We start from the raw sequence: 54891 nt of genomic DNA, 5'->3' as shown, positions 1-54891 counted from the left end.
GGGGCGGATGCCCGCCGCCGGGCGGGTCAGGCCTCGAAGCGGTAGCCCAGTCCACGCACGGTGACGAGCATGGTGGGCTCGGACGGTGTCGCCTCGATGCGGGAGCGGATGCGCTTGATGTGCACGTCAAGGGTCTTGGTGTCGCCGAAGTAGTCGGTGCCCCAGACCCGGTCGATCAGCTGTCCGCGGGTGAGCACCCGGCCGGCGTTGCGCAACAGGAACTCGAGCAACTCGAATTCCTTCAGCGGCATGTTCACCACGGCGCCGGAGACCGACACTGTGTGCCGTTCGATGTCCATCCGCACGGTGCCGGCGGTGAGGACGCCGTCATCCTCTTCGGCGGGGTCGGCGTGCCGGCGCGACACGGCGCGGATGCGCGCGAGCAGCTCCCGGGTGGAGTACGGCTTGGTGACGTAGTCGTCTGCGCCCAGCTCAAGTCCCACGACGATATCGACCTCGGAGTCCTTGGCCGTGAGCATGATGATCGGCACCGAGGAGCGGGTGCGGATCTCCCGGCACACCTCGGTGCCGGGGATGCCGGGAAGCATGAGGTCCAGCAGCACCAGGTCGGCGCCGGCCTTGTCGAACTCGGCCAGGGCGCTCGGGCCGTCCTCCGCCACGGTCACCTCGTAGCCTTCCCGTTCGAGCAGGAAGCTCAGCGGCTCGCTCAGCGCCTGCTCGTCTTCAACTAGAAGGATTCGGGTCATGGGGTGTCTCCTGTCGCCGCTGGCGCGGGGTGGGTCGCCTCTGGCAGGCGAATGGTGAAGGTCGAGCCGTGGCCGGGCTGGGACCAGACCCGGATGTCGCCGCCGTGGATCTGCACGACGTGCTTGACGATGGACAGGCCAAGTCCGGTTCCGCCGGTGTTGCGGGACCTGGCCTGGTCGACGCGGAAGAACCTTTCGAAGATCCGGTCCAGGTCGCTCTCCGGGATGCCGACACCCTGGTCGGTGACGGTGATCTCGATCACACCGTCGGTGACGCGTGCCCCGACACCGACCCGGGACCCCGGCGACGAATAGTGCACGGCGTTGGCGACCAGGTTGTGCACGGCCATCACGAGCAGCCGTTCGTCGCCGTACACCTGCGCGCGGGACTTCTTGCCCACCGCGATGGTGATCCGGTCGGCATCCGCCACGACCCGGTTCTGGTCGATGCCGGCGGCCACGATGTCGTCGATCTCGAGCAGCTCCGGCTGCCGGAGGGCGTCCTGGGCCTGCAGCCTGGACAGTTCGATGATCTCCTGGGTGAGCCGGGCCAGCCGGCCGGCCTCCGTGGTGAGCCGGTCGGCGAAACGTCGCACCTGCACGGGCTCGTCGGCCGCATGGCCGAGCGCCTCGGCGAGCAGCCCGACGGCGGCGATCGGGGTTTTCAGTTCGTGGCTGATGTTGGCGACGAAGTCCCGCCGCACCTCGTCGAGCCGGAACGCCTCCGTGCGGTCCTCGGCCAGCAGCAGCACGTACCGGGAGCCCAGCCGGGCCAACCGCACCCGCAGGTGCATGCTCGCGTCACCGAACGGACCGCGCGAGAGCACCAGGTCCTCCGAGACGGCTTCGCCGGTGCGACGGACGCCGCGGGCCAGGTCAAGCAGTTCAGGGTGGATGAGCTGCTGGTTGACCACCAGTCCCATGCTCAGCGCCCCGGGTGAGGACTTGATCACGTTGTTCGACGGGTCGAGCACCACCCCGGCGCTCTCCAGGGCGTCGAGGACCTGGTCGATGCCGTCCGGAACCGCGGGGTTGACCACCTCGGCGGCCCGTTTGCCGTGACGCTCCGCTACATAGAGCAGGGTCACGAACCCGGCGCCGACGGTGAGGCCCAGTGCCAGGGACAGCAACACAAGCCAGGATGATTCCATTTGACCAGATTAGTGACTCTGGCACGGGTCAATCGCGACGGCAAGGGTGGGCACACGCTACTTTGGTAACTGTTCAGTCGCACGGCACCTGCTGTTAACCTGCGTTCGCCACTATTGGCCGGGGGCCAGGCGGGTCTCATGCGTTCGCGCGCTTTGGCGCGACCAGGAAGGACCACAGATACATGCGTGAAGTATTTCAGCAAGAGCTCGCCGAGGTGCAGGACCGTCTCGCCGAGATTGCGCGCCTCGTGGCCATCTCCATTGAGAAGGCCACCAAGGCTTTCAACAAGTCCGACGTGGCGCTGGCCGAAGAGGTCATCGCCGACGACGACAAGATCGACGAGCTCACCGTGCAGCTCGATGAGCTGGCCATCACCATCCTCGCCCGGCAGCAGCCGGTCGCCCGCGACCTGCGCATCGTCGTCAGCGCCCTGCGGATCAGCGCCTCCCTGGAGCGGATGGGTGACATGTCCACCCACATCTCCCAGCTGGCCCGGTACCGGTTCCCCGACAAGGTGATCCCCAAGAGCCTGCGCCCGACGTTCGCCGAGATGGGCGCCCTCGACGTGAAGATCGCCAACATGCTCGCCGAGCTGCTCACCACCGAGGACATGGCGCTGGCCGAGGCCATCCGCAATGAGGACGACAAGGTGGACGCGCTGCACCTGAGCGTCTTCGACGCCGTGCTCGGGGAAACCTGGAAGGGTCAGGCCGCCGACACCGTCGACGCCACCCTCGCCAGCCGTTACCACGAGCGCTTCGCCGACCACGCGGTGTCGATCGCCAAGAAGGTGCAGTACCTGGGCACCGGCGACTGGCAGCAGCCGGCACCCTCCGAGGCGTAGAAGCACGACGCCGTCGCTGGTCGAGCTTGTCGAGACCTCTCACGGGATCTCGACAAGCTCGATCAACGAAAGGTAAGCTCGATCAACGAAAAAGCCCCCGTCGGTGACGGGGGCTTTTCTTGTGGTGCTGGGGTTACTTCTTGCCCTGCGCGGCGACGGCGGCGGCGCCGGCAGCGGCAGCGGCGGGGTCGAGGTACTCGCCCGCTCCGATGGGCTTGAGGTCTTCGTCGAGGCGGTAGACCAGCGGGATGCCGGTGGGGATGTTCAGCTCGGCGATGTCGGCGTCGGAGATGCCGTCGAGGTGCTTGACCAGGGCGCGCAGCGAGTTGCCGTGCGCCGTGACGAGCACGGTCTTGCCGGTGCGGAGGTCAGCGGCGATGTCGGACTCCCAGTAGGGCAGCATCCGGGCGATGACGTCCTTGAGGCTCTCGGTGCGGGGCACGTCGTCGCCGAGGTCTGCGTAGCGGGCGTCGCCGGCCTGGGACCACTCGGAGGAGTCGTCGAGCAGGGGCGGCGGCACGTCGAACGAGCGGCGCCAGGTCTGGAACTGCTCGGGGCCGTACTTGGCCAGGGTCTCGGCCTTGTCCAGGCCCTGCAGGGCACCGTAGTGACGCTCGTTGAGGCGCCAGGAGCGCTTGACGTCGATCCACAGACGGTCGGCCTCTTCGAGGGCGATGTCGGCGGTCTGGATCGCGCGGGTGAGGCGCGAGGTGTGCAGGATGTCCGGCAGCAGGCCGGACTCGGCCAGCAGCTCGCCGGCGCGCAGCGCTTCGGCCCGGCCCTGGTCGCTCAGACGCACATCCACCCAACCGGTGAAGAGGTTTTGCTGGTTCCAGGTGCTGTTGCCGTGGCGGAGGAGGATGAGGGTATAAGGAGCAGACATACTCCAACTCTAGCGAGGCGCGTGGGGACACGCCGCACTGGCTGACGTGACGAAAGTCCCGCCGGATGAGAGCGGTTCAGCCGCGCGGAGCCCGCACGCCCAGCCGCGGCAACCGCGGGATCTCCGCGACGGAACCGGCCGATTCGGGCACGATGACCTCCTGGCTGGCGGTGATCGAGAGGCCCTGCGACAGCACGTGCAGCGTCACCGAGCCCGGCACCGTGCGCTTGACCACCGCGAGGGCGATCGGCCCCAGCTCGTAGTGGATCGCGCTGGAGGTGATGCTGCCCACAGTGCGTCGCTCGGGCTCGCCGCCGGCGATGAACCGGTCACCCTGCACCTCGTCGCCGTGCGCCGGCAGGACGGAGTCGGAGCCGTCCAGGTGCAACAGCACCAGCCGGCGCGGCGGGTGGCCGAGGTTGTGTACCTTGGCGATGGTCTCCTGGCCGCGGTAGCAGCCCTTGTTCAGGTGCACGGCGGTGCGCAGCCAGTCCAGTTCGTGCGGGATGGTGCGGTCGTCGGCGTCCAGCGCGCCACGGGGGCGCCAGGCGGCGATGCGCAGCGCTTCGAGGGCCAGGAGCCCGGCGGCCGAGACGGTGCCGGCGGCCACGGTGTCGCGAAGCGCGGGAAGCGCCGACCGCGGGATCAGGACTTCCTGCCAGTGCCAGGTTGCGCCGGGGTGGGAGGTTTCCGCGGCGTACTGCCAGCCGCCGGGCGCCACCTCGGCCCACGGGTCGGTCCAGACCAGCGGCACCCCGTTCGGGCTCGCGGGAGTGAGGGCCACCGCAGCCGGGTCGGCGGCCATGGTCCCGATGGTGGCGTAGGCGAGGGTGTGGTCCACGACCTGCACGCGCAGGCTGAAGCGCATCCGGTCGAGCCAGGTCTGCAGGCCTGGCAGCTCGGCGGCCTCGACGAGCAGCCAGCTCTCGACACCGTCGTCGACGAGGGCGATGGCGTATTCGAGGCGGCCGGCGGGGTCGAGCAGCAGCGTCTCGGTGGACTGGCCGGGGGTAAGCCCGCGCAGCTCCTGGCTGGACATCGAGTTGAGCCAGGTCAGCCGGTCGGGGCCGGCAATGGACAGCACCCCGCGGTGGGACAGGTCGACCACGGCGGTACCGGCCAAGAGCTTGCGCTGTTCGGCGTTCGGGCTGCCGTAGTGGGCGGCCACACCGGAGTCGATGCCATCGGCCTGCACGGCGCCGTCGAGTTCAAGCAGCGGCGACCCTGTGGCGGGTGCGAACGGTTCGGCGGTGGTGGTCATCGGGCTCTCCTTCGGTGAATGCTCCGGGTATGCTGCCGGCGAGACCGCCTGAGCGCTGTCGACAGCCGGGAACTCCGGCCCATATGCTAGCTCAACGGTCTGAGCGGTCCCCGGTATTCCCCCTCATGTCCCGGCCGTCACCCGGCAAGGAGCCACCGATGCGTCTTCCCGCCCCTTCGATCGCCGCGCTCCGCCTCGGTGCCGCGGCACTGACCCTGATCGCCGTCGCCGCCACATTCCTCTCCACGGCGTCTCGGGCCACCATCAACCCGTTCAACTTCTTCGGGTTCTTCACCATCCAGTCCAACCTCCTGGCAGCGGCCGCGCTGGCCGCCACAGCGGTGCTGGTGCTGCTGGGCCGGGCGGTGCCGGCCTGGCTCGTCCTTGCCCGGGCGGCGACCACGGCCTACATGATCGTTGTCGGCCTGGTCTACAACACCCTGCTCGTGGGCCTGGCCGGCGGTGTCGAGCTGCCCTGGGCCAACACCGTGCTGCACGTGGTCTTCCCGGTGTACTGCCTGCTCGATTGGGCGCTGGTGGCCGACCGCGACCCGCTTCCGTGGCGCCGCCTGTGGGCGGTGCTGGTCTATCCGGTGCTGTGGTGCGCGGTCGTGCTGGTGCGCGGCGCGACGGACGGCTGGGTGCCGTACCCGTTCCTGAACCCGGCGACCGGGTACGGCTCGGTGCTGTTCTACGTGCTGCTGATCGCCGTGACAGTCGTCACGGCCGGCGCCGGCGTGTTCGGGCTCAGCCGGGTGCGCCCGATCGTGCGGGTGAGTGAATCGGTCAGGACGCGCGGCTGAGCCGGCCGGACGCGTGCGTGCGCAGGTCCTGGCCGAGCGCGGCGATGTCCCACGCCCAGAGCAGGTGGCTGTCGACGAGGCCGTACAACCGGGTGGCGGCTGCGTAGGGCTTGGAGCCGCTGGTGCGCAGTACCGCATCCGTGGACAGGTCGATGCGCGGACCCTTCACCTGGCCCAGGTACAGTTCGGCGACGCCGCCCGGATGCACGAGGGCCACCTCGATGTCGAAGCCGCCGTCGGCGTTGCGCAGAGTTTCGACGGCCTCGGCGGTCTGGAACGGCGCCGGTCCGGCACCGGGCAGCAGGCCAGGCCCGGGGTCGCCAGGCTGCTGAGGGCGGCTGAGCCGCCAGTAGCCGGTCTCGGTCATCAGCGGGATCGGCGCTCCGGCCTCTGGGGCAGGGCCGGCAACATCCGCACCGACCGGCTCGGGCTCGAGCCAGGTGTAGGAGCTGTAGTTCAGGTGCGGCAGGCCGTCGTGGCTGAAGCTGATCCGGTGGCCGAACTCACGGGTGACCTTCTCGCCGTCGACGGTGTAGTCGAGGATCCCCGACCCCTCCCAGACGCCGATCAACCACGACAAAGGAACGAGTTCGGACGGCAGGCCGACCGGGAGTTCGTACACCTTCGGTTACCGCTGGCCCCGGAACAGCTTGAACAGCACCATGCCGGAGACCCATGCGATCGACAGGCTCGCCAGCCCGAGGAGGCCCAGGAACAGGATTTCGAGTGCGAGGATTGACATGCCCCAACTCTAGCCGCTGACCGGCCCGAAGCCGCCAGGTGAGCCGAAGAGTTATACGAGGCCGAGCAGGGCGAACAGCCCGGTCGCGGCGCCCAGAATCAGCACTGAGCCGACCAGGCTGAGGATGACCCTGTGCACATAGCCCTCCTTCTGCCCGGTGGACAGCTGGGCGGCGAGGGTGAGGATGGTGCAGCCGGCCAGGGACAGGCTGATCCAGACGAGCCGATTCTCGGGGGCGACCAGCACGCCGGTCAGCACCGCGCCCACGACGGCGACCAGCCAAATCATCACTACACTCAAACGCTTCCAGCTCACTGTCCCATTGTGCACGCCCGAGTCTCTTTCCGTGGCACGCTAGGATGAGTCGCAAGATACTTGGAGGACCTGCGTGGCGCAGCTGTTGATCCTGACCTCGGCGGTGAACGACGAAGTTCTCCCGGCCCTGGCGTTGCTCTCACACAGCACACGACTCATCCCGGCCCAGCCGGATCAGCTCATCACCGCGCCCGATTCCGACCTGATCCTGGTCGACGCCCGGTCCAATCTGATGGCCGCCAAGTCGCTGTGCCAGATCCTGCGCACCACGGGAAGCAGCGTACCGCTGCTCCTGGTGATCACCGAGGGCGGCCTCACCGCGGTCAGCCCGGACTGGGGCGTCGACGACGTGGTGCTCAACACGGCCGGCCCCGCCGAGGTCGACGCCCGCATCCGCCTCGCCGCCGGCCGCACCCCGCACAACGAACCCTCCCCCACCATCCGCGCCGCCGGCGTCGTCATCGACGAGGCCAGCTACTCCGCCAAGGTGCACGGCAAACCCCTCGACCTCACCTATAAGGAGTTCGAGCTGCTGCGCTTCCTCGCCGCGCACCCGTCCCGGGTGTTCACCCGCGAACAGCTACTCAGCGAGGTCTGGGGCTACGACTACTTCGGCGGCACCCGCACCGTCGACGTGCACGTGCGGCGCCTGCGCGCCAAGCTCGGCGACCAGGAATCCCTGATCGGCACGGTGCGCAACGTGGGCTACCGGTTCAACGTCTACGAAGAAGATGGCGAACGTGTCGTTCACTCTGTCGGCTCCTGACCTCTCCGACGTCGCCTTCGCGGCCCGGTTCCACGATGTGGCCGACGCGAGCGCGCACACGGATGGCCACCGCCCGTTCAATGAGCAGGCCCTGCTCGACGCCTCGTCCGGCCGGCGCAGCCCGCAGCTGCTGCTCGAGGGTGAAGACGCCGTCGGCGCGGCGATCTTCGGCCGCGGTGAGATCGACCTCGTCGTGCATCCGCGCTACCGTCGGCGCGGCCACGGTACCGCGGCGCTCCGCCGTCTGTTCGAGGACGAGGGCGGCATGTCCGGCGACCTGCGGGCCTGGGCACACGGCGACCACCCCGGCGCCCGCGCGCTGGCCGACCGGTTCGGATTCAGCGCCGACCGCACCCTGCTGCAGTTGGAGCGACCACTCACCGACTCCGACACCGCGGCCGCCCCCGCCCTGCCCGACGGGGTGGAGATCGCCCCGTTCCGTGCCGCGGACGCTGCCGACTGGGTGCGCCTGAACGCGCTGGTTTTCGCGACGCATCCGGAACAGGGCAGTCTCACCGAGGCCGACCTGGCCGCCCGGCAGGCCGAACCCTGGTTCGACGCCGGCGATCTGCTACTGGCCCGCGAGACCGCGGCCGACGCCACCGCCGGGCCCGGCCGCATCGTCGGCTACAACTGGCTCAAGATCGAACCCGGCGCCCACCTCGGCGAGATCTACGTGCTCGGCGTGCACCCGGATGCCGCCGGCCTCGGCCTCGGCCGCGCCCTGATGCTGGCCGGCCTGGCCCGCCTGCGCGAGCGCGGCTGCACCGCCGTCGAGCTCTACGTCGAAGCCGAAAGCACCACGCCGGTACGGTTGTACCGCAGCCTCGGATTCGTCGATCGCACGGTGGATGTGCAGTACCACCGCTGGCCTCGTTAACGTTCCGTTCACCGTAGGCGTCGCGCCCGCTCGGCGCCGGGTGTCAAGATGGACAGATGGACGGCGATAACATCCCAGGCACGTCAGGTCTCGAAAGCGAACTTGACGATGATTTTGACCCCCAGATCGGCAAAAACGATCCGGCCCTACCGAGCGAGCGCTACCTCGACCGCGAGCTGAGCTGGCTGGCGTTCAACCAGCGAGTACTCGAACTCGCCGAGGACCCGGCCCTGCCGGTGCTCGAACGGGCGAACTTCCTGGCCATCTTCGCCAACAACCTCGACGAGTTCTTCATGGTGAGGGTCGCCGGCCTCAAACGCCGCATCCTCACCGGACTGGCCGTGCCGACCAATGTGGGCCGCGCCCCGCAGGATGTGCTCTCCGACATCGCCGCCGCCGCGCACGTTCTGCAGGACCGGCACGCGCACGCGTTCCAGGAGCTGGTGCGCCCGGCCCTGGCCGAACATGGCGTGGACATCGTCACCTGGGACAGCCTGAGCGACGTGGACCGCCGGTCGCTGCGCGGGTACTTCTCCAACCAGATCTTCCCCGTGCTGATGCCGCTGGCCGTTGACCCGGCGCACCCGTTCCCGTACATCTCCGGGCTGTCGCTGAACCTGGCCGTGCGGTTGCACAGCTCCAAAACCGGCAAGCAGGAATTCGCCAGGCTCAAGGTGCCCTCGATGCTGCCGCGCTTCGTGCGGGTCGACCGCACCGAGTCCGTCGACAAGGTGCGCTTCATCACCCTCGAAGACCTCATCGCCAACCACCTCGAAGACCTCTTCCCCGGCATGGACATCCTCGAACACCACGTGTTCAGGGTCACCCGCAACGAAGACGTCGTCATCGAAGAGGACGACACCGAGAACCTGATCAAGGCCCTCGAAAAGGAACTGCTGCGGCGCCGGTTCGGCCCGCCCATCCGCCTCGAGGTCACTGAGGACATGGACGAGGTGACCCTGGGCCTGCTCGTGCGCGAGCTCGACGTCACCGACCAGGAGGTCTACCGTCTGCCCGCGCCGCTGGACCTCGGCGGCCTGTTCGACCTTCGCATCGACCGACCCGACCTGCACTACGTCAAGCACGTGCCCACCACGGCCGCGCAGTTGCTCACCGGCGAACCCAACGACGAACCCGACATCTTCCGCGCCATCAGCCGCGGCGACATCCTTCTGCACCACCCCTACGAATCCTTCGCGACCAGCGTGCAGGCGTTCCTCGAGCAGGCCGCAGCGGACCCGAACGTGCTGGCCATCAAGCAGACCCTGTACCGCACCTCCGGCGACAGCCCCATCGTGGAGGCCCTCATCGCCGCCGCGGAATCGGGCAAGCAGGTTCTCGCCCTGGTGGAGATCAAGGCCCGCTTCGACGAGCAGGCCAACATCTCCTGGGCGCGCAAGCTCGAGAAGGCCGGCGTGCACGTGGTCTACGGCCTGGTCGGCCTGAAGACGCACTGCAAGCTCGCCCTCGTGGTGCGCTACGAGAAGGGCGTGTTGCGTCACTACAGCCACATCGGCACCGGCAACTACAACCCCAAGACCAGCCGGATCTACGAAGACATGGGCCTGCTCACCGCGGATGACCAGGTCGGCAAGGACCTCACCCGGCTGTTCAACGAGCTCTCCGGCTACGCCATCGAGAAGAAGTTCAAGCGACTGCTGGTGGCCCCGCTCCACCTGCGCAAGGCGCTGATCAAGCGCATCGCCGACGAGACCGCCAACGCGCTGGCCGGCAAGCCCGCCGGCATCCGTATCAAGGTGAACTCGATGGTGGACGAAGACATCATCGACGCTCTCTACCGGGCCAGCCAGGCCGGCGTGCCGGTGGACGTGTGGGTGCGCGGTATCTGCAGCCTCAAGCCCGGCGTGCCCGGCATGAGCGAGAACATCCGGGTGCGCTCGATCCTGGGCCGCTACCTCGAGCACTCGCGGATCTTCAGCTTCCACACCCTGGGCGAAACGCAGGTCTTCATCGGCAGCGCCGACATGATGCACCGCAACCTGGACCGCCGGGTGGAAGCGCTGGTGCGCCTCGTCGACCCCCGGCACCTCACCGAGGTCGATGCCCTCTTCACCCGAGCCATGGACGAGCGCACCTCGTCGTGGTGGCTCGACGAGAACGGCGAATGGACCCGCCACCACCAGGATGCCGCCGGCAAGCCGTTGGACGACATGCAGAACCGGTTGATGCAGCAGATCGGGCAGCGGAAGCGCCCGGTGAGCCGCCGATGAGCGACCCGGGCGCCGTATACGCGGCCGGCGCAGTCTGCTGGCGCCTCATCGACGGCCGAATGCACGTGCTGCTGATCCACCGCACGGTGCACGGCGACATCACCATCCCCAAGGGCAAGGTCGACCCCGGCGAAACGCTGCCGGTCACGGCCGTGCGGGAAATCGAAGAGGAAACCGGGCTGGCCATCGCGCTCGGCGTGCCGCTCGGCGTCTCCGAGTACCCGATGCCGAACGGCAAGGCCAAGATCGTGCACTACTGGGCCGCCGAGGTGCTCCCAGAGCACATCCTGCGCTCCACGTTCGTGCCGAACGGCGAGGTGGCCGCCCTGGAATGGGTGACCATCAAGAAGGCCAGGACCTACCTCAGCTACGCCCCGGACGTGGAGATCATCGACGCGTTCGCCCGGCTGGTGGCGATGGGCATCACGAGCACCTTCGCGATCATCGCGCTGCGCCATGCCAAGGCCACGGCCCCGCACGACTGGTCCGGCCCCGACGCCACCCGCCCGCTCAGCGAACGCGGGGTCACTCAGGCCGCCGCCCTCGTCCCCACGGTCAGCGCCTGGCATCCGCAGCGCATCTTCACCAGCACCGCCACCCGCTGCGTGACCACCGTGGCGCCGCTGTCAGCGGCGACCGGGGTGCCGTTCAAGCGCACCGACCTGATCAGCCAGGATGCCTGGGAGCAGGGCACCTCCGATGTGCGCCACAACGTGGGCAAACGCATCCGCGCCCGCAAGACGGCCGTGCTGTGCAGCCACGGCCCGGTGCTGCCCGACATCCTGCGGGAGATCGCCCTGGCCACGGGTTCGCCGATGACCCAGCAGCTCTCCAGCGCTGCCGCGCTCGCGCCCAGCGGTTTCACGGTTGTGCACCTCTCCAGTGACAACCCGAGCGCGGGTATCCTCGCCATCGAGACCCACCCGCCGCGCCTCTAGGCCTTTTCTCCGCCGGCGCCCGCAGATCCGACCTGGACTGCGGGCGCTGTCGTGTCCCCGCGCGAGGCCGACTGGACGGATGTCGTTTACCTGCCGTTCACCAAGTAGGGGGAGTGTCGTTAACCACACGGATTAGCGTCTACCGAGGGCCAGCACCGGCCCGAAGTTCGCAGGATTCTCCTGTGATCGCATTCCCTGTATTCGACCTGAAAAGGATCCTTGTGAATTTCATGCGTTATGGCCGCCCCGCGGTCATTGCTATTGCCGCAGCCCTGGTTCTCTCCTCCTGCGCATCGAACGAAGCCGGCAGCACGGCAACCGACGATGCCGCCGAGAGCACCCTCACCGGCACGCTCAACGCCGCGGGCGCCTCCTCGCAGGGCTCAGCCCAGGAAGCGTGGATCTCCGCTTTCCAGACGGCCAACCCGGACGTCACCATCAACTACGACCCGTCGGGCTCCGGCGCCGGTCGCGAGACCTTCATCGCCGGCGGCACCAGCTTCGCCGGTTCGGACTCCTACCTGAGCGATGAGGAGCTGGCCGGCGAGTTCGCCGCCTGCGCCCCCGGCACCACGGCTGTCGACCTGCCGGTCTACATCTCCCCGATCGCCGTCATCTTCAACGTCGAGGGCGTCACCGACCTCAACATGGATGCCGACACGCTCGCCAAGATCTTCACCGGCGCCATCACCACCTGGAACGACCCGGCCATCGTCGCGCTGAACGCCGACGCCGACCTGCCGGCCACCGCGATCACCGCCGTGCACCGTTCGGACGACTCCGGTACCACCAAGAACTTCGCCGACTACCTCTTCCAGGCTGCCCCCGACGTGTGGACCGAGAAGCCGGCCGACCCGTTCCCGTACGCCACCGGTGAAGGCGCCCAGGGCACCTCCGGTGTCGTCGACGCCGTCACCAACGGCACCGGCACCATCGGCTACGCCGACGCGTCCCGCGCCGGTGACCTCGGTGTCGCCAAGATCAAGGTCGGCGACGAGTTCGTCGAGTACACGGCCGAGGCCGCCGCAGCAGTCGTCGACGGTTCGCCGCTCGTCGAAGGCCGCGCCGACAACGACCTGGCGATCAAGCTCGACCGCCTCACCACCGACCCGACGCACTACCCGCTGGTTCTGGTGAGCTACGCGCTGGTCTGCACCGAGTACGCGGATGCCGAACAGGGCACCCTCGTCAAGGAGTACGTCAGCTACATGGCCAGCGAAGACGGCCAGGCCGAGGCTGCGGCTTCCGCCGGCGCCGCACCGCTGTCAGCTGACCTGCAGTCCAAGGTTGCCGCCGTCCTCGAGACCGTCAAGTAACTAAACATCCGCTGGGCTTCCAGCTTCAGTGACACCGCCCGGCAGGGCGACCGCGTTGCACGCGGTCGCCCTGTCGGGCACACTGAGGCGTGGGGTCCGGCTCAAGATCCACCCTTACCGGAACACCAACCCCCTCCAGGGAGACGCTCGGAATGACGACCGCAGTTGACCGTATTGCGATCAAGGCCAAGGAACGACCGGGCGACCGCATCTTCTCCACCGCAACGGTGGTAGCAGGCAGCCTGATCCTGGCCGTGCTGGCCGCCGTGGCCTTGTTCCTGTTCGTGCAGAGCATCCCCGCCTTCGTGGCGCCGGCTGACGCCTTCAAGGGCGACTTCAGTAATTTCTGGTCCTATGTGGCCCCGCTGGCCTTCGGCACGGTCTGGTCGGCCTTCCTGGCCCTGCTGATGGCCGTACCCGTCGCCATCGCGGTGGCCCTGTTCATCTCGCACTACGCCCCGCGCAAACTCGCGCAGGGTCTGGGCTACCTCATCGACTTGCTCGCGGCAGTTCCCTCCGTGGTCTTCGGGCTCTGGGGCATCGGGGTGCTTGCCCCGATGGTGCAGCCGTTCTACGCCAACCTCGTTGAGTGGTTTGGCTGGATCCCGCTGTTCGCCGGCCCCGTCTCCGGTACCGGCCGCACCATCCTCACCGTGGCCATCGTGCTCGCCGTGATGGTGCTGCCGATCATCACCGCCATCTGCCGCGAGATCTTCCTGCAGACCCCGGTGCTCTACGAGGAAGCCTCACTGGCCCTCGGCGCCACCCGCTGGGAAATGATCACCATGGCCGTGCTGCCGTTCGGCCGCGCCGGAATCATCTCCGCCGCCATGCTCGGCCTGGGCCGCGCGCTCGGCGAGACCATGGCAGTGGCCATGGTGCTCTCCCCCAACCCCGAGGTGATCTTCCAGTTGCTCACCTCGCAGAACTCCAACACCATCGCGGCCAACATCGCGCTGAACTTCCCCGAGGCGCACGGCGTGGGGGTCAACATCCTGCTGGCCACCGGCCTCGTGCTCTTCGTCATCACGCTGATCGTCAACATGATCGCGCGCGTGATCATCAACCGCCGCAAGGCCTTCTCAGGAGCGAATTGATGAGCACCATGACAATCTCGTCTCCCGTCACGAACTCCCTCACCGCCGGCAAACTGCCCAAGCACTCCCCCATGATGGTGCTCGCCGCCAGCTGGATCGTGGTGGGTGCTCTTTTCGCGGTGATCTTCCTCTCCGGCGCCACGGAGACCTTCAACTGGGCGGGCACGCTGTTCTTCGGCACCGTGCTGTACTGCATCGCCCTGTTCCTGTTCTCCTACTTTGTGGAGGGCGCCCGCAGGGCCAGGGACCGCCTGGTCACCGCCCTGGTCACCATCGCGTTCGTCGTGGCGCTGATCCCGTTGATCTCCCTGATCGGCACGACCATCGTCAACGGCCTGCCCGCGTTCCTCACCCCCACCTTCTTCACCGAGTCCCAGCGCAACGTCGTCGGCGCTGGCGGCGGGGCCCTGCACGCCATCGTCGGCACCCTGTTCGTCACCGGCCTGGCCACCCTCATCTCGGTGCCGATCGGCCTGCTCACGGCCATCTACCTCACCGAGTACGGCCGCGGCCGGCTGGCTCGCGGCATCACCTTCTTCGTCGACGTGATGACGGGAATCCCCTCGATCGTGGCCGGCCTGTTCGCCTACGCGCTGTTCTCGCTTCTGTTCAACGACCCGGGCATCCGCTTCGGTTTCGGCGGGTCGGTGGCGTTGTCGGTGCTGATGATCCCGGTGGTGGTGCGCTCGAGCGAGGAAATGCTCAAGCTGGTGCCCAACGAGCTGCGCGAGGCCGCCTACGCGCTCGGCGTGCCCAAGTGGCTGACCATCGTCAAGGTGGTGCTGCCGACCTCGCTGGCCGGCATCGTCACCGGTGTGATGATCTCGATCTCCCGGGTGATCGGCGAGACCGCGCCGCTGCTGATCGTCGCCGGCTTCACCGCCAGCATGAACTACGACCTGTTCAGCGAGCGGATGATGACCCTGCCGGTGTTCGTGTACAACCAGTACGCCAGCCAGGGCGCCGACTCGCAGGCGTACATCGACCGGGCCTGGGCCGGGGCGCTCACCCTGATCGTGATCGTGATGCTGCTCAACCTCGTGGCCCGGCTCGTCGCCCGCACCTTCTCCCCCAAACTCGGCCGCTGACGCTGCCGCCGCAAACTCTCCTGCTTCTCCTGCTTCTCAGATTCGAAGGAACACATGTCCAAGCGCATTGAAGTGAACGACCTCGACGTCTACTACAGCAAGTTCCTCGCCGTCGAGGGCGTGTCGCTGACCATCGAACCGCGCACGGTGACCGCGCTGATCGGCCCCTCCGGCTGCGGCAAGTCCACGTTCCTGCGCACCCTCAACCGGATGCACGAGGTCATTCCCGGCGCCCACGTCGACGGTGAAGTGCTCATCGACGGCAACAACCTCTACGGCCCCGGCGTCGACCCGGTGCTCGTGCGCCGTCAGGTGGGCATGGTGTTCCAGCGGCCCAACCCGTTCCCCACCATGTCGATCGGCGACAACGTGCTCGCCGGCGTCAAGCTGAACAACCGCCGGATGGCCAAGAGCGACGCCGACGACCTGATCGAGAAGTCGCTGAGCGGCGCCAACCTGTGGAACGAGGTGAAGGACCGTCTGGACAAGCCCGGCTCGAGCCTCTCCGGCGGCCAGCAGCAGCGTCTCTGCATCGCCCGCGCCATCGCCGTGCAGCCCGACGTGATCCTGATGGACGAGCCCTGCTCGGCCCTCGACCCGATCTCCACACTCGCCATCGAGGACCTCATCGAGGAGATGAAGACCGACTACACGATCGTCATCGTCACGCACAACATGCAGCAGGCCTCCCGTGTCTCGGACCGCACCGCCTTCTTCAACATCGCGGGCACCGGCAAGCCGGGCAAGCTCATCGAGTACGACGACACCACCACGATCTTCTCCAACCCCACCGTGCAGGCCACCGAGGACTACGTCTCCGGCCGATTCGGCTAAACCCGCACCCACGCGGAGACGCCCGGCAGGCCTCGTCGCCCGCCGGGCGTTTCTGCGTGGTGGGAGGCGGCCGATCGCATCCCACCATCCATTCAATCGGTGGCGGCCAGAATCTCGGCCGCGAGCTGAAGGGTCGCGTCGCACCCTTCACCGGTGGCCGCCAGGGTCACCTCGGTGCCCTGGGAGAAGCCCTGCGCCATCACGGCCAACAAGCTCCCGGCATCCACCGGCGACCGCCCGCCGCTGGCGATCGTGACGGAGAGACCGGACGCCCTGACCACATTAACCAGCTCGAGTGCAGGGCGGGCGTGGAGCCCGTGATCCCGGTTGATCGTCACGAGGCGTTCGCCGTTCATGCCGTCCTCTCGCTCGATCGAAGGGAGTCCAGGAGGGTTCGGCTCGCTTGGGCGATGTCCGGCTGGGTGAACAGGTCGCTTCCGATGCTCACCGCCAGCGCGCCGGCCGCGAGCCAGTCGCCTGCCTCGCTCAGTGAAATGCCACCGGTGGCCGTGATCTGGGCGCCCGGCAGCACCGAGAGCAACGTCTTGAGGTAGCCGATGCCGCCGATGTTGGCGGGGAACAGCTTGGCCACACCGTGTGCCGCTGCTGCCCTGATCTCATTCGGGCTGAACCCGCCCTCGATGAAGAGGATGCCGGCGCGGTCGGCGACCGCACGCGCCTCGGGTACGGCGAAGGGGCTCACGAGGAAGGCGGCGCCCGCGCTGATCGCACGTTCTGCGGTCTCGGCGGTGGTGACCGTGCCCAGCCCGACGGTGGCGTCCGGTTCTGACGCGCTCCAGTGTCGAAGCACGTCCTCCCAGCCTGGGGTGGTGGCAGTGAATTCGAAGGTGTGAATGCCACCGGCACCGATCTGCCGCGCCCACGCATCAGCCTGGGTCGCGTCGGCCGCCCTGACCGTCGGCGTCACCCGGCCAGCCCGGATCCGGGCGACGGTCTGCTCGATGCCAAGTGCCCTCATGCCGCTGCCGCCGCGCTCAAGATGTCGTCGAGCCGATCGAGCAGGATGATCTCCTCGTCCGCCGAGAGCGGGCGGGGGTCGAGGGCGAGTTGCCCGGCTGCTGCCTTGTTGTCGCGCAGGTACATAGGCGGGTGGCTGGACGCCAGCGCGGCCGCGACGCGGGGCGCGGTCGTTCCCGACTCGGGTCGCACGGTGAAGACGGTGCGGAAGATCTGCCGCCCGGCATCGTCCTGCTCGACGAACGCGTCGATGCCCGGGTGTTCGGCGAGGCGGGTGGCGAGCGCCTGCATCCGTGCCCGCTGCCCCTCACCCTCGGCGCGTGCGTCAGTGTCGCTCACGCCGCCGAGGGTGAGGGCGGCGATGAGCCCCATCACCTGTTCCTTTCCCACCTTCATGGGCCGGGCGATTCCGGCGTACTGGGCGCGGGCGGCCGTCATCAGTTCCCGGCTGCCGCAGAGGATGCCGGAGGTCGGTCCGCCGATGGCCTTTCCGCCGCTGAACACGACGATGTCGGCGCCGGACAATGCCCACCGTTGCAGGTCGTCCTCGGCGGCGGCGTCCAGGATCACGGGGATGCCGCGCTCATGCGCGACTCGGATCGTCTCCTCGAGCGAGACCATGCCCTTGTGAACCGTGTGGTGCGATTGCACGAACATCACGGCGGCCGTGTCCGGACCGATCGCCCCGCGGAGGTCGGACACCTCGACCCGGTTGACCGACCCGGCCTCCACGGCCTGGCCGCCGCCCAGCGCGATCATCTGGGTGATCGGTGCGCCGAAGTCCACCGAATGCCCCTTCTGAATCACCACCTCGAAGGGTCGACCCACCCGGCCGGGAAGTCCCTGGATGAGATGTTTGTCGGTGCCCGCGATGAGGGAGGCGACCGCGATGGCCACGCCCGAGGACGCTCCGCTGGACACGCAGGCGTCCTCGGTGCCCACCACACCGGCGATCCACCGGCCGGCTTCCACCATGAGGTCGGCGATCACGACGTGCTCCCGACCAGCGGCGGCCATCGCCTCCGTCACTTCACGGGCCAGCACGCTGCCACCGAGGGCCGTCATCTTTCCGCTCGCGTTGATCGCGGGCTCGAGGCCCAGGTCACTGTAAATACTCATACGTGCTGTTCCGTTCGTTGTCATGCGGGAATCTGAATGGAGAAGAAGGCGCCGGCCGCCATCGCGCCAAGGATGGCGCCTCCGGCCAGAGGCTTCTTCCACCAGTAGAAGAGGCCGGCACCGATGAGAGCGCCAATCCCCACCGGCAGGGACGCGGAGCCGGCCGCGAGGATGATCAGCGGGCCGAGATAGCGGCCCGCGGCGTTGCCTGCGCCCATCATCACGTCAGCGCCGAAGGTGCTCTGCGCACCGCTGGACGCCACGGTTGCCTTGCGAATGGACAGGATGAGGAAGCCCATCCCCAGCCCGATCACGGCTCCCACCGCCAGGGCCAGCCAGAAGTTCTCCAACGGAGCGGTGATCCCGACCGACATGAGCATCGCTGGGATGCCGATACCGACCCCGGTTTGGATGGATCCGCCGATGTCGAGGATGCCGACCATCGGCCCCTCGATGATGCGGGCGAGCATGAAGCCGGCCCCGAAAGCGGCGGCTGCGCCGTATCCGTTGCCGTCGAAACCCTGCTGAAGCAGCGCGCCGATGGCGATCTCGTTGAACAGGCCGGTGCCGTAGACGTAGAACATGTGCGTGCCGGCGAACACCCCGGCACACAGGGCGGCGATGAAGATGGGGAAGGCCAGCTCCGAGAGCCAGAATCCTCCCTGCCACGGCTGAAGTTTTTCCTTGCGAGTGATTCGTGTATCGATTGCCATGATTTATCCCTACTTCGACGGGCCGGTTCCGGTGACCCTGTGCAATTCGGCCAGCCAGTCGGGAATGCTGAGGTTCAGTTGGGTGAGAAGCGTCACGTCGACTCCGCGTAGGAAGCCGCTGACGACGAACAGCAGGGCGACGGCGACGGTGATCGACCGGGTGACCCTGGTCCAGCCGAGATCGTCGACGCCCTTGGCGATGACGATGCCGAGCACGATCCCGGGCACGGCGTTACCGAACACCATGTGAGCGAGTCCGCCGAGCACCGTTCCCCATGCGCCGGCGCGACGGCCTGCGTCGATGGCGGCGAGCCAGAAGATCGCGGGCATCACCGGGTTCAGCAACCAGGCGGATGCCGGACCCAATACCGCTCCTGCCACCGACCTGAGCCCTTCCGGGACCGCGGTCGCTGTGGAGTTGAGGAAGGCGACGAGCACGGCGCCGACGATCGCACCGAGCCAGGCCATGCGTCGGGGATTGTGCAGGGTTTCGTCGAGGTTCTTATTGCGCCAGAGCGACAGTGCTGCTGCCCAGTGCGGGATGATCCGGTGGTCGACATCGCCGGTCAGCGCGCCGGAGCCGACGACGGTGGCCCAGGAGTTGAAGAAGAACCCCAGGCCGAACGAGCCATGCGCGATGGGGTCGTTTTCGCAGGCGTTCAGCTCGCCGAGGGTTCGAAATGCGCCCGCGCCCTGCACCTTGGGAGCGTGAAACATGCGGGCGACGCCTGCCCCAGCGCCGAAGCCGCAGAGCGCGCCGATGATCAACGAGCTGGACAGGATGACAAGCCATTCGCTCATGAGCGGTACCCGGTTTCGTTGTCGCGGATCATCGGAGCTGGAGCAGGTGCTGGGGCACAGTCAGGGCCTCGTGGGTGAGCGTGAATGCGACGTCATCGAGGTCGATGAAGCTGACTTCGACGACGACCACGGCTGTGATGCTGAATTCGATTCGCGTGCGGGCGAATAGGACCCCGAGGAATTTCTCCCGTTTGGAGAACTCGACGGCCTTGCTCACCTCGACCCCGACGGGCTGGATGCGGAAGCACGTTCCTGGAACCTTTTCGCGCACACTCTGGGGAACCTGGCGGAACACATCCGAGAGGGCGCGCTCCTTGGTGTCGCCCTTTCCGACGATGCTCGTGGTGACGGTTTCTGTCTTCACGACGTTGCCTCCCGCTTCTTGATCAGCGCCGTGGCGATCCGAAACCCCAGCTCCTCGGTGTCGAGGAAGCCGAAGCCCAGCACTTGCTTGCCCGTTTGGACGGCCGTCACGCCGGCATCCGCCGATCGCATGTTGAACTCGATTTCATAGCCGTACTTCGATTTGGCGGTCACTGCTCCGGCGCCGCCGCTGCCACAGAAGCTGATGCCGAGGTCGGCGCCCTCTGCGTCCATGACGTCGCCGACACGCATGTCGCCGGCTGGGCCGGGTATCAGGACCACCCTGACCCCTGCGGCCTCCACACCGGTGGCGACTTGTTGGCCTTTGCCGAGGCGGTGTCCGATGACGATAGTGAGAGAGGCCGGTCCCGAGGAGCCCGGCGAGCGCAGATCTGACATAAGAATTTCTCCAGTGGTAGTCACGATTGTTCAAGGGGGAAGAGCACGGTGGTTCAGGGTGCGATGCGAGCGATTTCGACATGCATGGCGAAGAGCAGGACCTCCTCGTCGGTGAGCTCGCTGTCGTGAGTCGCGCAATACGGGTTCAGGGCGTTGCGCAGGGCGTCGACGGTCTTTTCGGGTATCTCCGGAAAATCGTGTAGGTCGATTTCCGGAAGCTGTTCGCCTGTGCGGATCCGGCGACTGAACGCCAGGGCGTGTGCGGCGAGTGCGAGTCTGCGGTCAGCGCTGAGGGAATACCCCGAGTCGGTGAGAACGACCTCGACCGCGGTGATGATGTCGGCTATGTCAGAGCGGTCGGTGCTTGTCACGGCCATGCTGGTGGAGAGCGCCTCAAGGGCAACGGCGGTCGCGCTGCTCACAAGATCGCCCCCTGCCGCTGCAGGACACCGGCCCGGATCGCTCCCCGCGCGGCCAGGGTGAGGCCGGCCCGACGGGTAGCCCCCTGGGAGTCGGTGAGTTCGGCGCTGCCGTCGCCGACGTGCAGGAGGCTGATGTCGGCGACCTTGCCGATCTGTACGGATCCGAGGGTGGCGCTCTCACCGAGGACGGCGGCCGCGTTGGCCGTGGCGTAGCCGAGGACGAGGTCCAGCGGTAGGCCGACAGCGAGGAGTTTGTTGAGCGTGGTGACCAGGCTGTGCACGGGTCCGTCCACATTCTCGGTGTGCAGGTCGGTGCTGGCCAAGTCAGGGGCGAAGCCAGCCACCAACGCCCGTTCGAGCGTCTCGAAGGAGAAGCTGGCGCTGCCGTGGCCGACATCGAAGAGCACTCCGCGGTCGCGGGCCCGTAACGCGGCCGGGTCGATGCGGGATCCCCCGCCGAACAGTCCGCCGCGTTTGCCATGGAAGGCGTGGCTGACCACATCGCCTTCGACGAGCAGGTCCAAGACATCGGCGTAGACGGGAGGCTCGGTCCCGACGTGCACCATCACCGGTAGGGAAAACTCACTGGCGAACCGTCGGGCGACGCGGAGCGGCTCGATGCCGTTTGCTCCGACCACGGATGCGCTCATCCGGGCCTTGATTCCCCGGATGGAACGGTGCGCCTCCTGACCCAAGAGCCGATGCAGAGCCGGCGTCCCCACATCCTCCATGCGACTGAGCTCGGTGCGGCCGGCGGTGAGACCGGTGTCGGAGATGTTGATGAACGAGTAGACGCGGGTCGCGGCCGGTTCGATGACGTGGGCGCGGAAGTCGGCGAAGTCGACAGCTCCCGTGCTGCCGGCGTCGACGATGGTGGTGACACCCTGGTCGACCCCGATCCGGTCCGCATCGACGGCCAGGTCGGTGGACTGGCGGAACACGTGGGCGTGCAGGTCGATCAGACCGGCCGTGACCAGCAGGCCCCGGGCATCGATCGTGGCCGTTGCCTCGACGCGGTGGTCGGCCGAGAAGACGCCCGCGATGAGACCGTCCCGTATGGCGATCGTCGCCGGCACAGGCAGGCCCGTTGTTGCATTCATGACCGCGCCACCCCAGATGGAGGTGTCGAATTGAGGCACTGCTGGGGGCGTCATGGATTACCTTTCGACCAGGTGCCTCGGCGTGATGTGCCCAAACACCCTTGAATGAGACGTGCATTTTCTCTCGCGTTCCGCAATACTGAATGGCGTTCCACTTAAGATTCCTGAAAACCTAGCACAGACATCAAGCGAGGCGAAGATAAAAATGAAGACGGTCGATTCCTCGCAAAACGCCATCTCCAAGGCATTGCGGATGCTGTCACTGCTCGCGCAGTCGCACGATCCACTGCGCCTGGGCGACATCGCCGACGCCACAGGGATGCCGAAATCGAGTGTGCATCGCATCCTCACGATCCTTGCCGACGAGAGCTACATCGAGCCCACGGGTGACGGTTTCTACCAACCAGGCAATGGTCTCCGGGTGCTCGCGGCGGGCATGGAGGGACACAGCGGGTCCGGCATCGAAGCCACACTGACAGGCCTGCAACGCTCCACCCAGCACGCGGTCTTCCTTGCCGTCCTCAGCGGTGAAGCCGTCGTCTACACCCACAAGGTGGATCCAAAACTGTCCTACAGCATCGCGCCGGATGTCGGCTCGCAGCTTCCGCTGTTCACCTCGGCCGCAGGCAAAGCGATGCTGGCTTTTCTCCCCGACGACGAGCGGGACCACCTGATCGGGGACGCCGCCACCCGTGATCTCGCAGACGACCTGGCCAGGGTCCGCGATGCGGGCTTCGCCATCGACCACGGCGGTGCCGACCCCTCGCTGTGCTCGGTCGCCGCTGCCGTGCTCGACAACAACGGCTATCCGGTGGCGGCGGTCTGCGTCAGCTCACTCGTGTTCGTTCTCGACCCCGCCGAGCTCGCAGCAATGGGCCGACCGGTCATCGACGCCGCCGACGAGATCTCTCGCCGACTGTGACGACTCCCCCGGCCACGGGCACGGCGGCCACCGCCCTGGGCGGACTCGCACTGATCGACGCGCTGACCGGGCCGTTTCCCGGGGTGCGGTTCATGCCGAGCGGCGGCGTGTCGACGGAGAATCTCGGCGACTATCTCGCCCACCCCGCGGTGTTCTCGGCTGGCTGCAGTTGGATCGCAAGCCGGTCGACTCTGGCTCGCGGCCAGTTCGACGACATCCGGGCACGGGCGGCCGCGGCGACTGCCATCGCCAGAGCCGCCACGGCCGGGCAGAACTAGGCGGTGCGGGCCAGCAGGGACGCGTTCAGGGCGCGGGTGAGCTCGGTGTCGTGCGGGAACTCCACGCCGTCCAGGGCGGTCACAGCGACGGCGAGGCGCACGCTGGAGACCAGCCACGCCGCATCCGCCGCCCGCAGCTCGTCGATGGTGACGTCACGGTACTCGACGCTCTCACCGTGCGCGGTGAGGTACTCGAACACGCTCTGCTGGGTGGTGCCGTGCAGGATGGCGCCGCTCGGCGCCGGGGTGATGTACCGGCCGTCGATGCGCAGGATCACGCTGGAGGTGGGGCCCTCCATGACGTAACCGTCGTGGGTGAGGAAGATGGTGTCGTCGGCGCCGCGGCGCTTGGCCTCGCGCAGGGCCGCCATGTTGATCGCGTAGCTGAGGGTCTTGGCGCCCATCAGCAGCCAGGGCGCCTGCTCGGCGACGCCGCGCGGGTAGCCCCGGTCGAGCGTGATCACCTTGATGCCGTTCTCACGCACCGCGCTGAAGTCCGCCGCGCGTGTGGCGTGCAGCCAGGCGGTGGGCGCCGGCCCGTGCTCGACGCCGCGGCTGAGCACGAACTTGAGCGCCAGTTCGCCCTCGCCGGGGATGCGGTCGACGGCGTAGGCGATCGCGGCCCGCCACTGGGCGGGGTTGGGTACGGGCAGGTCGCAGATCTGCGCCGAGTTGATCAGCCGGTTGATGTGCGGTTCGACCTCCTGCGGATGCCCGTTGACCACGCTGAGGGTCTCGAAGATGCCATCGCCGCGCTGGGTGCTCAGCTCAGCCACCCGCAACGCGGGGGCGCCGGAATCGATCTCGTGGAAGGTCTCCACGAAATCAGTGCGGGTGGAGTCGGCCGGCTCCGGGTCGATGAGCAACGTGAATGGCAGGGTCATGCACCGAGCCTACCCACCCGTCGTCGTCGGCCCGCGGAACCCGTCCCGTTCGCCGTGCGGCGAGCGAGAAGACAGTTGAGGCCAGTCTCGCGCACCAAAACTGGCCCCAAATGCCCTCTCGGCGCCACGGCGACGAGCGAGAAGACAGTTGAGGCCAGTCTGGCCAGGCGACACTGGCCCCAAATGCCTTCTCGCGGCGCGTGGATCAGCTCTGGATGGCCACGATCGGGTCGGTGGTGGGCTGTTCGGAGCCGCCCTTGGGTTCCACGGTGACGCCCACGGTATCGCCGGCGGTCATGGTGCCGTCGAGCACCCGCCAGGCGGTACCGGAGCCGTCGGAGTCGAACGTGCCGGCCGAGACCGGTCCGGCCGCGCCGATGTACCAGAGCTGGTAGTCCTTGTCGTCACCGAGGGCGGGCAGATCGTCGACGATGATCGCGGACAGACCAAGGTCACCCGACCAGACGAGGGTGGCGTCCTGGCCGTCAGCGGTCTGGGTCGACGCGCGCTGGGTGTCGGCGGCCGCGTTGATCTCGGCGAGGCCAGCGGCCTGCTCCTGGGCGAACTCCCGGCTGGGATCACCGTAGATCGCCTGGCCGGCGAAGGTGCCGGTCACGAAGAGCGCTACCGCAGCAGCGGCCGCGACCAGGTAGCCGGTGGGGCGTTGGAACCAGCGGCGTTGAGCCCGCTCGGCCGCCGAGCCGGAACCGGCCGAGGTCACCGGCGTGGTGTCGGAGGCCGGGGCGTCCGCGGCGCGGCGTCCGGAGCCGATCGGGATGGCCGCGGGCGGAGCATCCGTCGGGACGGCGGGGTCGGCCGGCGCGGCCGGCGCGGCCTCTACCGGCGCTGCCGGAGCGGTGCGCGGTGCGAGCTGCGGGGTGGTGGCGATCTGAGCCATCAGGTTGGCCCTGAGGGCGCTGGAGGGCTGCACGGGGGCGACCGCCAGGCCCAGGGCCACAGCGGTGTCACTGAGTTCGGCCGCTTCGATGCGCGCCTGCTCGGACCGGGCCAGGTAGCGCTCGTAGTCGGCGGCTTCCTCGGCGGTGAGCGCGTTGAGCGCGTAGGCACCGGCCAGGTCGGCGGGGTTCTCGGCGGAACCGTTGCCGGTCACGTTGTTGTTGGGCTTGTCGGTGTCGCTCAAGACGCCACCCCCAGTTCATCTCGCAGACGGATTAACCCGTCGCGTAGCCGAGTTTTGACGGTGCCGAGCGGAATGTGCAGGTGGTCAGCGACTTCACGGTGACTATAACCGCTGAAGTACGACAGGCTCACGGCCTGCCGTTGCAGTTCGGTCAGTCTGGACATCGCCTTCTCCACCCTTTCATGCTCGATTTTCACCTCGACGGTTTCGGCGACGTGGTCATACGGCACCGCGAGGTCGCGGATGCCGATTTTCGTGTCCCGGTCGCGTCCGGCCTGCGACGACCGAATTCGGTCGATCGCACGTCGGTGCGCCATGGTCATGATCCAGGTTGAAGCCCCGCCACGCTGTGACTCATACCGCGAAGCCGTCTGCCAGATCTCCAGAAAAATCTCCTGGGTCACTTCTTCGGACTGTGCGTGATCGATCAACACGCGCTTGACCAAGCCAAGCACCCGCGGAGCGATCTGGTCGTATAGCTCTCCGAAAGCCGTTTGGTCGCCGTCGGCCACCCGGGCGAGCAGCTCTTCTTTCGAAGGCGCTGTCGACGAGGCGTCGAGGTCGAATTCAGCAGTCATGAGATCCAGCATGTCAGGTCCAGTCCCCTTCCATGATGAGGGTTCGGTACCGAGTCCCCGCTGGATTGGTCTGGAGCGAAAAATTGTTGTGGGAATGCGCCGAACCGGCGACGCCGGCGAGCGGGCAAAGTGAAGGCCGGACCGCAGAACGCCTCTCGGCGCGAGGCCGTTCTAGACGGCGAATATTGGAGCCCGGGGTTACTGCGGTCCGGCCAGCATCAAGTGTAAACGACATCGGCTGAGAGTTCATTCCCGGATGCCTCCCATCGCCTATTCCAGGGAGTCGTTGCGCCACAGCCGGGCGCAGGAGGCGAATTCCGACGCGGTGGTGGAGAACCGCAGCGCACGGGTGGTCAGCTCGCTGGAGCGGCCCGGTTCGGTGCTGTCGAAATCGTCGGCCACGCTCGCGCAGCCGGCGCCGATCACCCGGCAGAACGCAGCAGCACGGTCCAGGGCGATGCCGAAGTCTCCGGTGAACACGCCGCGGAGGATCTCGTCGGCGAGCAGGATGATCTCGGCCGGCCCGGTCGGCACCGCGGCGCCCGCGACGAGGGGGTCGATCGTGACCGCAACATCGATGCCCCGCTGGTACAGGTAGGCCGTGCCGTCCGCATCCTGACGGATCAGCAACCGCACCAGGTAGATGCGCCACAGCGCCCCGGGCAGGCTGCGAGGCGTGGCGCGGGACCACAACTCCGCCACGGCGTCGATGCCGTGCTCGTCGGTGTACGCCACCAGACGCTCCACAACGGCGGGGTCTGGGCTCTCCCGCACCCGGTTGATCAGCGCCTGCGCCGTCTCGTGCGCGATCCGGCTGATCTGCGCGGGATCTTCCCCGCCCATCATCGACTCGAACTTCGCACCCGAGAACTGGGTGGGCTTGTGAAAATCGTCGGCCATCGCTCTCCTCCTGGGCTTTGCGGCAGCGTAGTCGGGTACGCCGCCGGATGTGTGGGTGTTGCCGTGCCGGCGTCTCTGGCGGATGCACCCACGCTAGTCACAAAAACCGTCTGCCAATCCACGCTAAGTTATTAACCGCGGGCCTCTAGCTCAGTTGGTAGAGCAAAGGACTTTTAATCCTTGGGTCGTCGGTTCGAGCCCGACGGGGCCCACATTTTTATTGTCAGCAGCGTGCCCGGCGGGTGGGAGAACTCCCGGGTGACTCTGCCGGCGTGATCCACGGTGAGGATCAACGATTCGATCCTGCGGTTCAGGATGCGCAGCAGCACGACGATCAGCCACAGGCCCCAGGTGACGAAGGTCAGGAACACGTTTCCGAAGAACCCGATTCTCTTCTTCCGCTGCAACACGGCCTGGAACCCGGCCACGCTGCTGACCGTCCAGCCTTCCAGCGCGAACCGGCCGACCTCGTAGTTGAGCAGCTCGGTGCGCTGGTCGGCCGTCAAGGCACCCGACTCGATCGACATCCATACCCCCAATCCGTGGCCCTATTCGTTGCTACGGGCAGCATAGAACCGTTCGGTCGCTCACGGAGCCAGCCGCGAGTTTGCTGGGACTGGGCTCTCACCCGGAATGTCCTGCGAATTCGCGGTGTTTCTGTCGGTGTTGACGCTCATTCTGGTGTGCTGTACTTCGGCCCCGGGCGCGCAATCGGCGCATCGGCGCCGATTGGCGCAAACAACGAGCGTCACGGGAGGAGCCCCAGTGCGCAAGAACATCGACGTGGAAGTCGAGACCGGCGTGATCGAGAAGTACCGCAGGCACCCCAACGGCAACGGGTGGGTCTCGGGCAAGTCGACCGTGCAACCCAGCGCGTTCATTTCCGAGTCCGCCTACATCGAATCCGGTGCGCGGGTGGGGCGGGAATCGTGGGTCGGGCCCGGCAGTTGGATCGACCACGACGTCGTCATCGGCGACAAGGTGTTCATCGGCCAGAATGTGCACATCGGCGAGGGCAGCCTCGTCGCCGGCGGCGCCCACCTGGGCAGCCACGTGCGCATCGGCCGTAACGTGCGCATCGCCGCTGGCGTGCGCCTGGACCGGGACACCCGGGTTCCCGACGGCACGGATGTGGCCGCCGGCAACGTGGGAGCGGACGGTCGCCGGTCGCACGGGTTGGCCGCGTAGGCATCCGTATGACCCGGTAAAACCGGAAAAACCCGGCGGGCGCATGTCAGCATCCGGCTCCGACAGGAGCAGGATGGACACATGACACGTCGCGCACCGGTCAAGGACATCAACGAAGACGACCTCGTTATCGGCACCCCGAAGAAGGCCGCCGCCGGCCTCGAGGCGGTGGTGGTGGCGTTGGACCGCGGCATTGCCCAGGCCGGCATCGGCCGCACGGCGCGCGCGCTGCTGCGGCTGAACCAGCGAAACGGCACCGACTGCCCCGGCTGCGCCTGGCCGGAGTCCACCGGGCACCGCAAGACCGCGGAGTTCTGCGAGAACGGCGCCAAGGCCGTGGCCGAGGAGAACACGCTCCGCACCGTCGGCCCAGAGTTCTGGGCCGAGCACTCGCTCGCCGAGCTGGCCGGCAAGACCGAATACTGGCTGGGCAATCAGGGTCGCATCTCCCAGCCCGTGGTCGTGCGCCCCGGCGACACCCACTACTCCCCCATCGCATGGGAAGACGCGTTCGCGCTGATCGGCGAGAAGATCCGCGCCACCACGGCGGACCGCACGGTGTTCTACACGTCCGGCCGCACCGCCAACGAGACCGCGTTCCTGTACCAGCTGTTCGCCCGGTCGATCGGCACCAACAACCTGCCCGACTGCTCGAACATGTGCCACGAATCCTCCGGGTCGGCGCTGAACCCCACCATCGGCATCGGCAAGGGCACCGTCTCGCTCGAAGACATCCACGTGGCCGAGCTGATCCTGGTCGTGGGCCAGAACCCGGGCACCAACCACCCGCGGATGCTGTCTGCCCTGGCCGAGTGCAAGGCCAACGGCGGCAAGGTCGTCGCCGTGAACCCGCTGCCCGAGGCCGGGCTGTTCAACTTCAAGGACCCGCAGACGCCCACCGGACTGGTCGGCCACGGGGTGCCACTGGCCGACGAGTTCCTGCAGATCAAGGTCGGCGGCGACCTGGCCCTGTTCCAGGCGCTCGGCCACCTGCTGCTCGAGGAGGAGGCCCGGGTGCCCGGCTCCGTCGTGGACCAGGAGTTCATCGACGCCAACACCGACGGCATCGAGGCCTACCGGGCCGCGCGCACCGAGATCGACTGGGTCGAGACCGAGAAGGCCACCGGACTCTCCCGGCTCGACATCAGCGTGGTCGCGAAGATGATGGCCGCCTCCAACGCCACCATCATCTGCTGGGCGCTGGGCCTCACCCAGCAGCCGCATTCGGTGAACACGCTCAAGGAGATCATCAACCTGCTCCTGCTGCAGGGCAACTTCGGCAAACCGGGCGCGGGCGCCTGCCCGGTGCGCGGGCACTCCAACGTGCAGGGCGACCGCACCATGGGCGTGTGGGAGAAGCCCAAGGAGGCCATGCTCGCCGCCCTCGACGCCGAGTTCGGCATCGTGTCCCCGCGGGAGCACGGCCTCGACTCGGTCAACACCGTGGAGGCCTTCGAGAACGACGACGTGGACGTGTTCGTGTCGATGGGCGGCAACTTCGCGCTCGCCTGCAGCGACACCGACGCGCTCGAGGCCGCGATGCAGCGGGTGGGCCTGACCGTGCACATCTCCACCAAGCCGAACCGGTCGCACGTCATGCACGGGGTCACCTCGCTGATCCTGCCGACGCTCGGCCGCACCGACACCGATGACAAACATCCGTCGGGCCGGCAGGTCTTGTCGGTGGAGGACTCGATGTCGATGGTGCACTCCACCCAGGGCCGGCTCGACCCCGTATCGGAGCACCTGCTGGCCGAACCGGTGATCGTGGCACGGATGGCCAGGGCCACCCTCGGCGACGACCACCCGGTGGACTGGAAGGCGATGGCCGAGGACTACGACGTTATCCGCGACCACATCTCCCGGGTGCTGCCCGGCTTCGAGGACTTCAACAAGCGGTTGCGCGACAAGAACGGCTTCGTGCTGCCCAACCCGCCGCGCGACACCCGCAGCTTCGCCACCGACATCGGACGGGCCCGGTTCACGGTGAGCCCGCTGGAGTACCTCACCCCGCCGCCCGGGCACCTCATCTTGCAGACCATGCGCAGCCACGACCAGTACAACACCACCTTCTACGGGCTGGATGACCGCTACCGCGGTATCAAGGACGGCCGCCGGGTGATCCTCATCAACGCCGATGATGTCATCGAGCTGGGCTTTGCCGACCGCGACCTCGTCGACGTGATCAGCACCTTCGGCGGGCAGGAACGCCGGGCCGACAAGTTCCGGCTCGTGGTGTACCCCACCCCACGCGGCTGCGCGGCGGCGTACTTCCCCGAGGCCAACCAGCTGATGCACCGGGAGCTCGTGGCCCGGGAGTCGAACACGCCCGGCTACAAGGCCATGAGCGTGCGGTTCATCCCGCACGAGGTGCCGGTGCCCGTTCTCAGCTGACCCGAGCGGCGTGAGTTGCCCATTTTTGCTAGTGCGGGAGGGTATCTGACTAGCACAAGTGGGCCAGTCATGTTGTTGGGTGGCTACACCGCGGCGAGCGCGCCCTGGGTGATGCGTTCCTCGCCGGCGTAAATGACCATGGAGTCGCCGCGGAGGAAGCCGACCAGGGTGAGGCCTACCTCGTGCGCGAACTCGGCGGAGAGCGATGACGGCGCCGACACCGCGGCGAGCACCGGGATGCCCGCCATCAGGGCCTTCTGGGCCAGCTCGAAACTGGCCCGGCTGGACACCATCAGCACGGTGCCGCGCAGTGGCAACAGGTTCTCCTTGACGGCCCAGCCGATCACCTTGTCGACGGCGTTGTGCCGGCCCACGTCTTCGCGCAGCACGAGCATCTCGCCCGTGGCGGCATCGAACAGGGCGGCCGCGTGCAGTCCACCGGTCTTCTCGAACACCGCCTGCGCCTCGCGCAGCTTGTCGGGGAATCCGGTGAGCATCTCCGCGTCCACCCGCACGGCATCCGACCGCACGTCCCAGGTCGACTTGGTGCGCACGGCGTCGATGCTCTCCTTGCCGCAGAGGCCGCAGGAGCTGGTGGTGAGGAAGTTGCGCTGTGTGCTCGGATCGGGCGCGGCCACGCCCGGGGCCAGGCGCAGGTCGAGCACGTTGTAGGTGTTCACGCCCTCGGCGGTGGCGCCGGCGCAGTACCGGGCGACGGCGAGGTGCTCGCCCTGACTGATGATGCCCTCCGATACGAGGAACCCCGCCGCCAGGTCGACGTCGTGGCCTGGGGTGCGCATGGTGACCGCGAGCGAGCGGCCGTTGACCCGCAGCTCGAGCGGTTCCTCGACCGCCAGGACGTCTTCGCGGCGGATGGGCGCGTGGCCCACCGTCAGCCGGGTGATCTTGCGGCGTGCCGTGACTCTGTTCATGGGTGCCCTCCTCGAGAGTGCGGTCCGAGCGCGCCGGGGCGCAGCGGGACCTCCCTTCGAGCCTAAACCTCCATCTGCTCCAGCGGTGCTGAGGCGACCACACGGCCGCTCTCGCGAGCTGACGGGGCCACGAGTAGGCGCAGAGAACGGGAGGAGCGCGGGGCGGCGTGGGCGGACACGGGACGATTGCCGCGTACCGTGGTGTCATGGCACTTCCCCCTCTCGTCGAGCCCACCGGCCCGCTCAGCCCGACCGAAACCGCACGTCTCTCGCAGGTGCGCAGCCTGCCTCAGCTGCGGCTGCCCCCGATCGACGACCTTGGGCACCGTCGCCTCGCGGCAGCCCGGGTTCTGGTGCTCGGAACCACCGGCCTCAGCGCGCCTGCCGTGCGATCCCTGGCTGCCGCCGGCGTCGGCACCATCGGGCTCGCCGACGTGGGCCCGCTGGATGTCGACGCACTGGTGCTCGCGACCACGACCATCCTGACCCTCTCCCCCGACACCGCCGTGACGGCGCACGACGAGGACCTCACGGCCGAGTCCGCCCCGCGCATCCTCGGTGGCTACGACCTGGTGCTCGACGGCAGCGACCTCACCCCGCAGCCGTTCCTGGTGGGCGACACCTGCGCGACCCTCGGGCTGCCGCTGGTGTGGGGCTCCGTGGCCCGCGGCAATGCCGAACTGTCGGTGTTCTGGTCGAGCCCGCCGCGGCGCAGCGGCCAGCGCTCCACCCGGTTGCGCGACTTCTTCGGCACGGATGCGGCCGGCCCGGTCGCCGCCGCCGACCCCGGCGTTCTCGGCGCGCTGCGCGGCCAGGCCGGAGCGTTCCTGGCCGCGGAGGCCATCCGCCTGATCACGGGCACGGGCGAGCCGTTGATCGGCCGGGTGCTCACCATCGACGCCGAGTCCGGCCGCTTCGATGCCGCCCAGCTGCCGGCGGCCCAGCCGGTCACGGCCGGGGCCGTGCCCGAGCCCGGCGACGCGGATTCCGCTCGCGGTGCCGCATCCGTCACCACACCCGCATCAGCCACAGCCACCGCCACCGCCACCGAGGAGTGACACCATGAGCACCAATACCCCGCTGCCTCCGGAAGCCCTCGACGAGTGGCTGGCCGCCCTGGCGGCCCGACTCGGACTCGACGCCGACCTGGTGCCCACCGGGCTGCTCCTCGACGTGGCCCGCGACGTGGCGCACAACGTGGCCCGGCCGGCCGCCCCGCTGAGCCTGTTCCTGGTGGGGCTGGCCGCCGCGCAGAACGGCGGCAGCGCCGAGGACATCACCGCGGCGAGCGCCGCCGCCACCGAGCTGGCCCTGGGCTGGCCCTCCGAACCGCAGTAGCCCGCTCCCGCACCGTACTGCCCGCGTGCGGACGAGTTGCCCCCGCGCATCGGGGCAACTCGTCCGGGTCGGGGCACCTCGGCGTATCCGCGGCGCACGGCCTGCTCGTCAGGGCCGTTTTGCGATGGTCAGCAGGACGGCGGCATCCTCTTCGGCTTCGAGGCTGTGCCGCGCGTTGGGCACGATGAGCAGGTCGCCGGTGCGCGCCTGCCAGGAGTCCTGCCCCACGACAAGGCGCACCCGGCCGGTGACCACGAAGATCGTGGCGTCACCGGGGTTGTCGTGTTCGGCCAGGACGGTGCCCTTGGTCAGACCGATCACGGTCTGCCTGAGCACCTTCTCGTGTCCGCCATAGACGGTGTCGGCCGCCCGGCCGCTGCTGGCGGAGGTGGCCGCGGCGAGCTGCTGCCGGGCGAGGGCATCGATCGAGATCTTCTGCATGTCGCCAGCGTACGACTCCGGCACCCGGTTCGGGCTACCGGGCCGCGGTCGTCGTGGCGCGGATGACCTCGTTGAGGCTGTCCCGCAGCGCGATCAGGCTCTCGGTGGGCATCTCCAGGGAACGGGCCACCCGCTCCGGGATGGTCTCGGCGATCTGGCGCAGCCGGCGGCCGTGCTCGGTCAGCGTGACCTGCAACGCGCGCTCGTCGGTCGCCGAGCGTTCCCGGCGGATGTGGCCGGTCGCCTCCAGCCGCTTCAGCAGCGGTGACAGCGTGGCCGGCTCCAACCGGAGCGCGTCGGCCAGGCTGCGGAGCGTTCGCGGGTTCTCCTCCCACAGCGCCAGCATCACCAGATACTGCGGATGCGTGAGGCCCAGCGGCTCCAGGATCGGCTTGTACAACGCCACGGTGGTGCGCGCGGCCACGGTGAGGGCGAAGCAGACCTGGTTCTCCAGCGCGAGCACGTTCGGTTCGGTCATCGCTACTCCTGGGTCGGGCATCCGTGAATCGGGCATTCGTGGGTCACGACCGAATTCGTTAGTACACTAACTATTATGACGTCAGCCAAGAAGCGCAAACCGACCATCAAGGAGGCCGGCGGTTTCACGGCGTGGCTGAACGGTCGACTGTTGCCGTTCATCGGCCCGCCGCCGCTGGGACCGTACGACGATGAGGTGCCGGTGCAGGAACGCCCGGTGGCCCGCTGCCCGCTCTGTGGGGAGCCGATGACCGAGCACGACATCGACCGCAGCGGCGAGCGCACCCAGCTGCGTTGCCCCCTGCCCGCGCCCACGGCCTGACCAACCGCAGCAACCGCAGCAACCGCAGCAACCGCAGCTTGCCGGAGTTGTGCTCTCAGGGCACCTCGGTGGGCGCGATCAGGGCCCGGCTAGAACTGCGCGTCGATCTCCACCACCAGGTCCCAGGCGCCCTCTTCGGCGTTGCTGAGCACGACCACATCGAGGCCGCTCTTGGGGTAGTGCCGCAGGATGCCGCTGGCACCGGCGTTGACGCCGTCCTTGTAGTACGAGCGCACGGCGCCGTTGTCGTCAAGGTCGAACTCGAGGCCGAAGCCGTACTTCACGTCATCGTCGTAGTCCACCTGCGGGGTGAAGAACTCCTCGGTGTACTCCTTGGAGAGCAGCTGACCGCCGCGGACGGCGTTGAGGAAGTTCATCAGGTCGCCGGCCGTGCTGTGCGCGCCGCTGTCGGGCGAGCCGATGGCCGGGGAGCTGTAGATGTTCGAGATCCAGCTGCCGTCCTTGCGACGATCCCAGCCTTCCGCGACCCGTTCAACGGCATCGCGGCGGTCGAAGAAGCCGGAGTCGGCCATGCCCGCGCGGGCGAAGATCTCTTCACGCACGTAGTCGCGGTAGGTGAGGCCGGAGACCTTCTGCACGGCGAGGCCGGCCAGGATGTAGCCGACGTTGCAGTCTTCGCACTGCACCCCGGGCGGCGCCAGACGCGGTTTGTCGGCGAACAGCGGCAGGAAATCGCTGGTCTCGATCAGCGAGTAGTTAGGCGTCGCCGCCCAGAACGCGTCGTACTCCTCGCCGGCCTCCTCGTCCACATCGTCGGCGATGCCGCTGGTGTGCGTGAGCAAGTGCAGCAGCGTGACGTCGGTGCCGATCGAGCTGCCGCCCAGGTCGACGTACTCGTGGATCGACGCCTCGAGGTCGAGCCGGCCGGCATCCACCTGCTGCAGAACGGCGACGCTGGTGAAGAGCTTGGTGATCGACGCCGTGTCGAACCGGGTGTCCAGGGTGTTGGGCACCTGCCAGCGCGGGGTGGCGAACCCGCGGGCCGCCTCAAAGATGGTGCGGTCGCCGTCACGCACCAACACCACGCCGGAAAAATCGCTGTCATCGAGAAAGGTCTGAATTGCCTGGGTATCCACCCTTCGAGCGTAGCGAACGGCGGCCGGTCGCGGTGCCTCAGTCGGTGTGGCGGGTGCGCTTGGCCAGCGCGGCCAGGTCGATCTTGCCGACGGCGCGCATCCGCTCGGCGCGCGCGGCCGCATAGCCGGGCTGCTGCGGATCGACCTTTTGGGCCAGCAGCCGGTCCGCGAGAGCGTCGTTGATCTCCTGCAGGGCATCCGCGCGCGCCTTCTCGACGATCCCTGCGACCCTGGTGTCGTCTTCGGCGATCTCGCGGAGCCGTTCGGCCACGTGATCGTGCAGGGTGCGGCGCCGCCCCAACCGCACGACATCCCTGCGCTTGTTCTCGAGGTCGCGGCTCTTGCCCTTGCCGGTGGTGCGGGCGAGGTAGGAGCCCAGGCGTTCGACCCGGGTGGAGTCCTCGTCGTTCTGCCGGGCCACCTCGTGCAGTTCCTCCCGGGCGAGGGCGGCGTACAGGGTGGGGTCGTAGTCGTTGTGGTCGCGGAGCGCGGCAACGATGATGCGATTCTTCAGGGCCATCCGCACAGCGGAGAGGGCGATGAGCATACCCTCGTCGACGATCCGCTCGGTGGAGGGCGTGGAGGAGCCCGGGGCGGCAGTGCCCTTCGTGTCGTCCGAACCGTTCTCCACGGCTTAAGTATGGCTCACAGGCCGAACAGCACCACCGCGCCCTGGGCCAGGGTGAAGATCAGCAACCCGGCCAGCGCTCCGACGACGGTGCCGTTGATCCGGATGAACTGCAGGTCCTTGCCGACCTGCAGCTCGATCTTCTCGGTGGTCTCGGCCGGGTCCCATCGCTCCACAGTCTCGGTGATCACCCCGGCGATCTCGTGCCGGTACTTCTGCAGCACGTAGCCGGCCGCATCCGCCAGCCAGCGGTCGATGCGGGCGCCCAGCGATTCGTCGCGCACGAGCCGACCACCCACATCCAGCACTGTCGAGGTGATGCCGGTGCGCACGGCGCTCTGCGGATCGGCCAGGGCGGTCAGCAGCGACTGCTTCACCGATTCCCAGGCGTCGCCGGCGAACTCGCGCAGCTTGGCGTTGTCGACCAGCTCGAGCTTGAGCACCTCGACCCTGTCGATCATGGTGTCGTCGTGCTGCAGGTCGTCCATCAGCTCGGCCAGGTAGCGGTCGATCGCTTCTCGCAGCGGATGGCCGGGGTCGGCCTGCACCGACGCCACGAACCCGAGCACCTCACGGTAGGCCTTGTCGTCGACCATCTCGCCGACGAAGCCGGGCACCCACCGGGGTAGCCGGGTCGACACGGAGGTCCCGAAGGCCTCCGGGTGGGTCTGCAACCAGCTCTGGGCCTTGTCCACCAGCAGGTCCACCGCGGCATGGTGGCGGCCGGAGACCACCAGGTTCTCGCCCAGCCGGCCGAGGCTCGGCGCCCACGACGGTTCGAGCAGGTGTTCCCGGGCGACACCCTCGAGCAGATCCTTGATGTCGTCGTCGCTGAGCAGGTCGAGCAGCCCGGTGCCGGCGTGGGCAAGCTCGTCGGTGAGCCGTTTGGCGTTCGCCGGCTGCACCAGCCAGGCGCCCAGCCGGCGGGAGATGCCGATGGACTCGAGCTTGCCGCGCACCACGGCGTCGGAGAGGAAGTTCGACTCGACGAATTCGCCGAGGTTCGCGCCGATCTCGTCTTTGCGGTTGGCGATGATGTTGGTGTGCGGGATGCGGAGCCCGAGCGGGTACCGGAACAGCGCGGTGACGGCGAACCAGTCGGCGATCGCACCGACCATGCCGCCCTCGGCAGCGGCGCGCACGTACTCCAGCCAGGGGTAGCGGTCCTCGAGCGCGAACGACACCGCGAAGATCACGGCCATGGCCAGCAGCAGGCCGAGCGCGAGCCGTTTCATGCCCACGAGGGCTACCCGGCGGGCCTCGTCGGTGGGGCTGAGCGGTGCTCGCGGGGCCGGCGCGGGCGGGGCGGGTGTGGTCAGGGAGGGTGCTGCCATGGGTCTGGTCGTTCCTCGTCGGGTGAGAGCGCGGCGGGCGCTGCGCTCCCGCCACCCTAGGCCGGGTTGCTCAGGCTGCGAAACCCGTTGGGGTGATTCCCCAGCGAACCACCCAGTCCTCGCCGGGGGCCAGCCACCGCAGGCCCTGGCCGGAGTTGAAGGCATCCGCCGGCGCTGTCATCGGCTCGATCGCGACGGCCTGGCCGAGTTGGGTCGATTCGCCCGTGCGCACCGGGAAGTTGCGCGGTGTGAAGGCCTGCACATAGGCCATATTCTCGTCGCCCCAGAGGGTGACCCGGCGGCCGTCGGGGGCGGTGAGGGAATGCTCGCCGCGGCCGTTTCGCATGATGACGCCGCCGAAGCCCTCGTCGAGGTCGAGGTCGGCCACCCGGGCGCCGGCGCGCAGGTCGAACCGGGTGCCCGCCACCGGGGACACGCCCACCGGGTTGAGCCGGTGGTCCACGTCGATGTGGCTGGTCGCGTTCAGGCGCAGCACCAGGTCACCGGTGGGCACGTCGCCGATCTTGAGATACGGGTGGGTGCCCAGCGCCACCGGCGCGCTCTCGCTGCCGACGTTGCGGATGCGGTGGCTGACGTCCAGCCCCTCGGCCGTGAGCGTGTAAGTGACGGTGGTGTCCAGCTGGAACGGGTAGCCGGCCTGCGGGTACACCGTGGCGGCGAGCGTCACCTCCTCGTCGCTCTGGGCGACGAGCCGGTAGGCCGCGTGGGCAAGCAGGCCGTGGATGGCATTCATCTGGGCCGGCTCGGTGATGGTCAGCAGGTGCCGCACGCCGTGCTGGGTCCAGATGGCGTCGCGGATGCGGTTGGGCCAGGGCACCAGCACCGTTCCGGCGCCGAGCGGCGGCACCGCCTCGGCGGCGAAGCCCTCCACCAGGTCTATGCCGCCCAGCGCATATTCACGGATACCCGCGGCCACCTCGGTGATGGTCGCCGTGGCACGCCCGTGCGGGGTCTGCAGGCTGAGCGTGTATTGGGTTCCGGTGGCGGCGGCAAGCGGCATGGTGGTCTTTTCGAATCAGTGAGGTTGGAGCACGGCGAGGCCGGCCTCACGGAGCGGGGCCAGGGTGAGCGGGTCGGCGGCCGCATCCGTCACCAGGGTGTCGAAGGCGGCAAGCGGGCCGATCCGGCCCAGGTGCACCTGCCCTAGTTTGGCACCGTCGGCCACGATGATCGCGCGCGCCGCGGCGGCGAGCATCAGGGTCTTCACGCCGGCCTCCGGCAAGTTGATGTTGGTGACGCCGCCGTCGGCGTCGACACCGTTGCAGCCGATGAAGGCCAGGTCGGCGTGCACTTGGCTGAGCACGGTGGCCGCGAGCGGGTCGACCAGGGAGTGCTGCAGCGGGCGGAGCGAGCCGCCGGTGACGATGACGGTGAACCGCGGGATGGCTGGTTCGAGGGCGAGCGCGATGCTCAGGCCGTTGGTGATGACCACGACGTCGGTGAGGTCGGTGCGGGCCACCAGCGCTCGGGCGATCGCCAGGGTGGTGGTGCCCACGTCGAGGATCACGCTTTGGCCGCTGGCGACCAGGGAGGCGGCCAGCTCGCCGATCTGCTGTTTGGGGATCACCGAGGAGGCCAGGGCCTCCTCGAAGGAGAACTCCCGGTCGGGCCGGCTCGTGGTGGAGATCCCGGCCGGTACCGCACCGCCGTGGATCCGGGTGAGCGTGCCGGCGCTCTCCAGCTGGTCGAGGTCGGCGCGGGCGGTGACCCCGGACACCCCGAAGGTGTCACTGAGCTCGCTGACACGCACGAAACCGCGTTCGTCGACGAGCCGCTGGATCTGCTCCCGGCGCTGGTGCGCGGGCAGGGCGTCGCGGTCGGGCTGATGTTCGACTGAGGCCATGCCCTCATCTTCACTTAGTTTCTCTCGCTTTTCAATACGCAAGCACTGGTTTCGGTTGCGCAAATCGGCTAGCGTTGATTCCGCCATGACTGACCTCACCAACACCCCAGATTTCGTCGCCGACGCCGGCATCGCGCGTCACCCGCACACCCTGGCCGACGGCCGCGAGCTCATCTACTTCGATGACCCCGACACCACCCTGTCGCCCGACCGCGCGCCCGACCTGCGCGAGCTCGGCCCCCGCCCCGCGAACGCCCGGATGCGCCAGGACCCGCTCAGCGGCGAGTGGGTCTCCATCGCCGCGGCCCGGCAGAACCGGGTGTTCCTGCCGCCGGCGCACCTCGACCCGCTCGCGCCGTCCACGCCGGAGAACCCCTCTGAGGTGCCCAGCAACTACGACGTCGCCGTGTTCGAGAACAAGTCGCCCTCGTTCGGGCCGCTGCTGGAAGACGCCGACGCGCCCACCGGACTCGACGACCTGCGCACGATCGGGCTGGGGCGCATCCGCACCTCGGTCGGCCGTTGCGAGGTCGTCTGTTTCAGCCCCGCCACCGAGGGCTCGTTCGGCAGCCTCACGGTCACCCGCGCCCGCACCGTGATCGAGGCGTGGGCCGAGCGCACCCACAAGCTCTCGCAGATGCCCGGCATCGAGCAGGTGTTCCCGTTCGAGAACCGCGGCGAGGCCATCGGCGTCACGCTGCACCACCCGCACGGCCAGATCTACTCCTACCCGTACGTCACCCCGCGCACCCAGCGGCTCATCGACTCGATCGAGAGCTACGGTCCCACCCTGTTCGCCGACATCTTGGAAAGCGAGCAGGCCGGCGACCGGGTCATCCTGCGCGGCGAGCACTGGACGGCGTTCGTGCCGTTCGCCGCCCGCTGGCCCGTGGAGGTGCACATGTTGCCGCACCGCCACGTGGCCGACTTCGCCGGCACCACCCTGGCCGAGCGCGATGAGCTCGCGGTGCTGTACCGCCGGCTGCTCCGCGGTATCGACCAGCTCTACTCCACACCCACGCCGTACATCGGCGCGTGGCACCAGGCTCCGGTCAACGTGCACCGGGGCGACATCCGCCTGATGCTGCAGCTCACCAGCCCGCGCCGGGCCGAGGACAAACTGAAGTTCCTGGCCGGCTCCGAGGCAGCCATGGGCGCTTGGATCGGCGATGTCACGCCCGAGCAGGCCGCCGACAACATCCGTGCCGCAATCGCGCGCACAGATGCCGCGGATGCGGCAGCAGAATCCACCAGCACCACCGGAGAGGCCCACTCGTGACCGAGACGCAGAGCATTTTGAGCGGATTCCGCGACCGATTCGATCGCGACGCCGACGGCCTGTGGTTCGGCCCCGGCCGGGTCAACCTGATCGGCGAGCACACCGACTACAACGACGGCTTCGTGTTCCCGTTCGCGATCAACCGCCGCGCCGTCGTGGCCCTCGCTGTGCGCGACGACCGGATGCTGCGGGTCGCCAGTTCGTTCACCGATGAGGTCGTGGAGATCTCCCTCGACGAGCTCTCCCCCGAGACCGTGTCCGGCTGGTCGGCGTATCCGCTGGGCGTGGCCTGGGCGCTCGGCCAGAAGGGCGCCGACCTGTCGGCCGTGACCGGCTTCGACGCGTTCATCGACTCCGATGTGCCGATCGGCGCCGGGCTGTCCTCCTCCGCCGCGATCGAGTGCGCCACCGCCGTGGCCCTCGACGAGGTCTGGAACCTCGGCTTCGACAAGCAGGTGCTCGTGCGGGTGGGCCAGCTGGCCGAGAACAAGGTCGTCGGTGCCCCCACGGGCATCCTCGACCAGTCGGCGTCGCTGCTCGGCGAGACCGACTCGGCCGTGTTCCTGGACTGCCGCAGCTTCGAGTCCGAGATCATCCCGCTCGGCTTCGACAATGCCGGCCTGGAGCTGCTCGTGATCGACACCAAGGTCAGCCACGCGCACGCCACGGGCGGCTACGCCTCCCGCCGGGCGTCCTGTGAGACGGGTGCCCGGCTGCTGGGCGTCTCGTCGCTGCGCGACCTCACGGTGGACGACCTGCCCCGCGCCGCCACGACCCTCGACGACGAGACCTTCCGCCGGGTGCGCCACATCCTCACCGAGAACCAGCGGGTGCTCGACACCGTGCGGGTGCTGCGCGAGGAGGGCCCCGGTGCCATCGGCGCGCTGCTCGACGCCTCGCACGCCTCGATGCGCGACGACTTCGAGATCTCGGTCGCCGAGCTCGACCTCGCGGTGGAGGCCGCCCGCGCGGCCGGCGCCCTCGGCGCCCGGATGACCGGCGGCGGCTTCGGCGGCTCGGCCATCGCGCTGACCCCGCACGCGCTCATCCCCGCCGTGCAGCAGGCCGTATCCGAGGCCTTCGCGGCTGCCGGCTTCACCGCCCCCGACATGTTCGTGGTGCGCGCCGCGGCCGGGGCCGCCCGCCTGTCCTGAACGCGTTCAGTTGCGGACTTCCGCCTTTGTTTCATGAACGAAGGTGGGAAGTCGGCAAACGAAACCCAGAATGCGTGCCCGGGTCAGTCGGCGGTGGGCGGCACGACCGGGGTCGCCTCGCCACCGGCGAGGCGCAGCAGCTCGGCGAACGTGGTGGGGAAGACCGTGTGCGCGTGCCCCGCCGCGGCCCAGACCACGGGGTAGCCCGCGAGATCTTCGTCGACCAGCGTGCGAATAGGCGACGGATGCCCGAGGGGCGCGACCCCGCCGATCACTTGGCCGGTGGCCTCCTTCACGAGGTCCTTCGACGCGCGGCCGATGGTGCCGCCGAGCCGCTCCCCCAGCCAGACCGTGTCCACCCGGTGTGCCCCGGAGGTGAGCACCAGCAGCGGCGCCCCGTCGAGGGTGAAGACCAGCGAGTTCGCGATGGCGCCCACCTCGATGCCCAGGGCCGCGGCGGCGGCGACGGCTGTCGTGGTGGCATCGTCGAACCAGCGAATCTCGGGGTCGATGCCCTGAGCGTTCAGCGCCAGGCGCACTCTGTCAACGGCGGGATGCGCGGTGTTCACCATCCCTGAATCCTAGAGCCCGGCATCCGCCCGGCTCGATCGCAAAAAAGGACAAGGGCCGGAAAAAAGGACGCTGAGGCGGATTTCGTCCTTTTTAGCTCACTTCTTCCTTTTTTCGAGGGGCAGCGCGGATGGCTAGGGTGGAGCCATGACCGCCGACAGCGCCGCCCTCCTGCTCACCCTGCCCGACCGTCCGGGGCCGCACGTGGCCGAGACCGCGTTCGTCGCCGCCGGCGCGGTGCTGGTGGGCAACGTGAGCCTGGCCGAGCAGGCCAGCGTCTGGTACAACGCGGTGCTGCGCGCCGAGGCAGAGCCCATCCGCATCGGCGCGGGCTCCAACCTGCAGGACAACGTCTCCTGCCATGTCGACAGCGGTTTCCCGCTGACCGTGGGCCGCGACGTGTCGGTGGGTCACGGCGCCGTGCTGCACGGCTGCACGGTCGAAGACGGCGCCCTGATCGGCATGGCCGCCACGGTTCTGAACGGCGCGGTCATCGGCGCCGGCTCGCTCGTGGCCGCGGGCGCCGTGGTGCTCGAGGGCACCATCGTGCCGCCGGGCTCCCTGGTGGCCGGCGTGCCCGGCAAGGTGCGACGTGCCCTCATGCCCGACGAGATCGACGGCATCCGTCACAACGCCCAGTCGTACCTCGGCCACGCCGCCCTGCACCGCCTCGCGACCTGACCCACTCCCCGCGAACTGTGACTTAAGCACCTAAAACGGCGCGATTTTGGGGCTTAACTCACAGTTCGCGGATTGGGGAGGCTAGGACTTGAGGAGGCGCTCGGAGGCCTTGACCACGTTCGCCAGGAGCATCGCGCGGGTCATCGGGCCCACGCCGCGGGGGTTGGGCGAGAGGTAGCCGGCCACCGACGCGACGTCGGGGTGCACATCTCCGGTGAGCTGGCCCTTGCCGGTCTCCGGGTTCTCCACCCGGGTGATGCCTACGTCGAGCACCGCGGCGCCGGGCTTGATCCAGTCGGCCTGCACCAGGTGCGGCTGGCCCACAGCGGCCACGACGATGTCGGCGCGGCGCACCTCGGCGGCCAGGTCCACGGTGCGGGAGTGCGTCAGGGTGACGGTCGCGTCCAGTCCCTTCCGGGTGAAGAGCAGGCCCAACGGGCGGCCCACGGTGAGGCCGCGCCCGATGACGACGACGTTCTTGCCGGCGATCGGCACGTCGTAGCGGCGCAGCAGTTCTACGATGCCGGCCGGGGTGCAGGGCAGCGGCGAGGTGAGTTCACCCTCGATGCCCAGCACCAGGCGGCCGAGGTTGGTGGGGTGCAGGCCGTCGGCGTCCTTGGCCGGGTCCATCAGCTCGAGCATGGCGTTCTCGTTGTGGCCGACGGGCAGCGGCAGCTGGATGATGTAGCCGGTGACCTCGCGGGCGGCGTTGAGGTCGGCAATTGCGGCTCGCACATCCGCCGTGGTGGCAGAGCCGGGCAGGTCGATCCGGATGGACTCGATGCCCACCTCGGCGCAATCGCGGTGCTTGCCGGCCACGTAGGAGAGCGAGCCGGGGTCGGCGCCGACGAGCAGGGTGCCGAGCCCGGGCACAATGCCCTGCGCGGCCAGCGCGCGAACGCGCTCGGTGAGTTCGAGCTTGACCTGGGTCGCGGTGGCGACGCCGTCGAGGGTGAGTGCGGTCATGCGAAATCCGATCTGTCGGTGGTGCTGCGCGCACGCCCCAGCCTGAGGCTGCACGCCAATCTGGCAACGCCCACCGGCCCCAACGGGCAGGCAACACGATGCCGGGGGCGGCTGGTGACGGATGCGCTCACGCGAGGGCTACGCATCCGTCACCACCCGACGGGCCTACTGGGAGAGGCCGGGGTACAGCGGGAACGCGTCGGTGAGGCCCTTCACCCGGGCGCGGAGGCCCTGGATGTCGGCGCCGGGCTTGAGGGCCTCGGCGATGACGTCGGAGACCACGGTGAACTCGGCGTCGCCGAAGCCACGGGTGGCCAGGGCGGGCGTGCCGATGCGAAGGCCCGAGGTGACCATCGGCGGGCGCGGGTCGAACGGCACCGAGTTGCGGTTGACGGTGATGCCCACCTCGTGCAGAGCGTCTTCGGCCTGCTGGCCGTTGATCTCGGAGTTGCGCAGGTCGGCGAGCACCAGGTGCACGTCGGTGCCGCCGGTGAGCACGTCGATGCCCGCGGCACGCGAGTCATCGGCGGTGAGGCGGTCGGCGAGGATGCGGGCGCCGCGGAGGGTGCGCTCCTGGCGTTCCTTGAACTCGGGCAGCGCGGCGAGCTTGAACGCGGTGGCCTTGGCGGCGATCACGTGCATGAGCGGGCCGCCCTGCTGGCCGGGGAAGACGTTGGAGTTGAGCTTCTTCGCCAGCGCGGTGTCGCGGGAGAGGATGAAGCCGGAGCGCGGGCCGGCGAGGGTCTTGTGCACGGTGCTGGAGACGACGTCGGCGTAGGGCACCGGCGACGGGTGCAGGCCGGCGGCGACAAGGCCGGCGAAGTGCGCCATGTCGACCCAGAGCTTGGCGCCCACCTCGTCGGCGATGGCGCGGAACGCGGCGAAGTCGAGCTGGCGGGGGTAGGCCGACCAGCCGGCGATGATGACCTGCGGCTTGTGCTCGAGGGCCTTGTCGCGCACCACGTCCATGTCGACGCGGAAGGTCTCCGGGTCGACACCGTAGGCGACCGGGTTGTAGAGCTTGCCGGAGAAGTTGAGCTTCATGCCGTGGGTGAGGTGGCCGCCGTGCGCCAACTCCAGGCCCAGGATGGTGTCGCCGGGGGTGGCGATCGCGGAGAGCACCGCGGCGTTGGCGGTGGCGCCGGAATGCGGCTGCACGTTCGCGTACTCGGCGCCGAAGAGGCTCTTGGCACGGTCGATGGCCAGCTGCTCGGCCACGTCGACGTACTCGCAGCCACCGTAGTAACGGCGGCCCGGGTAGCCCTCGGCGTACTTGTTGGTGAGCACCGAGCCCTGCGACTGCAGGATGGCGCGGGGCACGAAGTTCTCGCTGGCGATCATTTCCAGGTAGTCGCGCTGGCGACCGAGCTCCTGCTCGAGGATCGCGGCGATCTCGGGGTCGACGACCTCGAGGGGCTCGTTAAAGGTGGAGGGTACGTTACTGGTAAGCACAGTGTCGGACACGGGAGAACTCCTTGAGACTATCGATGGATGTGTCGTGGCCCAGGCGTGCGGTCACTAACCGTGTCTAGTCGCTCCCCGATGGTGACCCATCTTTCGTGCTACGCCAGTCGCGACCCGGCAATACTATCAGCCGCGTGCATCCCGCAGCTCGTCCAGAACCAGCAGATCGGGGCGCAGGTGGTCGGTCTGGTAGGCCGCACGCGCCACCAGGTGTGCCGCCATCGGCGCGGTGAGCGCCTGGAACACGACGATCGCCACGACGAGCGTGACGGTGCCGACGCTGAAGTTGGTCACCGCGATGTCGAGGGTGACGGCCATCAGGCCGAGGATCTGCGGCTTCGTCGCCGAGTGCAGCCGGGTGAGCACATCGGGGAACCGGAGCAGGCCGACGCCGGCCGCGAGGCACATCAGCGCAGCGAGCAACACCAGCACCGCCGTGATCACGTCACTCCAGACGGCGCTCATGCGCGGTCCCGTCCGGGCAGGAACCGGGCCACGCTGAGTGAGCCGAGCACGGCGAACAGCGCCAGCACGAGCAGCACAGGCAGGTTGTCGGTATGCCGGTTGAACGCCATCTCGGCGCCGAGGGCGCAGATGATGGTGGCCACGAGCACGTCGGAGGCGATCACCCGGTCCAGCACGCTCGGTCCGCGGATGATGCGGTAGATGGCCGCCAGCGCTCCGGCGCCGAACATGAGTCCGGCGATGATGGCAACGATGTCCATGGGGGTCATGGCTGGGCTCCGTTCTGAGGGTCGGAGTGCTGAGGGTCGGACGACTCGGCGGGGTGGGCGAGGTCGGGGCGGCTGTGCGGGCCGGGCGAGCCCGGCGCGTCCACGACCCGGTTCTCTTCCCCGCGCACCCGGCAGACCCGCTCCACGTCTTCGGCCGAGCCGAAAGCCATCACGATGCGCCGCTCGGTGGCGAGCACCCGCGCCCGGAACGCGTCGGTCTCCGCGGCGTCGTGCATGTTGATCACGTGCAGGTAGAGCGTGGAGTCGACCCGTTCGATGTCGACCACGATCGAGCCGGGCACGATCGAGGTGGCCACGGCGGTCCAGGTGAGGATGAGGTCGCTGCGGGTGCGCAGGTGCACCGCGACGATGGCGTTGCTCGGGGTGTATCCCGGGCCCAGGGCGAGCCAGGACACGTCGACCGAGGCGCGCACGATGTCGAAGATCAGCTTGCCGAACAGCCAGGCGGTGCGCCACAGGTTGATCCGTCCGCTGAGTTGCACGGCCGGCAGATAGAACACCACCGAGACCACGGCGGCGAAGACCGCGCCGGTGACCAGGTTCAGCCAGGAGAACTTTCCCCAGAGCAGGGCCCAGAGCAGCACCAGGCCGAGGAACAGCGGCAGCTGGCTGAGCATGCCGCCGAGGCGTTGCTTCACCGAACTCACGGAGCACCTCCGGGGAAGACGGCGTCGATGTACGTGGCCGGCTCGACGATGTCCGCCGCGGCGCGGGCGGTGAGGTCGAAGACCGGGCCGGCGAATACGGTGAGACTCACGGTCAGTGCGAGCATGGTGGCGGTGGCGGCGGTCATCAGCGGCGACGTGGTCTTGGTCTTGACCGTGCCCTCATCGTGCGGGTCGTCCTGCAGCGCGTCGAGCACCGCGGAGTCATAGTTCTCCACGTCGCGCCGCGGCCGCCAGAACGCCATGTTCCAGGCCCGGGCCAGGGCGTAGAGGGTGAGCAGCGACGTGGCCGCTCCCCCGGCGAGCAACAGGTAGCTCAGGGCGCCGCCGACCTGCACACCGGCGTCGAACAGGGCGACCTTGCCAAGGAAGCCGGAGAACGGCGGGATGCCGCCGAGGTTGAGAGCGCCGATGAAGAACAGGATGGCAACCAGGGGCGCGGCCTTGAGCATCCCGCCCAACCGGGCCAGCGAGGTGGTGCCGCCGATGCGTTCGATCAGCCCGGCGCAGAGGAACAGCGTGGTCTGGATCATGATGTGGTGCACCACGTAGAAGATGGTGGCCGCGATTGCGGCTTCGGTGCCCAGGGCGATACCGAAGATCATGTAACCGATGTGGCTGACCAGGGTGAACGACAGGAGGCGTTTGATATCGGCTTGGGCGAGCGCGCCGAAGATCCCGATCACCATGGTGAGCAGAGCCACGATCATCAGTGGAACCTGCAGTGGGTTGTCGGGGAAGAGCAGGGTTTGGGTGCGCAGGATCGCGTAGACGCCCACCTTGGTGAGCAGGCCCGCGAAGACCGCGGTGACCGGGGCCGGAGCGGTCGGGTACGAGTCGGGCAGCCAGAACGACAGCGGGAACACGGCCGCCTTCACGCTGAAGGCGATGAGCAGCATCAGCCCGAGGATCAGCTGCACGTCACCGGGCAGCTGCGGAATGCGTTCGGCCAGCAGCGCCAGGGTCACGGTTCCGGTCGCGCCGTAGATGAGCGCGATGGCCGAGAGGAACAGGATCGACGAGATCAGGCTGACGACGATGTAGGTGACGCCGGCCCGGATGCGTGCACCCGTTCCACCGAGGGTCAGCAGCACGTAGCTGGCCGAGAGCAGCATCTCGAACCCCACGTACATGTTGAACAGGTCGCCCGCGATGAATGCGTTGAACAGCCCGGCGGACAGCACCAGATAGGTGGGGTGGAAGATCGACACCGGGGTTTCCCGGTTGCTGTCGACGATGCCCTGCCCCACGGCGAAGAGCAGCACGCCCAACAGCATCAGCGCCGAGACCAGCAGCATGATCGCCGACAGCCTGTCCACGACCAGCACGATGCCGAACGGCGGCTGCCAGCCGCCCACGTTCACCACGGCAGGGCCCTGCTGGTCCACGAGCACGAGGAGGATGGTGCTGATCACAACGACCGAGACAAGGGTGAGCACGCTCACCGCGACCTGGTAGCGCGACCGACGGCCGAGCGCGATGGCGAGGGCCGCCCCGAGCAGTGGGATGGCGACAACGAGGGGCACGAGGACGTTCATCGGGTGCCGCCCTCCCGGTCGGATGGAGCGTCGCCGCTTGGCGGTGGGACGCGTTCGTCGGATCGGTCGGTGGCGTCGACTCCCGAGCTGTCGTCGTCGCTGCCGTCCTCGCTGGCGTCCAGGGATGCCTGCACGGCGGCCTCGTCATCGGTGGAGGAGCGGAAGGTGATCTGGGAGTCCTCCGTGGTGTCCGCGGCGTGCTCGTCGGTGAGGGTGTCGCCCTCGTCGCCGAGCTGAGCCAGCCACCAGGAGCGGTAGATCAGGGCCAGCAGCAGCGCGGTGATACCGAAGTTGATCACGATCGCGGTGAGCATCAGTACCTGGGGCAGCGGGTCCACCATGGTGTCGTCCAGTGGGGTGCCGGTGACGATCGGCGAACTGCCCGGCCGGCCGCTCATGATGAAGATCAGCAGGTTCGTGGCGTTGCCCACCAAGAGGAACCCGATCAGCACCCGGGTCAGGCTGCGCTCGAGCATGATGTAGATGCCGGCGGCATACATCGCGGCCATCACGATCACCAGGGTTAGGGAAGCGCTCATCGGTGTCCCCCTGCCGGTGCGGTCGAGCTGTCGCCGGGCTGGTCGATAGGGGCGGTCGCCGGTCCGGTGCCCACGGCGGGCGGCTCGGCCGGGGTCCACTCGGATGACGCGTCGAAGCCGATGGCGTCGCCGGCGTCGCTGGAGGCGTTGCCGATCGCCGGCACGGTCGGCTGGTCGGGGTCGTCGTCGCCGGGTTCGTCAAGTTCGCTCTGCCGGTCGATCTCGCTGCCGAGGCTGCGGAGGATGTCCAGGCTCAGGCCGATGACCACGAGGTACACGCCGATGTCGAAGATGCTCGAGGTGCCGAAGGAGAGGTGCCCGAGCACGGGCAGGTCGGCCTCGAAGTAGGCCGATTCCAGCGGTGTTCCCGACACGAACAGGGACCCGACAGCGGTGCCGACGGCCAGCAGCACGCCCAGGCCGAGGATCTTGCCCGGGTCGATGGGCACGGCCTCGCCGAGCTCGTAGCGGCCACCGGCCAGGTACCGGGCCACCAGGGCCAGCCCGGCCAGGAGTCCGCCGGCGAAACCGCCGCCGGGCAGGTTGTGGCCGGCGAAGAGCAGGTAGATCGACACCACGATTGCCGGGTGGAACAGCAGACGCACCAGGACTTCGATGATGATCGACCGGTTCTCCGGGGATTGGGTGCGCCCACCGAGCAGCCAGGACTGCCGGGTCACGGCATGCCCCGCGGAGCTGGCGTGCGGGTCGGCCACAACACGGCGCCGGTTCTTGGCTTCGCGCCGGTTGCGTGATTCGCGCAGGCGCGGCATCTCCTCGCTGCGTCCGGAGACGAACAGCAAGCTGGCGACGCCGGTGGCCACCACGATGAGCACCGACACCTCACCCATGGTGTCCCAGGCTCGGATGTCGACGAGCATCACGTTGACGATGTTCTGGCCGTGACCCTCGACCACGGCCAGGCGGGCGAGGTCGGCGGTCATGTCGGGCCACTGGCGGGCGCCGAGCGAGATGATCGCGATGGTTCCCATCGTGATGCCGACCAGCACGCCGATGATCGCCCGGCGGCGGCGGTGCATCGGCCTGTTGTGCTGGGCGATGCGGCTGGGCAGCCGGCGCAGCACGAGCACCACCACCACGAGGGTGATCGACTCGACCAGCGCCTGGGTGAGCGCCAGGTCCGGGGCGCCGTGGAAGGCGAACAGGGCGACCAGGCCGTAACCGGTGACGCCCGCCAGCAGCACCGCCGTCATCCGCTGGCCGACCCTGGCCGCCATGACCGTGGCGATGATCATGATCAGGCCGATGATCACCTGCGCCGGGTAGTCCCAGAGCACCACGGCGTCCGGCCAGGTGCGGTTGACGAAGGAGGCGGCGCCCAGGGCGAGCACGAAGACCACGAGGATGGTCGACAGGTACTGCGGCAGGCCGCCCCTCTGGGCGAGGTGGGTGGTGCGGGCGGCGACCTTGTCGATGAACCGCACGGTGTGGCCGTAGCCGTGGCCGGCGTCCACCCAGGCGGGCACGGCGGCCTGCCAGCGGGCCACCCGCTTGCGCTGGGCGAAGATGCCCAGGCCCAGCAGCACCACGATCGTGCTGAGCAGCAACGCCGGTTCGAAGCCGTGCCAGAGAGCGAGGTGGTAGTCGCCGCCGCCGGGGACGGTGTCCGCGTACGCGGCCAGCATCGGGTCGAGCAGCATCACGAACGGGCCGAGCAGCACGGTGGCGACGGTGAGGATGCCGGGCGCCAGGTTGAAGTCCCAGCGGCTGGCGTGCAGGGGCGTGTCGCTGATCGCCGGCCGGGTGCCGAACGCGCCCCAGAAGAACTTGGCGCTGTAGGCGACGGTGACCACCGAACCGAGCGCGGTGCCGGCCAGGGCGATCCAGCCCCAGCCGTCACCGGCCAGGCCGGCCTCGATGAACGCGGTGAACACCGATTCCTTGGCGACGAAACCGATGAGCGGCGGCAGTCCGGCCATCGACGCCACGGCGATCAGGGCGATGGCCGCGAGCGCGGGTTCACGGCGACCGATCCCGGAGAGCTTGCGCCAGTCACGGGTGCCGGCACGGTGGTCGATGATGCCGACGACGAGGAACAGGGTGGCCTTGTACAGTGCGTGGGCGAGCAGCAGCGCCGCCCCGGCGAGTGCGGCGTCGCGGGTGCCGAACCCGACGACCACCATGAGGAAGCCGAGCTGGCTGACGGTGCCGTAGGCGAGCATCAGCTTGATGTCGTGCTGGCGCAGCGACCGCCAGGCACCCACGAGCATGGTCCAGACACCGATGGTGACCAGCACCGGCAGCCAGCCCGGTGAGTCGGCATAGCCGGGCGCGAACCGGGCGGTGAGGTAGATGCCGGCCTTCACCATCGCCGCGGCGTGCAGGTACGCGCTGACCGGGGTGGGCGCGGCCATCGCGGCGGGCAGCCAGAAGTGGAACGGGATCAGCGCGGACTTCGACAGCGCGCCGACCAGGATCAGCAGCACCGCCCAGATCGCGACGGGACTGTCGGAGGGGTCCGCGATGATGCTGGCCAGTGAGGTGGTACCCGCATCGACCGAGATCATCACGACGCCGACGAGCATCACCAGGCCGCCGAAGGTGGTGACCAGCAGTGCCTGCAGTGCCGCACCGCGACTCTCCCGCTTGGTGGTGTAATGCCCGATCAGCAGGTAGGAGAGCACACTGGTGATCTCCCAGAACATGAACATCACCAGGATGTCGTCAGCGGTGACGAGCCCGTACATGGTGCCGGCGAACGCGAGCAGCAGCGCGGCGAACCGGCCGAGGCTGGGTTCGTCCTCGTCGAAGTAGCTGGCGCAGTAGATGAGCACCAGGGCGCCGACGCCGGTGACGACGAGGGCAAGCAGCCAGGCGAGCGCATCCACCCGGAACGACAGGCTGATCCCCAGTTGGGGGATCCAGGGCAGGCTCTGGGTGACGGCGCCGCCGTCGGTGATCACGCTGGTCTGCGTCAGGGTGTAGACGAAGGCCGCCGCGGGCAGGAGGGCGACGACATAAAAAACGCGCAACCCGATCAATCGGGTGAGCGTGGGGGTGAGCACGGAAACGAGCAGGAAAACCAGGAGGATTGTCGCCATGGGGCCTCCCGGCTCTCTACAGAAGAGTGTCGTCTCTGGGTCAGAGTGTCGGAACTCAGTCTACAGGAACGGGTCTTTAGACCCTGACCGCTCCCTAGCGGTCGACTAGTGTTGCCGCAACCCCCAGATCGGATGCGTCACGTGACCACCAGCACCACCGGGCCGGATCGGCCGGAGAACTCGCCCACTCCCCCCGACGCTGCATCGCACCACCGCGATCACGACGAATCCCCGCTCGAGCACATCGACGACGCCCTGAGCGTGCACGAGGATGCGGGGCTGCACAAGGGCCTCAAGGCCAGGCACGTGCAGATGATCGCCATCGGCGGCGCCATCGGCACCGGCCTGTTCCTCGGCGCGGGCGGCCGGCTTGCCATCGCCGGGCCCGCCCTGGTCTTCGTGTACGCGATCTGCGGGTTCTTCGCGTTCCTGATCCTGAGGGCGCTCGGCGAGCTGGTGCTGCACAGGCCCACCTCCGGTTCCTTCGTGTCGTACGCGCGGGAGTTCTTCGGCGAGAAGACCGCGTTCGTGACCGGCTGGCTGTACTGGCTGAACTGGGTGATGACCGCGATCGTGGACGTGACCGCGGTGGCGCTGTACATGAACTTCTTCGGCAAGTACTGGGCCCCGTTCGGAGACGTGCCGCAGTGGATGTTCGCGCTGCTCGCCCTTGCCGTGGTGCTGGGCCTCAACCTGCTCTCGGTGAAGGTGTTCGGCGAACTGGAGTTCTGGTTCGCGCTGATCAAGGTCGTCGCGATCGTGGTGTTCCTCATCGTGGGTACCTGGATGGTCATCTTCGGCACCCCGGTGGAGGGCGCGACCGTGGGCTTCTCGCTCATCGCCGAGAACGGCGGCTGGCTGCCGAACGGTCTGCTCGCCTCGGTACTCGTGGTGCAGGGTGTGGTGTTCGCCTACGCCTCGATCGAGCTGATCGGCACCGCCGCCGGTGAGACGGAGAACCCGGAGAAGGTGATGCCCAAGGCGATCAACACCGTCATCGTGCGCATCGCGGTCTTCTACGTCGGCTCGGTCCTGCTGCTGTCCCTGTTGTTGCCGTACACGGCATATGAGGCCGGGGTGAGCCCGTTCGTCACCTTCTTCGGCTCGATCGGCGTCGAGGGTGTCGACGTGATCATGAACCTCGTCGTGCTCACCGCCGCGCTCTCGTCGCTGAACGCGGGGCTATATTCCACCGGACGCATCCTTCGGTCGATGTCCCTGGCCGGGTCCGCGCCCCGCTTCGCCGACAAGGTGAGCCGCAACGGGGTGCCGTTCGGCGGCATCCTGCTCACCGGCGTGGTCACCCTGCTCGGTGTGGCACTGAATGCGCTGGTGCCTGACGAGGCGTTCGAGATCGTGTTGAACATGGCCGCGATCGGCATCATCAGCGCGTGGGGCATGATCGTGCTCTGCCAGCTGCGGTTGCAGGCCTGGGCCAAGGCGGGCATCCTCACCCGGCCGGCGTTCCGGATGCCCGGCGCCCCGTACACCGGCTACCTCACCCTGGTCTTCCTCGCGACGGTGCTCGTGCTGATGGCCTTCGACTGGCCGGTCGGCACGCTCACCATCAGCTCGCTCGGCCTGATCATCCCGGCGCTGGTGATCGGCTGGTTCGCCTGCCGCGGCCGCATCTTCGAGATCGCGGCCGCCCGGCCGCCGCTGCCCACCTCCAAGCGCTGACGCCCCTGCCCAACCGTTCCCCGTGCGAAACAGTGAGCGTGCGGCCGACGCTGGTCAGGCGCGGCGGCGGCGGAGGACGAGGTCGCTGGCCAGCACCAGGATCAGCGCGACCAGGATGATGCCCACGTAAACGAACGGCACCGTGCCCAGACCCACCTGGGCCAGCAGGAACGCCCCCACGAACGCGCCGAGGCCGATGCCGATGTTGAACGCCGTGGTGTACACGGCGCTCGCGGTGTCGCGGATGCGCACCGACGCGGTGTGCAGCAACCGGGTCTGCAGCAGCGGCGGGAACGTGCCGAACGCCAGGCCCCAGAGCAGGAACGCCCCGATCGCGACGGGCAGGGTCTGCGTGAACAGGGCCAGCACGGTCACGCTGACCACGGTGACCGACATGCCAAGGACCAGGCCGAGCTGCGGACGCTTGCTGAACACGACCCCGCTGATGAACAGGCCGATGGCGCCGGCGATGCCGTAGGCGAACAGCAACGGGGCGACGGCGTCGCTGCCGACGCCGAGGGTGTCGCTGAGGAACGGGGCGATGTAGGTGTAGAAGGTGTAGTGCCCGATCATCGTGAGCGCGGTGATCGCACAGACCAGCGCGACCGGTCCGATGGTGGGGTCGCGCGGCAGCTTCTTCAGGGTGATGGTGCCGGTGGCCGTCGTGACGGTTTCGGCGCGCTTGGCCGTGTAGTGCTCGACCTTGGGCAGGAACCGCCAGATCACGACGGCGCCCACGAGCATCAGCCCGGCCAGCACCACGAAGGACAGCCGCCAGCCGAGCAGGTGGCCGAGGAAGGTGCCAAGCGGCACCCCGAACACGAACGCCAGCGTGCCGCCGGCGATGGTGATCGAGACCGCGCGGGCAATCTGGTCCTTGGGCACCAGGTGCGCGGAGTAGGCGCCGACAACGCCCCAGAACAGGCCGTGCGCCAGCCCTCCGATCACCCGCGAGATCACCACGAAGGTGTAGTCGGGGGCGACGGCGGTGAGGATGTTGCTCAGCGCGAAGACCACGAGCACCATCACGATCAGGCCGTGCCGGGGCATCCGCTTGGTCAGCAACGCCAGCGGCGTGCTGGTGAGCACCACCGTGAAGGCGAACCAGGACACGAGCAGGCCCACATCGGACTGGCTGACCCCGAGCGAACTGCTCATCTCGGGCAGCAGACCGGTGGGCAGCATTTCGGAGGTGACCGACAGGAAGACGGCGGCGGAGAGGGCGATCAGGCCGATCCAGGGGAACGGCCCGGCGGCGACGGTGTCGGGGCGGTGCCCGGCATTGGAAGGCAGCGAGATGGGCGCGGTGAATGACATGGGTGCTGTGGCTCACAGACAGGAGGCCGCTTGCCCGACGCCAGCGGCTGTCACGGCTGGCTGTGCGGGATTGGTCAAGCGGTGCGCGCCGACGTGCGCGCCCGGGGTCGGCGAGAATCGTACCGACCACTGACCAGCCTAGCCGAGTACGACCTCAAATGAGGGGTGGGCCAAGCCAAACCAGCCGATCGGCAGCCCGCTCAGCGTGCCCGGGTCGATATCAGGCGGCGGCGCGGGCCCCGGCGCTGTACCAGTCCCGGGTGTTCAGCACGTCGATCGCGAGCTGGTCGACGAGGGCCGGGGTGTCCACGAACGCCAATTCGGCGCGGAGGAACACGCGCAGTTCCACCGACAGCTCCCGGCCATACAGGTCGTCGGCGAAGTCCAGCAGGTGGGCCTCGAGCAGCGGATGCCCGGCGTCGCCGTAGTACGTCGGCCGGGTGCCCACCGACACGGCGGCCAGCACACCCGCGGCGGGCAGCCCGTCCCCGTGCACGATCGCGGCCCAGATCCCGGTGTGCGCCATCAGCCCGGGCACCTCGATGTTCGCGGTGGGAAAGCCGATCACCCGGCCCCAGGCATTGCCGTGGATGACGGTGCCGGTGATCGTCGCCGGCTTGATGTCCAGCGCCTGCAGGGGTGATTGGGTCATCGTCGGACTGCCTTCCAGCTTCGCTTCGTTCCCGGTCTCAGTCAGCTCGCCTGCCTGATGTCCATCTCCAGCATCGGGGAGTTTCGGCTGGGCAGCCAC

At 68.4% G+C, this 54891-nt stretch carries 60 protein-coding genes, 1 tRNA gene and 1 riboswitch; of the genes, 23 read left to right on the top strand and 38 right to left on the bottom strand.

The window, feature by feature from the left end:
• Positions 1-26 precede the first annotated feature (26 nt).
• Entirely contained in the window at positions 27-707 is a 681-nt protein-coding gene (locus tag E3T61_RS00655) for a response regulator transcription factor (RefSeq protein WP_134638999.1), read from the bottom strand.
• A complete protein-coding gene (locus E3T61_RS00650) occupies positions 704-1858 on the bottom strand; it encodes a sensor histidine kinase (protein ID WP_134638998.1) in 1155 nt (384 codons plus the stop codon). Before E3T61_RS00650 ends, E3T61_RS00655 begins: the two co-directional genes overlap by 4 nt.
• Before the next feature lie 182 nt (positions 1859-2040).
• Between E3T61_RS00650 and phoU the strand changes: the two genes are divergently transcribed.
• A complete protein-coding gene (phoU, locus tag E3T61_RS00645) occupies positions 2041-2703 on the top strand; it encodes a phosphate signaling complex protein PhoU (RefSeq protein WP_134638997.1) in 663 nt (220 codons plus the stop codon).
• A 133-nt stretch (positions 2704-2836) separates the two neighbouring features.
• Here the strand turns inward: phoU and E3T61_RS00640 are convergent, their stop codons facing one another.
• Positions 2837-3586 carry a phosphoglyceromutase gene (locus tag E3T61_RS00640; RefSeq protein WP_130177719.1) on the bottom strand — a complete coding sequence of 250 codons (750 nt, stop codon included), beginning with the start codon at positions 3584-3586 and terminating at the stop codon, positions 2837-2839.
• A gap of 76 nt (positions 3587-3662) precedes the next feature.
• Positions 3663-4847: a CAF17-like 4Fe-4S cluster assembly/insertion protein YgfZ gene (gene ygfZ / locus E3T61_RS00635; RefSeq protein ID WP_134638996.1), complete on the bottom strand. Its 1185-nt coding sequence runs from the start codon at positions 4845-4847 to the stop codon at positions 3663-3665.
• Positions 4848-5005: 158 nt separating this feature from the next.
• On the opposite strand from ygfZ, the gene E3T61_RS00630 reads away from it, so the two are divergent.
• Positions 5006-5650 (top strand): Pr6Pr family membrane protein, encoded by a 645-nt coding sequence (locus tag E3T61_RS00630; protein ID WP_134638995.1) that lies wholly within the window; start codon positions 5006-5008, stop codon positions 5648-5650.
• Here the strand turns inward: E3T61_RS00630 and E3T61_RS00625 are convergent.
• Both E3T61_RS00625 and E3T61_RS00620 read right to left on the bottom strand, forming a co-directional pair.
• Complete coding sequence (locus E3T61_RS00625) at positions 5634-6272, bottom strand: heme-binding beta-barrel domain-containing protein (protein WP_134638994.1); 639 nt, start codon at positions 6270-6272, stop codon at positions 5634-5636. The genes E3T61_RS00630 and E3T61_RS00625 overlap by 17 nt on opposite strands.
• Positions 6273-6443: 171 nt before the next feature.
• Positions 6444-6680 carry a hypothetical protein gene (locus E3T61_RS00620; protein ID WP_134638993.1) on the bottom strand — a complete coding sequence of 79 codons (237 nt, stop codon included), beginning with the start codon at positions 6678-6680 and terminating at the stop codon, positions 6444-6446.
• 100 nt (positions 6681-6780) lie between these two features.
• Between E3T61_RS00620 and E3T61_RS00615 the strand changes: the two genes are divergently transcribed.
• The 8 genes from E3T61_RS00615 (at position 6781) to pstB (ending at position 15857) form a co-directional block, all read left to right on the top strand.
• Positions 6781-7473: a winged helix-turn-helix transcriptional regulator gene (locus E3T61_RS00615; protein WP_130177723.1), complete on the top strand. Its 693-nt coding sequence runs from the start codon at positions 6781-6783 to the stop codon at positions 7471-7473.
• Positions 7448-8353: a mycothiol synthase gene (mshD, locus tag E3T61_RS00610; protein WP_241992309.1), complete on the top strand. Its 906-nt coding sequence runs from the start codon at positions 7448-7450 to the stop codon at positions 8351-8353. The genes E3T61_RS00615 and mshD overlap by 26 nt, the downstream gene beginning before the upstream one ends.
• 56 nt (positions 8354-8409) lie before the next feature.
• Positions 8410-10584 (top strand): RNA degradosome polyphosphate kinase, encoded by a 2175-nt coding sequence (locus tag E3T61_RS00605; RefSeq protein WP_134638991.1) that lies wholly within the window; start codon positions 8410-8412, stop codon positions 10582-10584.
• The gene (locus E3T61_RS00600; protein WP_134638990.1) at positions 10581-11522 is read left to right on the top strand and encodes an NUDIX hydrolase; all 942 of its coding nucleotides are present in this window, start codon (positions 10581-10583) and stop codon (positions 11520-11522) included. The genes E3T61_RS00605 and E3T61_RS00600 overlap by 4 nt, the downstream gene beginning before the upstream one ends.
• Before the next feature lie 221 nt (positions 11523-11743).
• Complete coding sequence (gene pstS, locus E3T61_RS00595) at positions 11744-12838, top strand: phosphate ABC transporter substrate-binding protein PstS (RefSeq protein ID WP_420898454.1); 1095 nt, start codon at positions 11744-11746, stop codon at positions 12836-12838.
• A 152-nt stretch (positions 12839-12990) separates the two neighbouring features.
• A complete protein-coding gene (gene pstC / locus E3T61_RS00590; protein WP_134638989.1) occupies positions 12991-13935 on the top strand; it encodes a phosphate ABC transporter permease subunit PstC in 945 nt (314 codons plus the stop codon).
• A complete protein-coding gene (gene pstA, locus E3T61_RS00585) occupies positions 13935-15023 on the top strand; it encodes a phosphate ABC transporter permease PstA (protein ID WP_134638988.1) in 1089 nt (362 codons plus the stop codon). Before pstC ends, pstA begins: the two co-directional genes overlap by 1 nt.
• Before the next feature lie 54 nt (positions 15024-15077).
• Entirely contained in the window at positions 15078-15857 is a 780-nt protein-coding gene (gene pstB / locus E3T61_RS00580; protein ID WP_134638987.1) for a phosphate ABC transporter ATP-binding protein PstB, read from the top strand.
• 92 nt (positions 15858-15949) lie between these two features.
• Here pstB and E3T61_RS00575 read toward each other — a convergent pair whose 3' ends face one another.
• The 9 genes from E3T61_RS00575 to E3T61_RS00535 are packed head-to-tail and all read right to left on the bottom strand — an operon-like array spanning position 15950 to position 21806.
• Positions 15950-16213, bottom strand: coding sequence for an HPr family phosphocarrier protein (locus tag E3T61_RS00575; RefSeq protein WP_134638986.1), 264 nt, complete (start codon positions 16211-16213; stop codon positions 15950-15952).
• Complete coding sequence (locus E3T61_RS00570; protein ID WP_134638985.1) at positions 16210-16836, bottom strand: bifunctional 4-hydroxy-2-oxoglutarate aldolase/2-dehydro-3-deoxy-phosphogluconate aldolase; 627 nt, start codon at positions 16834-16836, stop codon at positions 16210-16212. Before E3T61_RS00570 ends, E3T61_RS00575 begins: the two co-directional genes overlap by 4 nt.
• A complete protein-coding gene (locus E3T61_RS00565) occupies positions 16833-17954 on the bottom strand; it encodes an aminotransferase class V-fold PLP-dependent enzyme (protein WP_166793110.1) in 1122 nt (373 codons plus the stop codon). The genes E3T61_RS00570 and E3T61_RS00565 overlap by 4 nt, the downstream gene beginning before the upstream one ends.
• A 20-nt stretch (positions 17955-17974) precedes the next feature.
• Positions 17975-18667 carry a DUF4310 family protein gene (locus tag E3T61_RS00560; RefSeq protein ID WP_134638983.1) on the bottom strand — a complete coding sequence of 231 codons (693 nt, stop codon included), beginning with the start codon at positions 18665-18667 and terminating at the stop codon, positions 17975-17977.
• A 9-nt stretch (positions 18668-18676) separates the two neighbouring features.
• On the bottom strand, positions 18677-19468 hold the full coding sequence (locus E3T61_RS00555; protein WP_134638982.1) for a DUF4311 domain-containing protein: 792 nt from the start codon (positions 19466-19468) through the stop codon (positions 18677-18679).
• A 28-nt stretch (positions 19469-19496) separates the two neighbouring features.
• Complete coding sequence (locus tag E3T61_RS00550; RefSeq protein WP_166793109.1) at positions 19497-19832, bottom strand: DUF4312 family protein; 336 nt, start codon at positions 19830-19832, stop codon at positions 19497-19499.
• Entirely contained in the window at positions 19829-20230 is a 402-nt protein-coding gene (locus E3T61_RS00545; protein WP_134638980.1) for an SFCGS family glycine-rich protein, read from the bottom strand. The genes E3T61_RS00550 and E3T61_RS00545 overlap by 4 nt, the downstream gene beginning before the upstream one ends.
• Positions 20231-20283: 53 nt before the next feature.
• On the bottom strand, positions 20284-20652 hold the full coding sequence (locus tag E3T61_RS00540; RefSeq protein WP_134638979.1) for a hypothetical protein: 369 nt from the start codon (positions 20650-20652) through the stop codon (positions 20284-20286).
• Positions 20649-21806 (bottom strand): amidohydrolase/deacetylase family metallohydrolase, encoded by a 1158-nt coding sequence (locus E3T61_RS00535; RefSeq protein WP_134638978.1) that lies wholly within the window; start codon positions 21804-21806, stop codon positions 20649-20651. Before E3T61_RS00535 ends, E3T61_RS00540 begins: the two co-directional genes overlap by 4 nt.
• 58 nt (positions 21807-21864) lie before the next feature.
• Here E3T61_RS00535 and E3T61_RS00530 point away from each other — a divergent pair, with 58 nt between their 5' ends.
• Together E3T61_RS00530 and E3T61_RS00525 are read left to right on the top strand one after the other, a co-directional pair.
• Positions 21865-22674, top strand: coding sequence for an IclR family transcriptional regulator (locus E3T61_RS00530; protein ID WP_134638977.1), 810 nt, complete (start codon positions 21865-21867; stop codon positions 22672-22674).
• Positions 22671-22952 carry a beta/alpha barrel domain-containing protein gene (locus tag E3T61_RS00525; RefSeq protein WP_166793108.1) on the top strand — a complete coding sequence of 94 codons (282 nt, stop codon included), beginning with the start codon at positions 22671-22673 and terminating at the stop codon, positions 22950-22952. Before E3T61_RS00530 ends, E3T61_RS00525 begins: the two co-directional genes overlap by 4 nt.
• Here E3T61_RS00525 and E3T61_RS00520 read toward each other — a convergent pair.
• The 4 genes from E3T61_RS00520 to E3T61_RS00505 all read right to left on the bottom strand — a co-directional run bounded on the left by E3T61_RS00520 (position 22949) and on the right by E3T61_RS00505 (position 26455).
• Complete coding sequence (locus E3T61_RS00520) at positions 22949-23836, bottom strand: aminodeoxychorismate lyase (RefSeq protein ID WP_134638975.1); 888 nt, start codon at positions 23834-23836, stop codon at positions 22949-22951. The two genes, E3T61_RS00525 and E3T61_RS00520, sit on opposite strands and share 4 nt — an antisense overlap.
• 205 nt (positions 23837-24041) lie before the next feature.
• A complete protein-coding gene (locus E3T61_RS00515; RefSeq protein WP_241992308.1) occupies positions 24042-24977 on the bottom strand; it encodes an anti-sigma factor in 936 nt (311 codons plus the stop codon).
• Positions 24974-25555: a sigma-70 family RNA polymerase sigma factor gene (locus E3T61_RS00510; protein ID WP_241992307.1), complete on the bottom strand. Its 582-nt coding sequence runs from the start codon at positions 25553-25555 to the stop codon at positions 24974-24976. The genes E3T61_RS00515 and E3T61_RS00510 overlap by 4 nt, the downstream gene beginning before the upstream one ends.
• Before the next feature lie 270 nt (positions 25556-25825).
• On the bottom strand, positions 25826-26455 hold the full coding sequence (locus tag E3T61_RS00505) for a DNA-directed RNA polymerase subunit beta (RefSeq protein WP_134638973.1): 630 nt from the start codon (positions 26453-26455) through the stop codon (positions 25826-25828).
• Between the two features lie 139 nt (positions 26456-26594).
• Here E3T61_RS00505 and E3T61_RS00500 point away from each other — a divergent pair.
• The 4 genes from E3T61_RS00500 (at position 26595) to E3T61_RS00490 (ending at position 30037) form a co-directional block, all read left to right on the top strand.
• Positions 26595-26667: transfer RNA gene (locus tag E3T61_RS00500), tRNA-Lys, on the top strand.
• Between the two features lie 70 nt (positions 26668-26737).
• Positions 26738-26929, top strand: a complete 192-nt coding sequence (locus tag E3T61_RS21785; RefSeq protein ID WP_166793107.1) for a hypothetical protein — start codon at positions 26738-26740, stop codon at positions 26927-26929.
• 291 nt (positions 26930-27220) lie between these two features.
• On the top strand, positions 27221-27643 hold the full coding sequence (locus E3T61_RS00495; RefSeq protein WP_166793106.1) for a DapH/DapD/GlmU-related protein: 423 nt from the start codon (positions 27221-27223) through the stop codon (positions 27641-27643).
• Between the two features lie 81 nt (positions 27644-27724).
• The gene (locus E3T61_RS00490) at positions 27725-30037 is read left to right on the top strand and encodes an FdhF/YdeP family oxidoreductase (protein ID WP_134638971.1); all 2313 of its coding nucleotides are present in this window, start codon (positions 27725-27727) and stop codon (positions 30035-30037) included.
• An 83-nt stretch (positions 30038-30120) separates the two neighbouring features.
• Here the strand turns inward: E3T61_RS00490 and fdhD are convergent, their stop codons facing one another.
• Positions 30121-30969 carry a formate dehydrogenase accessory sulfurtransferase FdhD gene (fdhD, locus tag E3T61_RS00485; RefSeq protein WP_134638970.1) on the bottom strand — a complete coding sequence of 283 codons (849 nt, stop codon included), beginning with the start codon at positions 30967-30969 and terminating at the stop codon, positions 30121-30123.
• A 206-nt stretch (positions 30970-31175) separates the two neighbouring features.
• On the opposite strand from fdhD, the gene E3T61_RS00480 reads away from it, so the two are divergent.
• Positions 31176-32027 (top strand): HesA/MoeB/ThiF family protein, encoded by an 852-nt coding sequence (locus E3T61_RS00480; protein ID WP_134638969.1) that lies wholly within the window; start codon positions 31176-31178, stop codon positions 32025-32027.
• Between the two features lie 4 nt (positions 32028-32031).
• On the top strand, positions 32032-32307 hold the full coding sequence (locus E3T61_RS00475; protein WP_134638968.1) for a DUF6457 domain-containing protein: 276 nt from the start codon (positions 32032-32034) through the stop codon (positions 32305-32307).
• 108 nt (positions 32308-32415) lie between these two features.
• On the opposite strand, the gene E3T61_RS00470 is transcribed toward E3T61_RS00475, so the two are convergent.
• Together E3T61_RS00470 and E3T61_RS00465 are read right to left on the bottom strand one after the other, a co-directional pair.
• Positions 32416-32748, bottom strand: coding sequence for a cupin domain-containing protein (locus E3T61_RS00470; protein WP_134638967.1), 333 nt, complete (start codon positions 32746-32748; stop codon positions 32416-32418).
• A gap of 34 nt (positions 32749-32782) precedes the next feature.
• A complete protein-coding gene (locus E3T61_RS00465) occupies positions 32783-33226 on the bottom strand; it encodes a MarR family winged helix-turn-helix transcriptional regulator (protein WP_134638966.1) in 444 nt (147 codons plus the stop codon).
• 75 nt (positions 33227-33301) lie between these two features.
• Here E3T61_RS00465 and E3T61_RS00460 point away from each other — a divergent pair, with 75 nt between their 5' ends.
• Positions 33302-33547, top strand: coding sequence for a hypothetical protein (locus E3T61_RS00460; protein ID WP_130177743.1), 246 nt, complete (start codon positions 33302-33304; stop codon positions 33545-33547).
• Between the two features lie 89 nt (positions 33548-33636).
• Here the strand turns inward: E3T61_RS00460 and E3T61_RS00455 are convergent, their stop codons facing one another.
• From E3T61_RS00455 to E3T61_RS00435, 5 genes are all read right to left on the bottom strand, one after another.
• Positions 33637-34644 carry a serine hydrolase domain-containing protein gene (locus E3T61_RS00455; RefSeq protein ID WP_134638965.1) on the bottom strand — a complete coding sequence of 336 codons (1008 nt, stop codon included), beginning with the start codon at positions 34642-34644 and terminating at the stop codon, positions 33637-33639.
• A 37-nt stretch (positions 34645-34681) separates the two neighbouring features.
• Positions 34682-35275, bottom strand: coding sequence for a hypothetical protein (locus tag E3T61_RS00450; RefSeq protein WP_134638964.1), 594 nt, complete (start codon positions 35273-35275; stop codon positions 34682-34684).
• Positions 35276-35289: 14 nt separating this feature from the next.
• Positions 35290-36606, bottom strand: coding sequence for a DUF445 domain-containing protein (locus tag E3T61_RS00445; protein ID WP_134638963.1), 1317 nt, complete (start codon positions 36604-36606; stop codon positions 35290-35292).
• 70 nt (positions 36607-36676) lie between these two features.
• Positions 36677-37627, bottom strand: coding sequence for an aldose 1-epimerase family protein (locus tag E3T61_RS00440; protein ID WP_134638962.1), 951 nt, complete (start codon positions 37625-37627; stop codon positions 36677-36679).
• 15 nt (positions 37628-37642) lie between these two features.
• Positions 37643-38470, bottom strand: a complete 828-nt coding sequence (locus E3T61_RS00435; RefSeq protein WP_134638961.1) for a DeoR/GlpR family DNA-binding transcription regulator — start codon at positions 38468-38470, stop codon at positions 37643-37645.
• Between the two features lie 85 nt (positions 38471-38555).
• Between E3T61_RS00435 and galT the strand changes: the two genes are divergently transcribed.
• On the top strand, positions 38556-39749 hold the full coding sequence (gene galT, locus E3T61_RS00430) for a galactose-1-phosphate uridylyltransferase (protein ID WP_134638960.1): 1194 nt from the start codon (positions 38556-38558) through the stop codon (positions 39747-39749).
• A complete protein-coding gene (gene galK, locus E3T61_RS00425) occupies positions 39746-40903 on the top strand; it encodes a galactokinase (RefSeq protein ID WP_134638959.1) in 1158 nt (385 codons plus the stop codon). The genes galT and galK overlap by 4 nt, the downstream gene beginning before the upstream one ends.
• Positions 40904-40986: 83 nt before the next feature.
• On the opposite strand, the gene E3T61_RS00420 is transcribed toward galK, so the two are convergent.
• Positions 40987-41475 (bottom strand): YbaK/EbsC family protein, encoded by a 489-nt coding sequence (locus E3T61_RS00420; protein ID WP_134638958.1) that lies wholly within the window; start codon positions 41473-41475, stop codon positions 40987-40989.
• Positions 41476-41620: 145 nt separating this feature from the next.
• Here E3T61_RS00420 and E3T61_RS00415 point away from each other — a divergent pair, with 145 nt between their 5' ends.
• Positions 41621-42154 carry a gamma carbonic anhydrase family protein gene (locus E3T61_RS00415; RefSeq protein WP_134638957.1) on the top strand — a complete coding sequence of 178 codons (534 nt, stop codon included), beginning with the start codon at positions 41621-41623 and terminating at the stop codon, positions 42152-42154.
• A gap of 81 nt (positions 42155-42235) precedes the next feature.
• Here E3T61_RS00415 and E3T61_RS00410 read toward each other — a convergent pair whose 3' ends face one another.
• From E3T61_RS00410 to E3T61_RS00375, 8 genes are all read right to left on the bottom strand, one after another.
• Complete coding sequence (locus tag E3T61_RS00410) at positions 42236-43120, bottom strand: bifunctional methylenetetrahydrofolate dehydrogenase/methenyltetrahydrofolate cyclohydrolase (protein WP_134638956.1); 885 nt, start codon at positions 43118-43120, stop codon at positions 42236-42238.
• A 165-nt stretch (positions 43121-43285) separates the two neighbouring features.
• Positions 43286-44584, bottom strand: a complete 1299-nt coding sequence (glyA, locus tag E3T61_RS00405) for a serine hydroxymethyltransferase (RefSeq protein ID WP_134638955.1) — start codon at positions 44582-44584, stop codon at positions 43286-43288.
• A 30-nt stretch (positions 44585-44614) separates the two neighbouring features.
• Positions 44615-44705: riboswitch (ZMP/ZTP riboswitch) on the bottom strand.
• A gap of 5 nt (positions 44706-44710) precedes the next feature.
• Positions 44711-45049 carry a monovalent cation/H(+) antiporter subunit G gene (gene mnhG / locus E3T61_RS00400; protein ID WP_134638954.1) on the bottom strand — a complete coding sequence of 113 codons (339 nt, stop codon included), beginning with the start codon at positions 45047-45049 and terminating at the stop codon, positions 44711-44713.
• Positions 45046-45318: a monovalent cation/H+ antiporter complex subunit F gene (locus E3T61_RS00395; protein WP_134638953.1), complete on the bottom strand. Its 273-nt coding sequence runs from the start codon at positions 45316-45318 to the stop codon at positions 45046-45048. The genes mnhG and E3T61_RS00395 overlap by 4 nt, the downstream gene beginning before the upstream one ends.
• Positions 45315-45986 (bottom strand): Na+/H+ antiporter subunit E, encoded by a 672-nt coding sequence (locus tag E3T61_RS00390; RefSeq protein WP_134638952.1) that lies wholly within the window; start codon positions 45984-45986, stop codon positions 45315-45317. Before E3T61_RS00390 ends, E3T61_RS00395 begins: the two co-directional genes overlap by 4 nt.
• Complete coding sequence (locus tag E3T61_RS00385) at positions 45983-47542, bottom strand: Na+/H+ antiporter subunit D (RefSeq protein ID WP_134638951.1); 1560 nt, start codon at positions 47540-47542, stop codon at positions 45983-45985. The genes E3T61_RS00390 and E3T61_RS00385 overlap by 4 nt, the downstream gene beginning before the upstream one ends.
• Positions 47539-48081, bottom strand: coding sequence for a sodium:proton antiporter (locus E3T61_RS22145; protein WP_198418617.1), 543 nt, complete (start codon positions 48079-48081; stop codon positions 47539-47541). Before E3T61_RS22145 ends, E3T61_RS00385 begins: the two co-directional genes overlap by 4 nt.
• Positions 48078-51143, bottom strand: coding sequence for a Na+/H+ antiporter subunit A (locus E3T61_RS00375; protein ID WP_134638950.1), 3066 nt, complete (start codon positions 51141-51143; stop codon positions 48078-48080). Before E3T61_RS00375 ends, E3T61_RS22145 begins: the two co-directional genes overlap by 4 nt.
• A gap of 243 nt (positions 51144-51386) precedes the next feature.
• On the opposite strand from E3T61_RS00375, the gene E3T61_RS00370 reads away from it, so the two are divergent.
• Entirely contained in the window at positions 51387-52823 is a 1437-nt protein-coding gene (locus E3T61_RS00370; RefSeq protein ID WP_241992325.1) for an amino acid permease, read from the top strand.
• A gap of 54 nt (positions 52824-52877) precedes the next feature.
• On the opposite strand, the gene E3T61_RS00365 is transcribed toward E3T61_RS00370, so the two are convergent.
• Both E3T61_RS00365 and E3T61_RS21780 read right to left on the bottom strand, forming a co-directional pair.
• A complete protein-coding gene (locus tag E3T61_RS00365) occupies positions 52878-54140 on the bottom strand; it encodes an MFS transporter (RefSeq protein ID WP_134638948.1) in 1263 nt (420 codons plus the stop codon).
• A 220-nt stretch (positions 54141-54360) separates the two neighbouring features.
• Positions 54361-54792 carry a riboflavin kinase gene (locus E3T61_RS21780; protein WP_166793105.1) on the bottom strand — a complete coding sequence of 144 codons (432 nt, stop codon included), beginning with the start codon at positions 54790-54792 and terminating at the stop codon, positions 54361-54363.
• Positions 54793-54891: the final 99 nt, after the last annotated feature.

This window comes from Cryobacterium lactosi (genome assembly GCF_004403945.1).
Classification (GTDB): Bacteria; Actinomycetota; Actinomycetes; order Actinomycetales; family Microbacteriaceae; genus Cryobacterium; species Cryobacterium lactosi.
The sequence above is the reverse complement of the archived record's forward strand: the minus strand, read 5'-3'. Positions and strand labels throughout refer to the sequence as shown.

Coding starts and splice junctions, on each gene's coding strand:
- E3T61_RS00655 (WP_134638999.1), bottom strand. CDS start 707: ATGACCCGAATCCTTCTAGTTGAAGACGAGCAGGCGCTGAGCGAGCCG.
- E3T61_RS00650 (WP_134638998.1), bottom strand. CDS start 1,858: ATGGAATCATCCTGGCTTGTGTTGCTGTCCCTGGCACTGGGCCTCACC.
- phoU (WP_134638997.1), top strand. CDS start 2,041: ATGCGTGAAGTATTTCAGCAAGAGCTCGCCGAGGTGCAGGACCGTCTC.
- E3T61_RS00640 (WP_130177719.1), bottom strand. CDS start 3,586: ATGTCTGCTCCTTATACCCTCATCCTCCTCCGCCACGGCAACAGCACC.
- ygfZ (WP_134638996.1), bottom strand. CDS start 4,847: ATGACCACCACCGCCGAACCGTTCGCACCCGCCACAGGGTCGCCGCTG.
- E3T61_RS00630 (WP_134638995.1), top strand. CDS start 5,006: ATGCGTCTTCCCGCCCCTTCGATCGCCGCGCTCCGCCTCGGTGCCGCG.
- E3T61_RS00620 (WP_134638993.1), bottom strand. CDS start 6,680: ATGATTTGGCTGGTCGCCGTCGTGGGCGCGGTGCTGACCGGCGTGCTG.
- E3T61_RS00605 (WP_134638991.1), top strand. CDS start 8,410: ATGGACGGCGATAACATCCCAGGCACGTCAGGTCTCGAAAGCGAACTT.
- E3T61_RS00600 (WP_134638990.1), top strand. CDS start 10,581: ATGAGCGACCCGGGCGCCGTATACGCGGCCGGCGCAGTCTGCTGGCGC.
- pstC (WP_134638989.1), top strand. CDS start 12,991: ATGACGACCGCAGTTGACCGTATTGCGATCAAGGCCAAGGAACGACCG.
- pstA (WP_134638988.1), top strand. CDS start 13,935: ATGAGCACCATGACAATCTCGTCTCCCGTCACGAACTCCCTCACCGCC.
- pstB (WP_134638987.1), top strand. CDS start 15,078: ATGTCCAAGCGCATTGAAGTGAACGACCTCGACGTCTACTACAGCAAG.
- E3T61_RS00575 (WP_134638986.1), bottom strand. CDS start 16,213: ATGAACGGCGAACGCCTCGTGACGATCAACCGGGATCACGGGCTCCAC.
- E3T61_RS00570 (WP_134638985.1), bottom strand. CDS start 16,836: ATGAGGGCACTTGGCATCGAGCAGACCGTCGCCCGGATCCGGGCTGGC.
- E3T61_RS00565 (WP_166793110.1), bottom strand. CDS start 17,954: ATGAGTATTTACAGTGACCTGGGCCTCGAGCCCGCGATCAACGCGAGC.
- E3T61_RS00560 (WP_134638983.1), bottom strand. CDS start 18,667: ATGGCAATCGATACACGAATCACTCGCAAGGAAAAACTTCAGCCGTGG.
- E3T61_RS00555 (WP_134638982.1), bottom strand. CDS start 19,468: ATGAGCGAATGGCTTGTCATCCTGTCCAGCTCGTTGATCATCGGCGCG.
- E3T61_RS00545 (WP_134638980.1), bottom strand. CDS start 20,230: ATGTCAGATCTGCGCTCGCCGGGCTCCTCGGGACCGGCCTCTCTCACT.
- E3T61_RS00535 (WP_134638978.1), bottom strand. CDS start 21,806: ATGACGCCCCCAGCAGTGCCTCAATTCGACACCTCCATCTGGGGTGGC.
- E3T61_RS00520 (WP_134638975.1), bottom strand. CDS start 23,836: ATGACCCTGCCATTCACGTTGCTCATCGACCCGGAGCCGGCCGACTCC.
- E3T61_RS00510 (WP_241992307.1), bottom strand. CDS start 25,555: ATGACTGCTGAATTCGACCTCGACGCCTCGTCGACAGCGCCTTCGAAA.
- E3T61_RS00505 (WP_134638973.1), bottom strand. CDS start 26,455: ATGGCCGACGATTTTCACAAGCCCACCCAGTTCTCGGGTGCGAAGTTC.
- E3T61_RS00490 (WP_134638971.1), top strand. CDS start 27,725: ATGACACGTCGCGCACCGGTCAAGGACATCAACGAAGACGACCTCGTT.
- fdhD (WP_134638970.1), bottom strand. CDS start 30,969: ATGAACAGAGTCACGGCACGCCGCAAGATCACCCGGCTGACGGTGGGC.
- E3T61_RS00480 (WP_134638969.1), top strand. CDS start 31,176: ATGGCACTTCCCCCTCTCGTCGAGCCCACCGGCCCGCTCAGCCCGACC.
- E3T61_RS00475 (WP_134638968.1), top strand. CDS start 32,032: ATGAGCACCAATACCCCGCTGCCTCCGGAAGCCCTCGACGAGTGGCTG.
- E3T61_RS00470 (WP_134638967.1), bottom strand. CDS start 32,748: ATGCAGAAGATCTCGATCGATGCCCTCGCCCGGCAGCAGCTCGCCGCG.
- E3T61_RS00465 (WP_134638966.1), bottom strand. CDS start 33,226: ATGACCGAACCGAACGTGCTCGCGCTGGAGAACCAGGTCTGCTTCGCC.
- E3T61_RS00460 (WP_130177743.1), top strand. CDS start 33,302: ATGACGTCAGCCAAGAAGCGCAAACCGACCATCAAGGAGGCCGGCGGT.
- E3T61_RS00445 (WP_134638963.1), bottom strand. CDS start 36,606: ATGGCAGCACCCTCCCTGACCACACCCGCCCCGCCCGCGCCGGCCCCG.
- E3T61_RS00440 (WP_134638962.1), bottom strand. CDS start 37,627: ATGCCGCTTGCCGCCGCCACCGGAACCCAATACACGCTCAGCCTGCAG.
- E3T61_RS00435 (WP_134638961.1), bottom strand. CDS start 38,470: ATGGCCTCAGTCGAACATCAGCCCGACCGCGACGCCCTGCCCGCGCAC.
- galT (WP_134638960.1), top strand. CDS start 38,556: ATGACTGACCTCACCAACACCCCAGATTTCGTCGCCGACGCCGGCATC.
- E3T61_RS00420 (WP_134638958.1), bottom strand. CDS start 41,475: ATGGTGAACACCGCGCATCCCGCCGTTGACAGAGTGCGCCTGGCGCTG.
- E3T61_RS00415 (WP_134638957.1), top strand. CDS start 41,621: ATGACCGCCGACAGCGCCGCCCTCCTGCTCACCCTGCCCGACCGTCCG.
- E3T61_RS00410 (WP_134638956.1), bottom strand. CDS start 43,120: ATGACCGCACTCACCCTCGACGGCGTCGCCACCGCGACCCAGGTCAAG.
- mnhG (WP_134638954.1), bottom strand. CDS start 45,049: ATGAGCGCCGTCTGGAGTGACGTGATCACGGCGGTGCTGGTGTTGCTC.
- E3T61_RS00395 (WP_134638953.1), bottom strand. CDS start 45,318: ATGACCCCCATGGACATCGTTGCCATCATCGCCGGACTCATGTTCGGC.
- E3T61_RS00385 (WP_134638951.1), bottom strand. CDS start 47,542: ATGAACGTCCTCGTGCCCCTCGTTGTCGCCATCCCACTGCTCGGGGCG.
- E3T61_RS22145 (WP_198418617.1), bottom strand. CDS start 48,081: ATGAGCGCTTCCCTAACCCTGGTGATCGTGATGGCCGCGATGTATGCC.
- E3T61_RS00375 (WP_134638950.1), bottom strand. CDS start 51,143: ATGGCGACAATCCTCCTGGTTTTCCTGCTCGTTTCCGTGCTCACCCCC.
- E3T61_RS00365 (WP_134638948.1), bottom strand. CDS start 54,140: ATGTCATTCACCGCGCCCATCTCGCTGCCTTCCAATGCCGGGCACCGC.
- E3T61_RS21780 (WP_166793105.1), bottom strand. CDS start 54,792: ATGACCCAATCACCCCTGCAGGCGCTGGACATCAAGCCGGCGACGATC.